Raw genomic sequence first — 57,671 nt, 5'->3', positions numbered from 1 at the left:
GTCGTCGAGTTCGGCCTGTTCCACCTCGACGAGGAAGTCGTCGCCCTCGTTGCGAGCGCGCGTGATGTCGGACTCGGTCGCCTTTATGCGCTGCAGAAGTCCTGCGGTGAATGCGTCCATGCTGCGCCCCCTCGTCCTGGGTCGTGGGTCGGTGGCACGGGGGTGTGCCGTGGAAAAAGGGCGATCACGTCTTGCGGGTGCCCAGCGCTGCCCGGCCGGGCGGCGACGGTGCCGGACGCCCACGCGTGCTCTGCCAAGAAGCGGAGTGCGGTATACCGCATGGTGCTGCGGCACATGCAGAGCGTGATCGCGGGGTGTAAAGCCGTCCTCCCCCCGCTTCCTTCCACGGAAACCTCAACCGCACGAGAAAATCTGGCATTCCCGGGGCCCCCGGCCCCCGATCTGTCGCCCCGTCATGCGTCTTACAGCCGACTTATGGCCGAAAAGGGCAGGATGGATGCCACACACTCACGAAGGCCCCTGCCCGCGTGCGCCCTCAGGGCGCTACGCGGGTGGACACAGGAAGGACAAGCGACGTGCGCGTACTCGTCGTCGAGGACGAGCAACTGCTCGCGGATGCGGTGGCCACCGGGCTGCGCCGCGAGGCCATGGCCGTCGACGTCGTGTACGACGGTGCGGCCGCCCTGGAGCGCATCGGCGTCAACGACTACGACGTGGTCGTCCTCGACCGCGACCTGCCGCTCGTGCACGGCGACGACGTCTGCCGCAAGATCGTCGAGCTCGGGATGCCCACGCGCGTCCTGATGCTCACCGCGTCCGGCGACGTCAGCGACCGTGTCGAGGGCCTGGAGATCGGTGCCGACGACTATCTCCCGAAGCCGTTCGCCTTCAGCGAGCTCATCGCGCGCGTGCGCGCGCTCGGCCGGCGCACCAGCGTCCCGCTGCCGCCCGTCCTGGAGCGCGCGGGCATCAAGCTCGACCCCAACCGCCGCGAGGTCTTCCGCGACGGCAAGGAGGTGCAGCTCGCTCCGAAGGAGTTCGCCGTCCTCGAGGTCCTGATGCGCAGCGAGGGCGCCGTCGTCTCCGCCGAGCAGCTGCTCGAGAAGGCGTGGGACGAGAACACCGACCCGTTCACGAACGTCGTGCGCGTCACCGTGATGACCTTGCGCCGCAAGCTGGGCGAGCCGCCCGTCATCGTCACCGTCCCCGGTTCCGGCTACCGGATCTGACGGCCGTGGCAGCGACCCCCGCGCCCGCCCAGGCGCCACCCAAGCCCACCTGGGACCCCAGGAAGCAGCAGGAGGCGCCCTTCCCCTGGCTGCGCCCCACCATCCGGATACGCCTCACGCTGCTGTACGGCGGCATGTTCCTGATCGCCGGCATCCTGCTGCTGTCGATCATCTATCTGCTCGCCGCGCAGGCCATCAACACCGGCAACCAGCCGCTGTTCAAGATCGTGAGCGGGACCTCCCAGATCAAGGTCGTCAGCGAGCACTGCCCGGCGATCAGCACCCCCAACACCCTGCAGCTGGGGGAGTTCAACGAGGCCGTCGCCCATTGCCTGGACCTGCAGCGGCAGTCGGCCCTGGACAACCTCCTCAGCCGCTCCCTGCTGGCGCTGCTCGGCCTCGCCGTGATCGCCTTCGCCTTCGGCTACGCGATGGCGGGCCGGGTCCTGTCTCCGCTCGGCCGGATCACCCGGACCGCCCGCGCGGTGGCCGGTTCCGACCTGTCCCGCCGGATCGAGCTGGACGGACCGGACGACGAGCTCAAGGAGCTCGCCGACACCTTCGACGACATGCTGGAGCGCCTCCAGCGCGCGTTCACGGCGCAGCAGCGCTTCGTGGGCAACGCCTCGCACGAGCTGCGCACCCCGCTCGCGATCAACCGCACGCTGCTCGAGGTGCACCTGTCCGACCCGCAGGCGCCCGTGGAGCTGCAACAGCTCGGCAAGACGCTGCTGGCCACCAACGAGCGCAGCGAGCAGCTCGTGGAGGGTCTGCTGCTGCTCGCCCGCAGCGACAACCAGATCGTCGAGCGCAAGCCCGTGGACCTCGCCGAGGTGGCCTCCCAGGCCGTCGACCAGGTGCACGCGGAGGCGGCGGCCAAGGGCGTCGTGCTGCGCGGCGAGCGGCGGCCCGCGGTGGTCCAGGGGAACGGCGTCCTGCTGGAGCGCATCGCGCTGAACCTGGTGCAGAACGCGGTGCGCTACAACGTGCCGGAGGACGGCTGGGTGGAGGTCACCACCGAGGCGCTGCCCGGACAGGCGGTCCTGACGGTGTCGAACACCGGGCCGGTCGTCCCGGCGTACGAGATCGACAACCTCTTCGAGCCCTTCAGGCGGCTGCGTACGGAGCGCACGGGCAGCGACAAGGGAGTGGGCCTCGGCCTGTCGATCGCGCGGTCCGTGGCCCGCGCGCACGGCGGCCACATCTCGGCCGAGCCACGTGAAGGGGGCGGACTCGTGATGCGCGTCACCCTGCCGATCTGAGAGCATGCGTCGACACACGCGGGGATGTTCGCTTTGCGCGGAATTTTCGGGCAAGGGAACGAGCTGACTCCTGTGTGATCGATCACACGGGCGATTTTCAGGCCATATACTCTCCGTGATCATGCCCCTAGGCAGAAAGCCGGGAAAATCCTGGTTTTCGGGGGTCTTGATCACGGGAAGTACACGGTGAGACGCCTTTGAGGTGCGGCATTACGACCGTGTACGGTCCCGATCGCCATCCAAGCCGATCACTCTCGAGGGATCCGGTTGGGTGTCGATTGAGTAACAGACCTTGATGTGAGGCAAAATCTCCGCCTCGGGTCGGGCACAAGTCCGGCCTCTCACGCGTTACGTGCGCTGGAGACACCGCAGACACCCAGAGGGGGAGAGCGACATGGCAACCGATTACGACACTCCACGCAAGACCGACGACGACGTCGATTCGGACAGCCTCGAAGAACTCAAGGCACGGCGCAACGACAAGTCCGCGTCGTCCGTCGATGTAGACGAGTTCGAGGCCGCAGAAGGACTGGAGCTGCCCGGAGCGGACCTCTCGAACGAGGAACTCGCCGTCCGGGTGCTCCCGAAGCAGCAGGACGAGTTCACCTGCATGAGCTGCTTCCTGGTGCATCACCGCAGCCAGCTGGCCAGGGAGAAGAACGGCCAGCCGATCTGCCGCGACTGCGACTGAGGACGGGTCGGCCGTGACTGGCTCGACCCCTCCCCGGAAGCGCCGCTTCCCCCTGCCGGGAGCGGACCGAGGGCCGTCCGACGGCCCGCAGCGCGCGCGTGACGACGAGCGGGGCTCACCGGACACCGGGACATCCGGTACGGGAGCCTCGCTCGAAGCGGCGGCCGCCGGGCGTGACGTCCCGGCGCGGCCCGGTCGTCTGTCGCCCGTCGCCCGTCGACGGGCCGCGGCGATCGGGAGCAGGGCCGCACAGGCGGCCCGGGAAGGTGTCCGTAAGGGCGGCAGCCGCGCCAGGGCGGGGCTGGCGTACGTCGCGGACCGCATCATCGAGATCGCCCCGCGCATCCCCGTACGCGACCTCGCCACGCTCCGCGCGCAGTTCCCCGGGCTCGGCCCCGAGGAGCTCGCCGACAAACTCGTGGCGGGCGCGGCGGCCGCGACGTCGACCGTCGGGGCCGGCGTCGGCGCGGCGGCCATGCTGCCCGTGCCGCCCGCGATGCCCACCGAGCTCGCGGTCGAGATCACCGGGGTCGCCGCGATCGAGCTGAAGCTCATCGCCGAGCTCCACGAGGTCTACGGCGTACGTCCGCCGGGGAACCTCAAGGAGCGCAGCACCGCCTACCTCGGCTCGTGGTCGGGCGAGCGCGGGGTCAGCGCCATGAAGCCGTGGACGATCAGCACGGCCGTCAACAGCCCCATGAAGCGCGAGCTGCGCCAGCAGATCATGAAGCGGACGGTGCGGGACCTGCCCAACCTGATGCCGTTCATGGTGGGCGCCGCCGTCGGAGCGGTCATGAACCGCCGCGACACCAGAAGGCTCGCCGAGCGCATCCGCAAGGACCTGAGAACCTTCCAGGTGCCCTGGGACGCCCTGCCCGAGCTGCCGCCGCTGGAGACCCCCGCGGATCCGCTGTCGCTGGACGACATCACGGGCGAACTGGGCCGCTGAGCCCGACGCGGCAGTCCCGCGAAGCGCCGAACCCGACAGGGCGGCTCCGAGAGGCGCCGAACCCGACAGATCGGCTCCGAGAGGCGCCGAACCCGACAGATCGGCCCCGAGAGGCGCCGAGCCCGATGCGGCCGTTCCTCGAAGCGCTGCCTCGCACGGTGCGCGCCGTCCCGCGCGGGAGCGGGACCCGTATTCGAAGATCCGTGCGTCAACCGCGCGGAGCGTGCTGCGCCTATGCCGCCGAAGCCGTGCGGGCGGCCTCGATCGCCGCGGCCAGGCGCTCCGGCTCGCGCGTCGACAGGTACAGGTACGGCGTCGGGTCGGCGGGGTCGGTGACCTCCACCTTCAGCGCCTGCGGGATGTAGGCGCGCAGCAGCAGGAAGGCGCGTACGTCGGCCTTGTACGTGCGCCAGGCGCGCGCCTCCTCGGGGTCCAGCACCACCGCGTCGCCCAGCGCCGCCACCGGGATCTTCGCCTCGCCCGCGATCAGCGCGTCCCCCACGACACGGATGCGCGGGGACCCGTACGAACTGGCGACGATCGCCGATGCCGCCGTACCGCCGACCAGACCCGCGAGCGTCGGGAGGGTGCCGAAAGGCATCATGATCAAGGCGCACGCGACGCCCATGAGGAAGCAGACGAACCACCACGAACGGGGGGCGGTGAGGCGTTCTTCGTACGGCGATGCGGAGAGCTGCATGAAACCAAGCTTGGCACGGTGTCCTGAGGGCGCCGACGCGCGGGTAAGGTCTGCGGCTGTGAGTGGTAGTTCCCCAGCTCTTGAGCCTCCCGCCGACGCCGTGACACCGGTGCGTCATCCCGACGCCCCCGCCCCCGGCGAGCTTCTCGGCGCCCATTACGGCCAGTGTTTCGGCTGCGGCGGAGAGCAGCCGCACGGGCTGCATCTGGAGGCGCGGGCCGGCGAGGGCGTGTCCCTCACCGCCGAGTTCACCGTCCAGCCCGCCCACCAGGGCGCCCCCGGCCTCGCGCACGGCGGCGTGCTCGCCACGGCGCTCGACGAGACCCTCGGCTCGCTGAACTGGCTGCTGCGCACCATCGCGGTCACCGGACGCCTGGAGACCGACTTCGTACGGCCCGTGCCCGTCGGCACCACGCTCTTCCTGGAGGCGGAGGTGACGGCCGTGGCCGGACGCAAGATCTACTCGACGGCCACCGGACGCATCGGCGGCCCCGACGGGCCCGTCGCCGTCCGCGCCGACGCCCTGTTCGTCGAGGTCAAGGTCGACCACTTCATCGACAACGGCCGCCCCGACGAGATCCGGGCCGCCATGGACGATCCCGACCAGGTCCGCCGCGCCCGCGCCTTCGAGGTGAACCCGTGAGCCCCCTCGACCGTCCCGCGCTGAACGTGCTGCTGCGGCGCGTCGATCCGGACGTACCGCTCCCGTCGTACGAACACCCCGGTGACGCGGGCGCCGATCTGCGCACCACCGAGGCCGTCGAACTCGCTCCCGGGGAGCGGGCCGTCCTGCCCACCGGGGTGTCCGTCGCGCTGCCCGAAGGGTACGCGGCCTTCGTGCACCCGCGCTCCGGTCTCGCCGCCCGCTGCGGAGTCGCTCTGGTGAATGCCCCAGGGACGGTTGATGCCGGGTACCGTGGGGAGATCAAGGTGATCGTGGTGAATCTCGACCCGCGCGAGTCGGTGCGGTTCGAGCGCTTCGACCGGATCGCCCAGTTGGTCGTCCAGCAGGTCGAGAGGGTCCGCTTCCAGGAGGTGGCGGAGCTTCCCGGCTCGGTGCGGGCCGAAGGGGGCTTCGGGTCCACCGGCGGGCATGCGGCGGTGGGTGGCGCGAGCGGAACAAGCGATCGAGCCGCCGACGGCGGCGCTACGGGTGGGAATAGATACGCTTCGGTCGTATCCGACCGGGAAGGACAGTGACGTGTTCGGACGTCGCAACAAGAAGGGTGCCGCCGACGACGCGGCCGGCGAGGCCGAGCAGGTCGTCGACAGCGTCGACACCGAGGCGGACGAAGAGGGCGAGACCGAGCGCGAGCGCGTCCGGCTCGAACCCGAACCGCGGCCCGACGGGCCCTGGGACAGCACCGAGGTACGCGACCCGAGCGAGGGCCGCGTGGACCTCGGCGGTCTGTTCGTACCCGGCGTCGACGGCATGGAGCTGCGCGTGGAGGTCGCCGGCGACGCGATCGTCGCGGCCACCGTCGTGCTGCGGGACAGCGCCGTACAGCTCCAGGCGTTCGCCGCTCCCAAGCGCGAGGGCATCTGGGGCGAGGTGCGCGAGGAGATCGCCTCCGGCATCACCCAGCAGGGCGGCATCGTCGACGAGGTCGAGGGTCCGCTGGGCTGGGAGCTGCGCGCGCAGGTCCCGGTGCAGCTGCCGGACGGCACGGGCGGCTTCCAGGTCGTGCGGTTCGTCGGCGTCGACGGCCCGCGCTGGTTCCTGCGCGGTGTGATCTCCGGTCAGGGAGCCGTGCAGCCGCAGGCGGCCGGCCTCCTGGAGCAGATCTTCCGCGACACGGTCGTGGTCCGCGGCGAGGGCCCGATGGCGCCCCGCGACCCGATCGTCCTGAAGCTGCCCAACGACGCCCAGATGGTGCCCGAGGGCGTCCAGCAGGAGGAGGCCGGTTCGCGCTTCTCCGGCGGCATGGGCCAGCTCCAGCGGGGCCCGGAGATCACCGAGGTCCGCTAGGCGCGGCGCCGCGTCCATCCGTGGACGCGGGCGCCGACGCGTCCACGGACGCGAGCGGGTACGCACGTGTCCGCGAGCACACAGCTCACCGAAGGGCCGCACCCACCGGGGGTGCGGCCCTTTCGCTTGCCCGCGCTCGGATGCGGCCCTGACGTCCGCCTGTCCGCCCGCCAGCGCGCCCGCCCGCGCAGCCGTCTGACCGCCCGCGCGCCCGGGGCGCATCTGATCGCGCATCTGATCGTGCACCCGGTTGCGCTTCCGCTGGGGGCGCGCCCGCGCCCCGTCCTGGGGCGCGCACATCCACGCGCGCCGCGTCATCGCGGCGGAGCGCCCCGCCGCGGACCAGCCCGTCTTTCTTCATCACTTGACGGAAGCCTGGTCCAGACCTATGGTCCGCCCTGCCGGTGCACGTTCAGAAACCCAAGTGACGTTCACATACAGGAACGGACGGTCATGTCTGACACCCCCACGCGACACCGCCGCAGCGCACGTTCCACCCTCCTGCCCGCCGCCGCGGCCGTCACCGCCCTCGTGGCCGGACTGCTCGCCTGGCCGGGCGCCCGGCCCGCGCAGGCCGCCCCCACCACGTTCGCCCACCCCGGAGTCACGGTCTCCCGGGCCCAGCTCGACTTCGCCCGAGGCAAGGTGCTGGCCGGCGCCCAGCCCTGGAAGAGCGCCTACGACCAGATGATGGGCAGCAAGTACGCCGACCTGAACCGCACCCCCGCACCCCGCGCCACCGTCGAGTGCGGCTCGTACTCCAACCCGGACTACGGCTGCACCGACGAGCGCCAGGACGCGATCGCCGCCTACACCGACGCCCTCGCCTGGTACATCACCCGCGACGACCGCTACGCCCGGAAGTCCATCGAGCTGATGGACGCCTGGTCCGCCGTGATCAAGGAACACACCAACAGCAACGCGCCCCTGCAGACCGGCTGGGCCGGCTCCTCCTGGGCCAAGGCCGCCGAGCTGATCAAGTACACGTACACCGGGACCTGGACCGAGTCCGCGCGCTTCGCGACCATGCTGCGCACCGTCTACCTGCCCGAGGTCATCAACGGCTCCCACTCCAACGGCAACTGGGAGCTGACGATGACGGAGGCCGCCGTGGGCATCTCCGTCTTCCTCGAGGACAGGACGTCGTACGACAAGGCCATGGCGACCTTCCGCACCCGCACCGCCGCCTACGTCTACCTGGCCTCCGACGGCGCCCTGCCGAAGACGGTGCCGAGCCAGAACCTCGACACCACGGCCAAGATCGTCGCGTACTGGCAGGGCCAGTCGACCTTCGTCACCGGCCTCACCCAGGAGACCTGCCGCGACTTCACGCACACCGGCTACGGCATCTCGTCGATCTCCCACATCGCCGAGACCAGCCGGATCCAGGGCCAGGACCTGTACGGCACCGACGTCGGCGAGCGGCTGCGCCAGGCGCTCGGCTTCCAGGCCAAGTACGAGCGGGGGGCGGCCGTGCCGAGCTGGCTGTGCGGCGGCTCCCTGACCACCGGCCTCGGCCCGGTCACCGAGGTCGGCTACAACGCGCTGCACAACCGGCTGGGCATCGCGATGACGAACACCCAGGCCCTGACCGAGGCCGGCCGCCCGGCCGGCACCAACAACCTGTTCGTGGCGTGGGAGACGCTGACGCACGGCGACAACCCGGCGTGAGATCCGGCGGCCGTCGCGTGAACCGATCCGGGGGGCTCGTCCGATGAAGGGGTGAGCGGCCATCGAAGCCGACGGACGACCACCGGGACAGCGAGGACCGGGCGCCCAGCCACCGACACGGGCGCCCGGTCCCCGAGGACCACGCGACGCACCCCGCCGCCCGCATCAGGGTTGCGTCAAAGAGGTCCGCTGCCCACTCCCGCGCCCGTTTTGCCGAGATCCCTGGCCGTAAGGTCGACGCTGCGTATGCGTCAGTCACAGGAAGACAATGGGGCCATGGCACGCGGCAAGCTTCGGATCTACCTCGGTGCGGCACCGGGTGTGGGCAAGACCTACGCCATGTTGTCGGAGGCGCACCGCCGTGCCGAGCGGGGCACCGACGTGGTCGTCGGCTTCGTGGAGCACCACGGGCGCCCGCGCACGGAGGTGATGCTGCACGGGCTGGAGCAGGTCCCCCTGCGGCAGCTGGCGTACCGGGACACGTCCTTCACCGAGATGGACGTCGAGGCGGTGCTGGCGCGGCGCCCGCACGTCGCCCTGGTGGACGAGCTGGCGCACACCAACGTGCCGGGCTCGCGGCACGCCAAGCGCTGGCAGGACGTGGAGGAGCTGCTGGCCGCGGGCATCGACGTCGTGTCGACGGTGAACATCCAGCATCTGGAGTCGCTGGGTGACGTCGTGGAGTCGATCACGGGCATCCGGCAGCAGGAGACCGTGCCGGACGAGGTCGTACGGCGGGCCGACCAGATCGAGCTGGTGGACATGTCCCCGCAGGCGCTGCGGCGGCGGATGGCCCACGGCAACATCTACCGGTCGGACAAGGTCGACGCGGCCCTCTCCAACTACTTCCGGCCGGGCAACCTGACCGCACTGCGGGAGCTGGCGCTGCTGTGGGTGGCCGACCGGGTCGACGAGTACCTGACGCGGTACCGCAGCGAGCACCGGGTGTCCGCGATCTGGGGTTCGCGCGAGCGGATCGTGGTGGGGCTGACCGGCGGCCCCGAGGGCCGGACGTTGATCCGGCGGGCGGTGCGGCTGGCGGAGAAGGGCGCGGGCGGCGAGGTGCTCGCGGTGTACGTGGCCCGCAGCGACGGACTCACCTCCGCCTCCCCGAAGGAGCTCGCCCAGCAGCGGACCCTGGTGGAGGACCTCGGCGGCACGTTCCACCACGTGGTGGGCGACGACGTGGCGAGGGCCCTGCTGGACTTCGCGCGGGGCGCGAACGCGACCCAGATCGTGCTCGGCTCCTCGCGGCGCAAGGCCTGGCAGTACGTCTTCGGCCCCGGCGTCGGCGCCACGGTGGCCCGCGAGTCGGGGCCCGACCTGGACGTGCACATCGTCACCCACGGCGAGGTCGCCAAGGGCCGCGGGCTGCCCGTGGCGCGCGGCGCCCGGCTCGGGCGGACCCGGATCATCTGGGGCTGGCTGGCCGGAGTGGCCGGCCCGGTGATCCTGGCGGTGCTGCTCAATACGATGGACCTCGGGCTCGCCAACGACATGCTGCTGTTCCTGTCGCTGACGGTGGCGGCAGCGCTGCTCGGCGGGCTGCTCCCGGCCCTGGCGTCGGCCGCGTTCGGATCCCTGCTGCTGAACTACTTCTACACACCGCCCCTGCACCGGCTGACCGTCGCCGACCCCAAGAACATCGTCGCCATCGTGATCTTCGTGGGGGTGGCGGTGTCCGTGGCGTCGGTCGTCGACCTCGCGGCCCGGCGCACCCACCAGGCGGCCCGGCTGCGGGCCGAGGCGGAGATACTCGCCTACCTCGCGGGGAGCGTGCTGCGCGGCGAGACCAGCCTGGAGGCGCTCCTGGAGCGGGTCCGGGAGACGTTCGGCATGGAGTCGGTGGCGCTGCTGGAGCGGGCCGGCGACATGGCCCCGTGGACCTGCGCGGGCCGGGTCGGCCCCGCCCAGCCGGTGGCCCGGCCGGAGGACGCCGACGTGGACGTGCCGGTGGGCGACCACATGGCGCTGGCCCTGTCCGGCCGGGTGCTGCCCGCCGCCGACCGCCGCGTGCTGGCCGCGTTCGCGGCGCAGGCCGCCGTCGTCCTGGACCGCAGGCGGCTCCAGGCCGAGGCCGACCAGGCCCGGACGCTCGCCGAGGGCAACCGCATCCGCACGGCGCTGCTCGCGGCGGTCAGCCACGACCTGCGCACCCCGCTGGCCGGCATCAAGGCGGCCGTCACCTCGCTGCGCTCCGACGACGTGGAGTGGTCGGAGGAGGACCGGGCGGAGCTCCTGGAGGCGATTGAGGACGGCGCGGACCGCCTGGACCACCTGGTGGGCAATCTGCTCGACATGTCGCGCCTGAACACCGGGACCGTCTCGGCGATCATCCGGGAGGCCGATCTGGACGAGGTGGTGCCGATGGCGCTGGGCGGGGTGCCCGAGGACAGCGTGGAGCTGGACATCCCCGAGACGCTGCCCATGGTCGAGGTCGACGCGGGCCTGCTGGAGCGGTCGGTCGCCAACCTGGTGGAGAACGCGGTCAAGTACAGCCCGCCCGGCGAAAGGGTCCTCGTCGCGGCGAGCGCCCTCGGCGACCGGGTCGAGGTGCGGGTGGTCGACCGCGGCCGGGGCGTCCCGGACGAGGCCAAGGAACGCATCTTCGAGCCCTTCCAGCGCTACGGCGACTCGCCGCGCGGCGCGGGCGTGGGTCTCGGCCTCGCCGTGGCGCGCGGCTTCGCCGAGGCCATGGGCGGCACCCTGGACGCCGAGGACACCCCCGGCGGCGGCCTCACCATGGTGCTGACCCTCCGCGCGGCGGGCCGGCGCCCCGACCCCGCCCCCGCGCTCACGCAGAACACGGCACAACCGGAAAGGCAGGCTTCATGACCAGGGTGCTGGTGGTCGACGACGAGCCGCAGATCGTGCGGGCACTCGTGATCAACCTCAAGGCCCGGAAGTACGACGTCGACGCGGCCCACGACGGCACCACCGCCCTCCAGCTGGCGGCCGCCCGCCATCCCGACGTGGTCGTCCTGGACCTCGGGCTGCCCGACATGGACGGCGTCGAGGTGATCCGTGGTCTGCGCGGCTGGACCCGGGTCCCGATCCTGGTGCTGTCCGCCCGCCACTCCTCCGACGAGAAGGTCGAGGCGCTCGACGCCGGGGCCGACGACTACGTCACCAAGCCCTTCGGCATGGACGAGCTGCTGGCCCGGCTGCGCGCGGCGGTCCGGCGGGCCGAGCCGACCGGGGCGGGCGAGGACGACGTGCTCGTGGAGACCGGCGGGTTCACCGTTGACCTGGCCGCCAAGAAGGTCCACCGCGACGGACGGGACGTACGGCTGACCCCGACGGAGTGGCATCTGCTGGAGGTGCTGGTCCGCAACACCGGCCGGCTGGTCAGCCAGAAGCAGCTGCTCCAGGAGGTGTGGGGGCCCTCGTACGGCACGGAGAGCAACTATCTGCGGGTCTACATGGCCCAGCTGCGGCGCAAGCTGGAGGCCGATCCGTCGCATCCCGAGCACTTCATCACAGAACCCGGCATGGGCTACCGGTTCGAGAAGTGAGTGGGGCACCATGGCGGGGTCGCCGGTTCGGGACGAGGACCTGAGGGTACGTAGCGGGCAGTGCACCCCGGTACGCTTCAGATATGAGTGCTGTTCCTCGTTCCGACAAGCCGGGCGGCAAGCCGGCGGGCCGGTTCCGGCGGATGCTCGGTCGGCTCTCCTCGTCGCAGGAGGACCTGGAGTCCGAGGAGCTTCGCGAAGACGCCGAGAACACCGGCTGCACCCGGATCGGTGACTGCCAGGACCGCCAGATCGTCACGGTTACTGGTACCTTGCGCACGGTCACTCTGCGGCCGCGCGCCGGAGTCCCGGCCCTGGAGGCCGAACTGTTCGACGGCTCCGCCGCGCTGGACGTGGTGTGGCTGGGCAGGCGCTCCATCGTGGGCATCGAACCGGGGCGCAGACTGATCGCATCGGGCCGGGTCTCCATGAGCCGGGGACGCCGAGTGCTGTTCAACCCGAAATACGAACTGAGACCCCTCGGTAGGGAGTAGCCGGTGACGTCGCTCGACAAGCCGACCGAAGACACCACTCAGCAGGACGACGCCCGGGCGGTGACGGAGGCGGCGCTGTTCGAGGCGTTCGGCGGTGTCCGGGGCATGGTCGAGACCGTCCTGCCCGGCCTTCTCTTCGTCACCATCTTCACGATCAACAAGGACCTCCACTGGTCGGCGATCGCCGCCCTGGCGGTGGCGGTCGTCCTGGTCGTGGTGCGGCTGGCGATGAAGGACACCGTGAAGCACGCCTTCAGCGGTGTCTTCGGGGTCGTCTTCGGCGTGGTCTTCGCGATGTTCACGGGCAACGCGAAGGACTTCTACCTGCCCGGGATGCTCTACACGCTCGGCCTGGCGCTGGCGTACATCATCACGACGCTGGCCGGGGTGCCGCTGATCGGTCTGATCCTCGGCCCGGTGTTCAAGGAGAACCTCTCCTGGCGCACCCGCAACCCCGGCCGCAAGAAGGCGTACGCCAAGGCGAGCTGGGCCTGGGGCCTGATCCTGCTGGCCAAGTGCGCGATCCTCTTCCCGCTGTACTGGTGGGCCGACACCACCTCGCTGGGCTGGATCCTGGTCGCCCTGAAGATCCCGCCGTTCCTGCTCGCCATTTGGCTCACCTGGGTCTTCCTCGCGAAGGCGCCGGCTCCGATCGACGTGTTCGCGGAGATGGAGGCGGAGGAGCAGGCCGAGCGTGAGCGCGCGGCGGCCGCGGGCCCGGCCCCCGAGGGCGGCGGACGCCACCGTCGGTAGGCGGCAGCGGCGTCCCGGCGGCCGTAAAGGACCGCGGGCCGTCCCCTCGCCGGTCGACGTTCCCTGCACGTACGCGGAGGGGCCCCGGAATCGAAAGATCCGGGGCCCCTCCGCGTACGACCGGGACATCGGGGAGGGTCAGTCCTTCCCGTCCTCCCGGCGGACCGACAGCAGGTTCTCCAGCTGCTCCTCGCGGGCCTGGGCGGCGACGAAGAGCAGTTCGTCGCCCGCCTCCAGCGAGTCCTCCCGGGACGGGGTGAGCACGCGGGTGCCGCGGATGATGGTGACCAGCGAGGTGTCCTCGGGCCACTCCACGTCGCCGACCTGGGTGCCGGCCAGGGCCGACTCCTCGGGCAGGGTCAGCTCGACGAGGTTGGCGTCGCCGTGGCTGAAGCGCAGCAGCCGGACCAGGTCGCCGACGCTCACCGCCTCCTCGACCAGGGCGGACATCAGACGCGGGGTGGAGACGGCGACGTCGACGCCCCAGGACTCGTTGAACAGCCACTCGTTCTTGGGGTTGTTCACCCGGGCCACGACCCGCGGAACGCCGTACTCCGTCTTGGCGAGCAGGGAGACGACCAGGTTGACCTTGTCGTCGCCGGTCGCGGCGATGACGACGTTGCAGCGCTGCAACGCCGCCTCGTCGAGCGAGGTGATCTCGCAGGCGTCGGCCAGCAGCCACTCCGCCTGCGGCACCCGCTCGACCGAGATCGCGGTCGGCGCCTTGTCCACGAGCAGGACCTCGTGGCCGTTCTCCAGCAGCTCACCGGCGATCGAACGGCCGACCGCGCCGGCTCCGGCAATGGCGACCCTCATCAGTGACCGCCCTCCTCGGGGCCCTTCGCGAAGGCCGCCTCGACCTTCTCGATCTCGTCCGTGCGCATCATCACGTGCACCAGATCGCCCTCCTGGAGCACCGTCTGCGAGCTCGGCAGGATCGCCTCGCCGAGCCGGGTCAGGAACGCGACCCGCACGCCGGTCTCCTCCTGGAGCCGGCTGATCTTGTGTCCGACCCAGCCGGACGAGGTCGCGACCTCGGCGAGTTGCACACCGCCGGTGGGGTCGCGCCACAGCGGCTCGGCCCCCGAGGGCAGCAGGCGGCGCAGCATCTGGTCGGCCGTCCAGCGGACGGTGGCCACCGTCGGGATGCCGAGGCGCTGGTAGACCTCGGCGCGGCGGGGGTCGTAGATGCGGGCCGCGACGTTCTGCACGCCGAACATCTCGCGCGCCACGCGGGCGGAGATGATGTTGGAGTTGTCGCCACTGGAGACGGCGGCGAAGGCGCCGGCCTCCTCGATGCCCGCCTCGCGCAGGGTGTCCTGGTCGAACCCGATCCCGGTGACCCGGCGGCCGCCGAATCCCGGGCCGAGGCGGCGGAAGGCGGTGGGGTCCTGGTCGATGACGGCGACCGTGTGCCCGTGTTGCTCCAGGGTCTGGGCGAGAGCGGAACCCACTCTCCCGCAACCCATGATGACGATGTGCACGACCGTCCTTCCGATGTCAAGAAACGTTTGACTTGTCCTTAACAGGTTCTCAGACCGCCGCCCAAGCTACACACGCGCCGTCGGCGGAGGGCACCCCCGTGCACGGGTTGGGTGATCAGCGGCGAGTGATGCTGCGCACGCTGAACAGGGTGAGGAATCCGAGGCCGAGCAGGGCCACGGCGGCGCCGATCAGCTCTGCGGTCGCGGGCATGGGACCTCCGGGGACGGCGTCGTCGGTAAGAACGGAGAGGGAACGAAAGGGGATTCAGCCATCTAGACACGGGTCGGCCCGCCGTTGCGGAATCCGTGGTACCGGTCGTGGCGGTTTTCACTCGTGAGGCAGATCTGAGACGGTGGCTGGGCGACTGCCTGTTCGACGCCTTACGATCCTCTCTCGTGTCCAAACTGACCGACGTGCCCAAACGGATCCTGATCGGGCGTGCTCTGCGCAGCGACCGGCTGGGTGAAACGCTCCTGCCGAAGCGCATCGCACTCCCCGTCTTCGCTTCCGACCCGCTGTCCTCCGTGGCCTACGCCCCGGGGGAGGTGCTGCTCGTCCTGTCCATCGCGGGTGTGTCGGCCTACCACTTCAGCCCCTGGATCGCCCTCGCGGTCGTGGTGCTGATGTTCACCGTGGTCGCCTCCTACCGGCAGAACGTGCACGCCTACCCGAGCGGCGGCGGCGACTACGAGGTCGCCACCACCAACCTGGGCCCCCGGGCAGGCCTCACGGTCGCCAGCGCCCTGCTCGTCGACTACGTCATGACCGTGGCCGTCTCGATCGCCTCCGGCATCGAGAACCTCGGCTCCGCCGTCCCCTTCGTGGTCCAGCACAAGGTGCTGTGCGCGGTCGTCGTGATCGTGCTGCTCACGCTGATGAACCTGCGCGGCGTGAAGGAGTCGGGCAAGCTCTTCGCGATCCCGACCTACGTCTTCGTCGGCGGCGTCTTCGTCATGATCGCCTGGGGCGCCTTCCGCGGCCTGGTCCTCGGCGACACCATGCACGCGCCGACCGCCGACTACACGATCAAGGCCGAGCACCAGGGCCTCGCCGGGTTCGCACTGGTCTTCCTGCTGTTGCGCGCCTTCTCCTCCGGCTGTGCCGCGCTCACCGGCGTCGAGGCGATCTCCAACGGTGTCCCGGCCTTCCGCAAGCCCAAGTCGAAGAACGCGGCGACCACGCTCGCGGCGATGGGCCTGCTCGCCGTCACGATGTTCTGCGGCATCATCGTCCTCGCCATGACCACCAAGGTCCGCATGGCCGAGAACCCGGCCACCGACCTGCTGCACAACGGGCACCCGATCGGTTCCGGATACGTCCAGAACCCGGTGATCTCCCAGGTCGCCGAGGCCGTCTTCGGCAAGGGCAGCTTCCTGTTCGTGATCCTCGCGGCGGCCACCGCGCTGGTGCTGTTCCTGGCCGCGAACACCGCCTACAACGGCTTCCCGCTGCTCGGCGCGATCCTCGCGCAGGACCGCTACCTGCCCCGCCAGCTGCACACCCGCGGCGACCGCCTCGCGTTCTCCAACGGCATCGTGCTGCTCGCGGGCGCCGCCTCGCTGCTCACCGTGATCTACGGCGCCGACTCCACACGGCTGATCCAGCTGTACATCGTCGGCGTGTTCGTGTCCTTCACGCTCAGCCAGACCGGCATGGTCCGGCACTGGAACCGGCACCTGGCCACCGAGCAGGACCCGGCCAAGCGCAGCCACATGAAGCGTTCCCGCGCGATCAACACCTTCGGCGCGTTCCTCACCGGCCTGGTGCTGGTCGTCGTCCTCGTCACGAAGTTCACGCACGGCGCGTGGGTCGCCCTGCTCGGCATGTGCCTCTTCTACGCGACGATGACCGCGATCCGCCGGCACTACGACCGCGTCTCCGAGGAGCTGACCGCGCCCGAGGAGCCCACCGACGACCTGGTCCGCCCCTCCCGCGTCCACTCGGTCGTGCTGATCTCCAAGATCCACCGGCCGACGCTGCGCGCGCTCGCGTACGCCAAGCTGATGCGCACCAACACGCTGGAGGCGCTCACCGTCAACGTCGACGCGGCGGAGACGAAGGCGCTGCGCGAGGAGTGGGAGCGGCGCGGCATCGACGTACCGCTGAAGGTCCTCGACTCGCCGTACCGCGAGATCACCCGGCCGGTCATCGAGTACGTCAAGAGCCTGCGCCGGGAGTCGCCGCGGGACGCGGTGTCGGTGATCATCCCCGAGTACGTCGTCGGCCACTGGTACGAGCACCTGCTGCACAACCAGAGCGCGCTGCGCCTCAAGGGCCGCCTGCTGTTCACGCCCGGCGTGATGGTGACGTCGGTGCCGTACCAGCTGGAGTCCTCCGAGGTGGCCCGCAACCGGGCCCGCAGGCGCCAGGACTGGAGCGCGCCGGGCTCGGTGCGCCGCGGCCCCGCGGCGGACCACCGGGACGGCCGGCAGAAGGAGGCGGGGGCGCGGGACTGAGCGGACGGGCCTGTCGCCCCGGGCGTGGAGCCACGCGCGGGGCGGCCTGGAACGGGAGCGGCCGGACGGCACGTAGACTGGTGGGCTGTTGTCACGTCCGCCACGTCGTCCGTCCTACGACCGTGATCCACCCGTTCCGGGTCGGTGAAGCGCCCGTAGTGCCCTCCCCGTCTGGAGTCGTCCCGCCATGCAGGCAGAACCGAAGAATTCGCAGGCGGGGTCGCTGTCGCTGGTGGGGCAGGAGTACGAGGTCGAGGTCGGCCCCGTCGCCCACGGCGGGCACTGCGTCGCCCGTACGGAGTCGGGCCAGGTGCTGTTCGTACGGCACGCGCTGCCCGGCGAACGGGTCGTGGCCCGCGTCACCGACGGCGAGGAGGGCGCCCGCTTCCTGCGCGCGGACGCCGTAGAGGTGCTCGACGCCTCCAAGGACCGGGTCGAGGCGCCCTGCCCGTTCGCCGGCCCCGGCCGCTGCGGCGGCTGCGACTGGCAGCACGCCAAGCCGGGCGCCCAGCGCCGGCTCAAGGGCGAGGTGATCGCCGAGCAGCTGCAGCGGCTCGCGGGCCTCACCCCGGAGGACGTCGGCTGGGACGGCACGGTCATGCCGGCGGAGGGCGACAAGCTGCCCGCCGGCCAGGTCCCCCAGTGGCGCACCCGCGTGCAGTACGCCGTCGACGAGGAGGGCAACGCCGGTCTGCGCCGGCACCGCTCCCACGAGATCGAGCCGATCGACCACTGCATGATCGCGGCACCGGGCGTCAGCGAACTCGGCATCGAGGACCGCGACTGGTTCGGCATGGAGTCGGTCGACGCGATCGCCGCGACCGGCTCCCAGGACCGCATGGTGATCCTGGAACCGCGCCCCGGCGCCCGCCTCCCGATCGTCGAGCTGGACCGGCCCGTCTCCGTCATGCGCGTCGAGGAGAAGGACGGCGGCATCCACCGCGTCCACGGCCGCGCCTTCGTCCGCGAGCGCGCCGACGGCCGCACCTACCGCGTCGGCAGCGGCGGCTTCTGGCAGGTGCACCCGATGGCCGCCGACACGCTGGTCAAGGCCGTCATGCAGGGCCTGCTGCCGCGCAAGGGCGAGATGGCCCTCGACCTCTACTGCGGCGTCGGCCTCTTCGCCGGCGCCCTCGCCGACCGCCTGGGCGAGGCGGGCGCGGTCCTCGGCATCGAGTCCGGCAAGCGCGCGGTCGAGGACGCCCGGCACAACCTGGCCGCCTTCGACCGCGTCCGCATCGAACAGGGCAAGGTCGAGACGGTCCTCCCGCGCACCGGCATCACGGAGGTCGACCTCGTCGTCCTCGACCCGCCCCGCGCGGGTGCGGGCAAGAAGACGGTCGACCACCTGTCGTCCCTGGGCGCCCGCCGCATCGCCTACGTCGCCTGCGACCCGGCCGCCCTGGCCCGCGACCTGGCGTACTTCCGCGACGGCGGCTACCGGGTGCGCACGCTGCGGGCGTTCGACCTGTTCCCGATGACCCATCACGTGGAGTGCGTGGCGATCCTGGAGCCGGTGGGCAAGCGTTCCTGACCCGCTGTTCCGCGGGTCTCAGGCCCCGCCCGCCCGCACCAGTCCGGCCTCGTACGCCATGACCACGAGCTGGGCGCGGTCGCGGGCGCCCAGTTTGGTCATGGCTCGGTTGGCGTGGGTCTTCACCGTGAGGGTGGAGACGAAGAGGCGTTCGGCGATCTCGTCGTTCGACAGGCCCATCGCCACCAGTGTCGTCACCTCGCGTTCCCTCGGTGTCAGGGAGTCGAGGCGGTCGGAGGCGGGGGCCCGGCCGGCGCTCGGCTGGTTCAGGACGCGGGCGATGAGGGTCTGCGTGGCGGCCGGGGACAGCAGGGCCTCGCCGCCCGCCACCACCCGGATCGCGTCCAGCAGGTCGGGCGGGTCGATGCCCTTGCCGAGGAAACCGCTCGCGCCCGCGTGCAGCGCCTCGAAGACGTGCTCGTCGTCCTCGAAGGTCGTCAGGACGAGCACCCGTACCCCTGCCAGGTCCTCGTCCTCGCTGATCAGACGGGTCGCGGCGATGCCGTCGGTGTCCGGCATCCGGATGTCCATCAGGACCAGGTCCGCGCGATGGGTGCGGGCCAGTTCGACCGCCTCCCGGCCGTTGGCGGCCTCGGCCACAACCTCCATGTCCGGCTCGCTGTCGATGAGCAGCCGGAAGGTGCCGCGCAGCAGCGCCTGGTCGTCGGCGAGCAGGATACGGATGGTCACGCGGTGTCCTTCGGTGGCTGCGGCAGGGGCAGTTCGGCGTGCACGCGGTAACCACCGTGCGGCGCGGGTCCCGCGGTGAGGGTCCCGCCGAAGGCCGTGGCGCGCTCCCTCATGCCGATGAGCCCGTGGCCGGTCCCGGAACCCTGCTTCGCGGTGCCGCGGCCGTCGTCGGCCACCGTGATCTGCAGTGTCTGTTCACCGTAGGCGAGCGTGACGTGGGCGTGAGCGGCTCCCGCGTGCTTGTGGGTGTTGGTGAGCGCTTCCTGGATGATGCGATAGGCGGCCAGGTCCGTGGAGGGGGAGAGCTGTCGGAGCTCGCCGGTCCTGTCCAGACGGATGTTCTGGCCCGCCTTGCGGAATCCGTCCACCAGGGTGTCCAGGTCGCCCAGCCCCGGCGCGGGCACGAGGGAGAGCGGCGTGTCGTCGTCCGAGCGCCGCAGCAGTCCGACCGTGGCCCGCAGCTCCTCCAGGGCGGCCCGGCTGGTGTCCTTGATGGCCCCGAGCGCCCGGTACGCCTTCTCCGCGTCGGTGCGTACGAGATGCTGGGCGACGCCCGCCTGCGCGTTCACCAGGGTGATGTGATGGGCGACGACGTCGTGCAGTTCGCGGGCGATGCGCACGCGTTCCTCGGCGACCCGGCGGAGCGCCTCCGCCTCGCGGGTCTCCTCGGCGTGCACGGCCCGCGCCTCGATCGACGCCAGTCGCTCACGGCGGCTGCGCACGGCGACGCCGGCGCCGGTGGCCAGCATCAGCACGTCGAACCAGACCAGCATGTCGCCGCTGATCGCCGCCGGACGGGCGAGCACCGTGCCCGAGGCGGCGAGGGTCATCGCCGCGACGGTTCCCGAGATCCACGCGGTGCGCGGGCGGCGCAGCAGACCCACGGTGTAGAGGGCGACGATGGCCGGTACGGCGACCATGACGCTGTTCCCGCCGACCGTCACCTGCGTGATCTGTACGGCGACGACCGCGGCCACCACCTGCACCGGCCGGCGGTAGCGCCAGAGGAGGGGCAGGCAGGCGAGGGCCACCCAGGCCACGTTCGCGAGGCTCGGCTGGGTCCACCGGCCGTCGGCCATGGCGCTCGCCGGCACCGCGGCGACCGTGATCAGCAGGGGCGGTGCCGCGTCCCTGATGCGGGGGTGGGCGTCCACCCACCCCCGCCGGCGGTTCTCCATGTCCTGCACTCCCTCACGGTACGTACTGCGGGCCGGGCCGCGACCTCGTGTCGCCGCCCGGCCCTGGCGCGCCGTTCCCCGGCGCGGGGGGCCTTCGCGAGGCTTCCTCGCGAGGGGTCTTCGCGGAGGTCAGACCCGCGCGGACTCGGTGCCGGTGCGGTGACCGTCCGCGGCGTCGGCCGCGTGCGGCACGGCGGTGGTCCGCCGGGCCAGGCCCTCGCCCTCGATGTCGACCTTCGGCAGGACGCGGGCCAGCCACTTCGGCAGCCACCACGCGTGCCGGCCCAGCAGCGCGAGGACGGCCGGTACGAAGGCCATGCGCACGACGAACGCGTCGAACGCGACGGCGATGGCGAGCCCGAAACCGATCGTCTTGATCATGGACTCGCCGGAGCCGACGAATCCGGAGAACACGGCCACCATGATGAGCGCGGCGGCCACCACCACGCGGGCGCTGTGGCGGAACCCGGACTCGACCGCCTGGCGCGGCTGCTCGCCGTGGACGTACGCCTCCCGCATCCGCGAGACCAGGAACACCTCGTAGTCCATGGCGAGGCCGAAGACGATGCCCACCAGGAAGATCGGCATCAGGCTCATGATCGGCCCGGTCTGCTGCACGCCCAGGAGGTCGGCGAACCAGCCCCACTGGAAGACCGCCACGACCGCGCCGAGGGAGGCCAGCACCGACAGGAGGAACCCGGCCGCCGCCTTGAGCGGGACGAGGATCGAGCGGAAGACGATCATCAGGAGCAGGACGGCGAGTCCGATCACCACGCCGAGGTACGGGAGCAGCGCGTCCTGGACCTTCTGGGCGACGTCGATGTTCATCGCCGTCGTGCCGGTGACCTTGAAGGTCGCGCCGGTCGACTCCTCGGCGCCGGCCCGCTCCGCCCTGATCGTCCTGACGAGGTTCTTGGTCTGCTCGTCGGTCGGGCTGGTGGCGGGGGTGGCGGAGAACATGGCCGTGTCACCGGCCTCGTTGAACCGGGCCGGCGTGACGGAGACGATCCCGTCGGTGCCCTTGATCTCCTGGGCGATGGTCGAGACGGCCGCCTTCGGATCCTGGGCACCCTGGGCGTCCACGACGATGGTCAGCGGCCCGTTGAAGCCGGGCCCGAAGCCCGCGGCGAGATCGTCGTAGGCGCGGCGCTCGGTGGTGGAGGTCGGCTGGGACTCCGCGCCCGGCATACCCAGGTGCAGGTCCTTGGCCGGGACCGCGATCGCCCCGAGGGCCGCGACGGAGGCGAGCAGGACGAGCAGGGGGCGGCGCAGCACGAAGCGGGCCCAGCGGCTGCCGCCGTTGTTGCGGTTGCCGCTCCTGCTCCTGCCGCTCCTGCCGGTGTCAAGGACCTCGCCGCCTTCCTCGCCCCCGCGGCCCTCGCCCGCCCGGGCGGCCCGGCGGCCCTTACGGACCCGGCGGGAGAGGACCGCGTCCGGCCAGAAGCCGAGCAGGGCCGGGACGAGCGTCAGCGCGATGAGCACGCCGATGACGATGGCGCCCGCGGCGGCGAGGCCCATCTTGGTCAGCATCGGGATGCCGACCACCGAGAGGCCGGCCAGGGCGATGACGACCGTCAGTCCGGCGAAGACCACCGCGGATCCGGCGGTGCCGACGGCGCGGGCCGCCGCCTCCTGCGGGGTGTGCCCCTTGCCGCGTTCCTCGCGGTAGCGGGAGACGATGAACATCGCGTAGTCAATGCCGCAGGCGAGCCCCAGCATGCTGGCCAGGGTGCCCGTGGTGGACGACAGACCCAGGGCGCTGCCCAGCGCCGTGATCGCCGCCATGCTGACGCCGACCCCGAGAATCGCCGTCAGCAGCGGCAGTCCGGCCGCGGCCAGCGACCCGAAGGTGATCAGCAGGACGACCGCGGCGAGGGCGATGCCGATCACCTCGGAGGATCCGCCGGCCTCGGTCTGCGCCGCCAGGACGTCTCCGCCCGCCTCGACGGTCAGGCCCGTGTCCCGCGCCTCGTCGATCGCGTGCTCCAGCGAGGTCTTGCTGGCGTCGGTGAGGTCGGCGGAGGCCACCTTGTAGCTCACGGTCGCGTACGCGGTCGACCCGTCGTCGCTCACGGTGCCCGCGGTGAACGGACTCACCGCGCCGGAGACCTGGGGCGAACCGTCCGCCGCCTCGTCGACGAAGTCCGTGATCGCCGCCTTGTTCGCGGCCGCGGTGACCTTCTGCCCGTCGGGCGCCACGAACACGATCCGGGCGCTCGCCCCGTCGGCCGCCGAGCCCGGGAAACGCTGCTGGATCAGGTCGTACGCCTGCTGGGCCTCGATGCCCGACATGGCGCTGGTGTCGTCGGGCGCGGCGGGCGCCATGGCGGCACCCACGCCGACGGCCGCCAGTACGGCCGCCCACAGCAGGGCGAAGCGCCACCGCCGCCTGAAGGCCAGCCGGCCCAGGCGATAGAGGAAAGTAGCCACGGGGAGAGCTCTCCAGTCGGCATCGAGGACATCCGTTCCCCTCGACCCTCCCGGCTCGCCCGCCTCACGTCGTCAGCCGACCGCAGACATCGGCGTCTACTGCGGACGCAGCAGACGCAGCAGACGCAGCAGACGCGGCAGACGGAGGAGCGCACCCGTCGTGCCGCGTGAAAATCTGGTCCAACCAGTTGACCAGCCCCCGCCCCCGGTCCACCCTGATCGCCATGACGCGAGGGCAGATCCGGCGTGAAGCCGTGTCCGATCAGGTGTTCGCCGTGGTGCGGGACCGGATTCTCGGGGGTGTGCTGCCGCCGGGGTCCGCGTTGACCGCCGAGCGGGAGCTCGCCGCCGAGTTCGGGGTGAACCGGCACGCGGTGCGGGAGGCCGTCAAGCGGCTTCAGCAGGCGCGGCTCGTCGAGGTCAGCCACGGCGGGCGCACTCTCGTGCTGGACTGGCGGCACACCGCAGGGCTCGAACTCGCCGTGGGCATCGTCGCGGCCGGGGACCCCTCCGCGAGCGCCGACCTCACCCGCGACGCCCTGGAGATGCGGGCCTGCATCGGCGCCGACGCGGCCCGGCTGTGCGCGCTGCGCTGCTCCGACGTCGCCGCCGCCGCGATCCTGGAGGCCGCCGGGCGGTACCTGACGGCCGGACCCGACCTGGCCGATCTCGCCGCCGCCGACATCGCCTGGTGGCGGCTGATCGTCGAGGGCTCCGGCAACCTCGCCTACCTGCTTTCCTTCAACAGTCTCGTCGGCGGCGCGCTGCCCGTCGCCGCCGTGCCGGACGACCTGCGCGCCGCCGAACTCCTCGACGTCGAGGCCCATGTACGGCTCGCCGCGCACATCGCCGCCCGCGAGGCCGCCGTGGCCGAGCGGCTCGCCCGCGAACTCCTCGCGCGCAGCATCCCCTTGGCCTCCCGGAAGGCGAACCGCTGACATGATCCCCGCCATCGTCTACGCGATACCCGCCTTCGTGCTCCTGGTCCTCGTCGAGGCGCTCTCCTTCCGCTTCCTGCCCGACGACGACGAGCGCGGCTACGAACTGCGCGACACCGCGACCAGCATGTCCATGGGCGCGGGCAGCCAGGTCATCGGGCTGCCGTGGAAGTCCGTCACCCTCCTGGTGTACGCCGCGCTCTACACCCTCGCGCCCTGGCACCTCGCCGCGTCCTCCGCCTGGACCTGGGTGCTGCTGTTCTTCGCCGACGACCTCGCCTACTACGTCTTCCACCGCGCCCACCACCGCGTGCGCGTGCTCTGGGCGAGCCATGTGGTCCACCACTCCAGCGTCCGCTTCAACCTCTCCACCGCGCTGCGGCAGAGCTGGACGACGGCCTTCACCGGCCTGCCGTTCTGGATGCCGCTCGCGCTGGTCGGCATCCCGCCCTGGATGATCTTCCTCCAGCAGTCCTTCAGCCTCGTCTACCAGTTCTTCCTGCACACCGAACGGGTCGACAAGCTGTGGCGGCCGGTGGAGTTCGTCCTCAACACGCCCTCCCACCACCGTGTGCACCACGGGTCCAACGACCTCTACCTGGACCGCAATTACGGGGGGATCCTCATCGTCTGGGACCGCCTGTTCCGGTCCTTCGAGCCCGAGGGCGAGCGCGTGGTCTACGGGCTGACCAAGAACATCGACACCTACAACCCCGTGCGCGTCGCCTTCCACGAGTTCGGCGCCGCATGGAACGACGTCCGCTCCGCCCGCCGTTGGCGTGATCGGGCAGGCCATCTCTTCGGGCCGCCCGGATGGGCGCCGGGCAGCCCGAGCGCGGAGGGGTGAAGTGCCGCCTCTGATCGGGCTGTTCAGCCTCCTCGCGCTGGTCGACGTCGGCGGTGTCGCGGGCAACTGGCCGGTCCTCGAATGGATCGCCAAGCCGCTGCTCGCGCCCGTCCTCGCCGTCCATCTGTGGCGGCGCACCGGTGCCCGGCACCGGCCCGTCCCGGGGCCTGCCGTCGCATTCCGGTCTGCCACGCGACGCCTGGCCCTCGCCGGGCTCGCCTTCGCGACCGCCGGGGACGTGGCCCTGCTGCTCCCCGGTACGGCCGCCTTCGGTGTCGGGCTGGTGTGCTTCCTGGGCGCGCAGCTCTGCTGGACGGCGGCGTTCCTGCGGGCGGGGGCGCTGTCGTACCTGCGTCCCCGGCGGGTCCTCGGCGCCGCGTACCTCGGCGGATGGGCCGTCGCCGTCGGCGCCCTCGCGCCCCGGCTCGGACCGGTGCTCGGGGCCGCCGTCGCCGTGTACGCCTTCGCGCTCATCTCCATGGCGCTGACCGCGCGGGTGCTCGGACCCCGGGGGGCCTGCGGCGGGCTGGTGTTCGTCGCCTCCGACCTGTTCGTCGGACTCGGCGCCGCGGGCATCGGCTTCCCCGGGAGTTCCGTGCTGGTGATGGTGACGTACACCGTCGCGCTGGTCCTGCTCGTCGACGGCTTCGCCCGCGCCCTCGAAGGCGGTGGCTGCCCGGCCGGGCAAGGCGCCACCGAGGAACGGGCGGGCGGCGATCGGGTCGCCCCGGCGGCGGAGGCGTTCGGCACCGGCTGATGCGGCGGGCGCCCCGCGGCTCCGTCGTGCCACCCCCTGGCAGCCGTACCGGCTCCGTGCCACCCCGTGGCAGCCGTACGGCGCCGCCCATCCACCCCGCGGCAGCCGTACGGCTCTGCCCCGGTGCGACCCCGCGGCCCCTGTCCGCCCTCCGTCCCCCACCCCCGTGCCTGCTCCCGCCCGTAACGGGCATACGGCGGTGGGCGGGGTGGCGTAGGGCCACCCGGTGGACCTCGTTGCCGAGCGCCGAACCAGATGGGGTGGCCATGCCGACTGTCGTGCCGGAGAGACCCGCGGAACTGCCACGCGGCACGAACGGCGGAGTGGCCGCGGAGCCCGGCCGGACCCGGCCCGTCGTGCCGCGGGGCACGGCCTGGTCGGTCCGCTGGATCGGCGCGCTGACCGCCTGTCAGGCCGCGCTCATGGTGGGCCTCGGGCTGCTGATCACCGGTCCGGCCCGGAACCTGTGGCCGCTGACGGCCGAGGACAGGGTGAACGAGGCCTTCGTGCGGGTGCGCATGGGCATCCTGACCACTCTTTCGTCGATCGCGTCGCAGGCCGGCAACACGCTGACGGTGATCGCGGTGACGGCCCTGAGCTGTCTGTGCCTGCTCGTCGTGCCCCGGCTGCCCCTGTGGCGGCAGGCCGTCTTCCTCGCCCTGGCGGTGGCCCTGCAGTCGCTGGTCTTCCTCGTCATCACCTCGGCGGTCGACCGGCAGCGCCCGATGGTGCACCGGCTCGACGGCTCGCTGCCGACGTCCAGTTACACCTCGGGCCACACCGGTGCGGCCACCGCGCTCTACGGCGGCCTCGCGGTGCTGGCACTCACCCGGCTGCGGGGACCCCGGCGGACCCTCGCGGCCGCGGTGCTCTGCGCCCTGCCCCTGCTGGTGGGCGTCGCCCGCCTCTACCGGGGCATGCACCATCCCACCGACGTCCTGGGCGGCCTCGTCAACGGGGCGCTGTCGCTGCTGATCGTCGGGTGCGCCCTGCTGACCGAAGGGCGGGTCACCGCCCCGACCGACCCGACGGCCCCGCACGCCCCGGAAGACCCGTCCGCCCCGACCGACCCTGCAGACTCGCCCAATCCGGCGGCCCCGACCGACTCGCCCGCCCCCGTCCGCCCGGAGCGCCCCGCGCCGTCCGGCACCGCCCCCGGGCACACCGGTCACGTCACCGTCGTGGTCAACCCCACCGTCACCGACCGGAGCGGCCGTGACGCGCTGCGCCGGGTGCTGGAACGGCACGGCCACCACGAGCCCCGGTTCGTCGAGACGACCGCCGAGGACCCCGGCGGCGGCCAGACGGCCCGGGCGGTGCGCGACGGCGCCGCGCTGGTGGTGGTCTGCGGCGGCGACGGCACGGTACGCGCGGCCGCCGACGCCCTGGCCGGCACCGGCGTCCCGCTCGCCGTGGTGCCCTGCGGCACCGGCAATCTCCTCGCCCGCAATCTCCACCTTCCGCTGTCGCCGGCCGACGCCCTCGACGCCGCGCTGTGCGGCACGCCCCAGCGCGTGGACCTCGGCCGGATCGAGGGCGACGGTCTGGCCCCCACGCACTTCGCCGCCATGTCCGGAGCCGGTCTGGACGCCGCGATGCTGCAGCGGGCCAACGCGGCCGGCCGCGCCAAGGCCGTCCTCGGCTGGCCGGTCTACGCGATCGCCGCCCTGCGCGTGCTGCGCACCCGGCGCATGACGGTCAGCCTGAGCCTCGACGGTGCCCCCGCGCTGCGCCGTACCGCCCGCATGGTGCTGATCGGCAACATCGGCACGGTCCAGGGCGGGCTGACCCTGCTGCCGGACGCCCGGCCCGACGACGCGCGGCTGGACCTCCTGATCCTCGACCCGCGCGGTCCGGGCGGCTGGCCGGCGGCGCTGCGGACGCTGCTGCGGCCCGGCGCGGCCGTGCCCCGCGACGGCTCCGACGCCCGCGGGCGGACGCGAGGCGAGGGCGGCGCCCCGGTGGAGTTCCTCACCTTCCGGCGTGCCGAGTTCACCTTCGACGCCCCCCAGCCCCGCGAGCTGGACGGCGACCCGGTGGCCGCCGGCCGGCACCTGACCGCGGAGGTGGCACCCGGGGCCCTGACCATGCTGCTGCCGCCGCGGGAGCGGTGAATGGGCACCGCCACGAAGGTCCCCGAGACCCGGGACATGGGCGGCGAGGAGCTGTCCGGCGACGAGGCGTGGGCGACACTGCGCCGCTACGGCGGCTGGCCCCTGGTGCGGGACGCCTTCGTCCGCTTCCGCTACGCCGACGGATTCACCCACGCCCGGGCCCTCGCCCTGCAGACGGTGCTGGCGGTCATCCCCCTGGCCATCGCCTTCGTCGGCCTGTCGACCACCCTGCACACCGAGAACGTGGGCAGACTCGCCGAACTGACCATCCACCGGATGGTCTCCGGGCCCAGCGCCGGCGTCGTCGACGACGCCCTCGACGGCAGCAGGCGCACCGCGGGCGACGGCGCCGCCGTCGCGCTCTGGTTCGGCGCCGCCTTCTCCCTGGTCAACGTCACCACCGCGATGTGCCAGATCGAGCGGGGCGCCAACCGGATCTACGGCAACGAACGCGACCGGCCCTTCCACCTGAAATACCTGCGCGGGCTGCTGATGTCCCTCGGCGCGGGGCTGCCCCTCGGGCTCGGTTTCGTGGTCATGGTCGCGGGCGACGACCTCGCATCGGCGGCGGTGACCGTCTACCACCTCCCCGACGGAGCCCGCATGGCCTGGGACGTCCTGCGCCGGCCGTTCGGCCTGCTGCTGGCGCTGCTGTCCGCGAGCGTCGTCTTCCGCCGCGCCCCGCGCCGCAACCAGCCCGGCTACACCTGGCTGGCCTTCGGCGCCGCCGTCTACCTGGTGCTGTGGATGCTGCTGACCTGGCTGCTGGGTTTCTATCTGGACCTGAGCGGCTCCTTCGACACCGTCTACGGCCCCCTGAGCGCCTTCATGTCGCTGCTGCTGTGGGCCTATCTCACCTCCCTCGCGCTCTTCCTGGGACTGGCGTTCGCCGCCCAGCTGGAAGCCGCGCGGGGGCGCCGTCCCGACCCCGTCGAAGCCGACCCCGGAGTCTGAATGCCCGACCGGACCCTTCTGCGCACCCTGCGGGACCGCCGTCGACGGGCCGACCGCAGATACGGTGCCCGGCTGCTGGCCGCAGCGGTCGTCGCCGCCGTCGCGGCGGTCGGGTTCGGCCTGCTGCTGACCCTGGTCGTCGGCCGATGGCGGCCCCTGCGGCGGCTGGACGTCTCGGCCGCGGGGCGCCTGCACGAGTACGCCGTGAGCCACCGCACGTGGACGGCGCTGCTGCGTCTGCTCTCCGACCTGGTCTGGGACCCGCTGACGCTGCGGGCGGCCGTCGTGGTGCTCACGCTGTGGCTCCTGCACCGCCGGGCCTGGCGTCTGGCCGCCTGGTCGGCCGTGACCGAGGTGACCGGCGGGCTCGTCGGACTGCTGGTCAAGTCCGTGGTGGAGCGGGCCAGGCCCGCCCTTCAGGACCCGGTGGCGCACGCGCCCGGCTACTCCTTCCCCTCCGGCCACGCGATGACGGCGACCACGTCCTTCGCCGTGCTGATGCTGGCCCTCGCGCCCCTGCTGCCGCGGGCGTGGCGGACGGTGTGCTGGTGCGTCGCGGTCTCGTCCGTCCTCGGGGTCGGCTTCACCCGCGTCGCCCTCGGTGTGCACTGGTTCAGCGACGTGCTGGGCGGCTGGCTCCTCGGCCTCACCGTGGTCGCGCTCACCACCTGGACGTTCGAGGCGTGGCGCGCGGACGCCGGACGCGGCCGGGCGCCGGTGGCCGACGGACTGGAGCCGGAACTCACCGAGACGGTCCCGGAACCCTGACCTCCGCGTGCGCGCCGGGTCAAAGCCGCGGGCCCCGACCTCCGCCTGCGCCCCGGGTCAGGGCCGCGGGAGCCCCCGGCCGGGCTGCGGCCGTACCGTGAGGATCTGCTCCGCCCGGCCGACCGGGCCGTCCACGTCGTGCAGCACCGAGCTGGTCAGGCCCTGGCCGGACGGCCCGAAGGCGACCGTGGTGTCCAGGCCCGTCCAGGGGCCCCGCGGCCGCCGGTGCAGATGGACGGTCAGGTCGACGTTCGGGTACATCCACGTCTCGGGCGACTCCCGTACGGCGATGCCGTTGGCCGTGTCGACCAGCGCGAGGTACGCCGCGAGCGGGCTGACCTCGGCTCCGGCCACCAGTTCCAGCGGCGTGCCGACCCACGCGGCCGTACGGCCGGGGCGCGGGTCCGTCACCGGCCGTACGTCCAGGGAGGCGATGTAGCCGCCGGGCCACAGGTCGGCCATCGCCCACGGGGCCAGGGTGTCGGGCGCGGGCAGCCGGCCCTCGGGGGTGCCGGCGACCGGCGAGGTGTCGATCTCGGCGAGCAGCCAGGCGCGGGCGCGGACCACCGGACGCCCGGCGATCCGCACCACCGCCTCGACCAGCTCGATGGTCCGTCCCGGGCGCAGGGTCTCCACCTCGATCTCGCACTCGTCGAGGGCGAGCCGGCCGAGGATGTCGTAGCTGATCCGGGAGAGCACCGGGCCGCGGTCCGGTGTCAGGCCGCGCTGCTCTTCGACGGCGTGCACGACGAGCCCGCCGAGCGGGCTGAAGTGCTGCTCGTCGGGGTCCCAGGCGCCGCCCGCGTGCGGGGTCGGCTTGTAGCGCCGCTCGTCGATCCGCTCGAAGTAGGCGCCCTCGGGCGTGCTGGACGTCGGCACCGGTGTTCTCCTTGCTCTCAGGACCCTTCCAGGCCCCTCTCGGAACCCTTTTCAGGATCCCGCCGGGTCCGGCGCTCCGCCGAACGCCTCCAGGATGCGTTCCGCCGCCCGCGTCGCCGTCAGGCGGCCCTCCCGCACGTCCTGTTCGAGGCCGGGGGCGAGCCGCCGTACCGCCGGATTCGACCTCAGGCGGGTCAGCAGCTCGTCCTGGACCATCGACCAGGCCCAACCGACCTGCTGGTCACGGCGCTTGGCCGCGAGGCGGCCGGTGGAGTCCAGCAACGTCCGGTGCTGTTCGAGGCGTTCCCACACCGTCGTCAGGCCCGTCGACTCCCGCGCGCTGCAACTGAGCACCGGCGGCGCCCAGAACGCGTCCTTGCCGTGCATCAGGCGCAGCGCGCCCGCGAGTTCGCGGGCCGCGGTCTGCGCGTCCCGCTCGTGCGGTCCGTCCGCCTTGTTGACCGCGATCACGTCGGCCAGCTCCAGGACGCCCTTCTTGATGCCCTGGAGCTGGTCGCCGGTGCGGGCCAGCGTGAGCAGCAGGAACGAGTCGACCATGTCGGCGACCGCGGTCTCCGACTGGCCGACGCCGACGGTCTCCACCAGGATCACGTCGTAGCCCGCCGCCTCCATGACGACGATCGACTCGCGGGTCGCCTTCGCCACCCCGCCCAGCGTGCCCGCGCTGGGGGAGGGGCGTACGAACGCCGCCGGATCGACCGCGAGGCGTTCCATCCGCGTCTTGTCGCCGAGGATCGAGCCGCCCGTGCGGGTCGACGACGGGTCGACGGCGAGCACCGCGACCCGGTGGCCCAGCGACGTCAGCAGCGTGCCGAACGCGTCGATGAACGTCGACTTGCCGACCCCCGGCACCCCGCTCACGCCGATCCGCCGCGCCCGGCCGCTGTGCGGGAGCAGCTCCGTGAGCAGCTCCTGCGCCAGCGCCCGGTGCGCGGGCCGGGTGGACTCGACCAGCGTGATCGCGCGGGCCACGATCGCCCGGCGGCCGTCGAGCACACCCTTCACATACGCGTCGAGATCGATCGCTCCCATGAGCTACAGGGCGTGGCCGGAGCCGGCCGCCGACTCGTGTCCCGGGCCGGCGGGCAGGTCGTGGCCGAGGTCCGCCGCCAGCCGCTCCACCAGGTCGTACGCCGCGTCCGGGATCACCGTGCCGGGCGGGAACACGGCCGCCGCGCCCATCTCCAGGAGCGTCGGCACGTCCTGCGGCGGGATCACCCCGCCGACCACGATGACGATGTCCTCGCGGCCCTCCTCGGCGAGCTTCTCGCGCAGCGCCGGGACCAGCGTGAGGTGGCCCGCGGCCAGCGAGGACACACCCACCACGTGCACGTCCGCCTCGACCGCCTGGCGGGCGACCTCCTCCGGCGTCTGGAACAGCGGGCCGACGTCGACGTCGAAGCCGAGGTCGGCGAACGCGGTCGCGATCACCTTCTGGCCGCGGTCGTGGCCGTCCTGGCCCATCTTGGCGACCAGGATGCGCGGCCGGCGGCCCTCCGCCTCCTCGAACGCGTCCACCAGGGCCCGGGTGCGGTCCACGGACGGGGACTGGCCTGCTTCGTTGCGGTACACGCCGGAGATCGTACGGATCTGGCTCGCGTGCCGGCCGTAGACCTTCTCCAGGGCGTCGGAGATCTCGCCGACGGTGGCCTTGGCGCGGGCCGCGCGCACGGCGAGCTCCAGCAGGTTGCCCTCGCCGTCCGCGGCCCGGGTCAGCGCGTCCAGCGCGTCGCGGCACGCGGTCTCGTCGCGCTCCGCGCGCAGCCGCCGCAGCTTCTCGATCTGCTGCGCCCGCACGGAGGAGTTGTCGACCTTGAGGACGTCGATCGCCTCGTCGTTCTCCACCCGGTACTTGTTGACGCCGATCACCGGCTGGCGGCCGGAGTCGATGCGCGCCTGGGTGCGCGCCGCCGCCTCCTCCACGCGCAGCTTCGGGATGCCCGCGTCGATGGCCTGCGCCATGCCGCCGGCCCGCTCGACCTCCTCGATGTGCGCCCACGCCTTGCGGGCGAGGTCGTACGTCAGCTTCTCGACGTACGCGCTGCCGCCCCACGGGTCGATGACGCGGGTGGTGCCCGACTCCTGCTGGATGAGCAGCTGGGTGTTGCGGGCGATGCGCGCCGAGAAGTCGGTGGGCAGCGCGAGCGCCTCGTCGAGCGCGTTGGTGTGCAGGGACTGCGTGTGGCCCTGCGTCGCCGCCATCGCCTCGACGCAGGTGCGGGTGACGTTGTTGAACACGTCCTGCGCAGTCAGGGACCAGCCCGACGTCTGCGAATGGGTGCGCAGGGAAAGCGACTTGGCGTTCTTCGGGTCGAACTGCTTCACCAGCTTCGCCCACAGCAGGCGCGCCGCGCGGAGCTTGGCGACCTCCATGAAGAAGTTCATGCCGATCGCCCAGAAGAACGACAGCCGCGGCGCGAACGCGTCGACGTCCAGGCCGGCTTCACGGCCCGCGCGGATGTACTCCACGCCGTCCGCGAGGGTGTACGCCAGCTCCAGGTCGGCCGTGGCCCCGGCCTCCTGGATGTGGTACCCGGAGATCGAGATGGAGTTGTACCGCGGCATCCGCTGCGAGGTGTACGCGAAGATGTCGGAGATGATCCGCATCGACGGCTTCGGCGGATAGATGTAGGTGTTGCGGACCATGAACTCCTTCAGAATGTCGTTCTGAATGGTTCCGGCCAGCTTCTCGGGCGGTACGCCCTGCTCCTCCGCCGCCACGATGTACAGCGCGAGCACCGGCAGCACGGCGCCGTTCATCGTCATCGACACCGTCATCTTGTCCAGCGGAATGCCGTCGAACAACTGCCGCATGTCGTAGATCGAGTCGATCGCCACGCCCGCCATGCCGACGTCACCGGTCACCCGCGGGTGGTCGCTGTCGTAGCCGCGGTGGGTCGGCAGGTCGAAGGCGACCGACAGGCCCTTCTGTCCGGCCGCGAGGTTGCGCCGGTAGAACGCGTTGGACTCCTCGGCGGTCGAGAAGCCCGCGTACTGGCGGATCGTCCAGGGCTGGTTGACGTACATCGTCGGGTACGGGCCGCGCAGATACGGCGCCATGCCCGGGTAGGTGCCCAGGAAGTCCAGGCCCTCCAGGTCCGAGCCGGTGTACAGCGGCTTGACGCCGATGCCCTCCGGGGTCTCCCAGAGCGGCTCCTTCGCGCCGGTGGCCGCCTCGACGGCCGCGGCCCAGGCGCCCGGCCCGCCGTCGGCGGACGGGGTTCCCAGGTCGATCCCGGAGAAGTCGGGGATTCCCATCAGGACACTCCCATGCGGTGAAGGGTCGCGGACAGTACGGCGACGGCGTCGCAGCCCGCGAAGACGTAGGCGTCCACGCCCGGGTGCTCGGCGGGGCGGCCCGCGAGGGACACGTGCGTGGCACCGGCCGCCCGCAGGGCCGCGGCGCTCTGCTCGGCCTGCTCCTCGTAGAGGGCGTCGCTGGAGCACAGCACGGCCTCGCTCGCGCCGCTGTCCTCGAAGGCGCCCGCGGTGACCGGTTCGATGCCGCCGGCCTGGAAGAGGTTGGCGGCGAACGTGGCGCGCGCGGTGTACGCGGCGGCCGGGCCGATCGTGGCGAGGAAGACGCGGGGCCGGGAGCCGGTCGCCGCGAGATGCGCGTCGGAGCGGGCCCGCAGCTCCTCGAACGCCTCGTCGCGGCGGACCCGCGGCAGGCCGCCGCCGGGCTGCTCGGGGGCGCTCTCGCGCTCCACGGGCTTCTCCGCGAGGTGCGGGAACTCGCTGACCCCGGTGACGGGTTCGCGGCGCTTGGCGATCCGCTTGGAGCGCTCCGCCCAGGTCGTCGCGAGGTCGGTGCGGATGCGGCCGGAGCGCAGCACGGCCGCCTGGCCGCCGTCGCGCTCGATCGTCCGGAAGAACTGCCAGGCCGCCTGCGCGAGTTCGTCGGTGAGCGTCTCCACGTACCAGGAGCCGCCCGCCGGGTCGATCACCCGCGCGAGGTGCGACTCCTCGACCAGGATGGTGGAGGTGTTGCGCGCGATACGGCGCGCGAACGCGTCGGGCAGCCCGAGCGCGTGGTCGAAGGGCAGCACGGTCACCGAGTCGGCGCCGCCCACCCCCGCGGCCAGCGTGGCGATCGTGGTGCGCAGCATGTTCACCCACGGGTCGCGGCGGGTCATCATCACCGGCGAGGTCACCACATGCTGGAGCTGGGCGCCCGCGTCCGGCGCCCCGACGACCTCGGCGACCCGCGCCCACAGCCGGCGCGCGGCGCGCAGCTTGGCGATGGTCAGGAACTGGTCGGCGGTGGCCGCGTACCGGAACTCGAGCTGTCCGAGGGCCTGCTCGACGGGCAGCCCGGCCTCGGTCAGCTCGCGCAGGTAGGCGACACCGGTGGCGAGGGAGGCGCCGAGCTCCTGGGCGGCCGAGCCGCCGGCCTCGTGGTACGGCAGCGCGTCCACGGTCAGCGCGCGCAGGCCCGGGTACTCCTCGGCGGTGCGCCGCGCGAGGGCGGCGAAGGGCGCGAAGTCCAGCGCCTCGCCCGTGCGGGCCTCGTGGCCCAGCGGGTCGGCGCCCAGGTTGCCGCGCGCCTGCCCGGCCACGCCGCGCTCCTCGACGATCCGCAGCAGCTCGAGGGCGGCGGCCTCGGTGTCGGCGCCCGCGTCGAGGACGACCGGCGCGAGATCGAGGTACACCCCCTCCAGCGCCTTGCCGAGCGCCTCGACGGGGATGCCCGCGGCGCCCACGGTCAGCCAGAGAGAGCTCGCGCCGTTCTCCAGGTCCGTGAGGATCGCGCCGTCCTGGAGCGCCGCGTACCGCTGGCGTACGTCCCAGCCGCCCGCGATGCCGCCCTCGGCCCTGCCGCCCCGGACGAACGGGGCGAAACCGGGGAACCCGGTGTCGGGCGCGGCGTCGCGCGCGGTGTACAGGGGCCGCGTGCGCAGCCCGTCCTCCAGTGTGGTGGACAGGGCGTCCTCAGCGGCCGTGCCGGAGACTTCCTTGCCCGACTTGCGCAGTACGCCCTCGACCAGGCTTTGCCACTGCTCATGTGTCGCGTCAGGGAACTCGGCGGCCAGGGAGAGCCCGTTCTCAGGCAAGACCGTCATGGTCGGATGCTAGGTCCGCAGGCTCGAGGAGGGGCGGAGTGGGAGCTGTGACCTTGCCCTCTTCGACATTGTGACGCGCGCCTCGCGGGGTGGATCGGGGCCGGTGGGGGGTGCCTCGGGGCAGCCGAGCGCCGCCTCCGTCCCGGGACGGAGGCGGCGCTCGGCTGCGGGCGCTACCAGAGCGGCGGAAGCGTCACATGGATCGTGGACAGCGTCTGCGGCTCGGCGGTGAAGGCCCGCAGCCGCACCTCGACGTCCTTGCCCGGCAGCGTCCAGTACCCGCTGGGCGGCCGGAGCACCAGCTTGGCGGTGGTGTGCGCGGCCACGGTCGCCGGGCCCTCGATCCGGGTCCAGTACCGGGCCATGCCCTGGCCCCTGGTCAGCATGAAGTGCGGGGTGAGCGCGGTGTCCCCGGTGTTGGTCACCCGCACGGTGAGCCGGCTCAGGGTGCGGCCCGAGACGCCCCGGGCCTCCACCACGGCCATCCGCAGCGGCGGCGTGCCCGTCGCCGCCAGCACCGCGCTCGCCGCGGCGGGGACGACCAGCAGCGCCGAGGCCGCGGCCAGCGCGGCCCGACGGCGCCGTCCGGTGAACGGCCGGGGCCGCGGCTGCCAGGCGCCGGCGAACTCCGCGGCGGGGGCGGTGATCGCCGCCGCAAGCCACAGCGGAGTCATCATCAGGTAGTAGCCGTCCTGCGACCGGGTGGCCAGGTAGAAGGCGCACCAGGGCAGCGCGGTGGCCGCCGGGCCGAGCCGCCGTACGAACAGCACGAACAGCGCCAGCAGGGCGGCCGCGAGCAGGAGGCTGGCGTGTCCGTACCAGTCGAGCCGGTCGCTGCCGCCGGTCAGGTACAGCGAGATGTCCACCAGGCCCTGGCCGTGCAGCACGGCCCCCTGGGTGAGGGGCAGGGCGATGCCCTCCAGCCAGGCGCCGGGGTCCTGCACGACGAAGTACGTGTTGATCAGCAGCCACACCAGGGCGGCGATCCCGGTGAAGCGGAGCAGGACGAGCGCCGCCCGCCGGGGGCCGAGTTCGCCGCGGCGTACCGCGTAGACCGCGGCGAGCAGGAACGGCGTGACGAACCACGGCAGCTGCTGCGCCGCGCAGGCCGCGCCCAGGCAGACCGCGCGGGCGATGCCGGCCCGGCCGAGCCGCCCGCCGCGCCCGATCCGCGGGAAGCGCACCACGACGGGCATCAGCAGCGCGAGGCCGGTGATCGCCGGATAGCCGAGCCGGGCGTAGTTCGGCAGGAACCCGAAGCCGAGGCAGCACAGCGTGGCCGCGGAGCGCCACGGCACCGGCAGCATCCGCCACAGCACGACCGTGCCGGTGAGCAGCGAGACCGTGCCGACGGCGCTCGCGGCGGCGCCCTGGTGCCCGATCCACAGCAGCGGCGCGCTCAGCAGCGTCGTCAGCGGCGGGTAGCCGTACGTGAAGTCGTAGCCGCCGTAGAACGTGGGTGTCAGGGCGACGTTGGGGCCGTGGAAGAGGAACGGCCAGGGTCTGCCGTAGACGGTGTGGCCCGCGACGAGCTCCCGGGCGGCCTGCGCGGTGAGCACCGCCTCGTCGCCGCCGTCGTGCATCATCACCCAGCCGCACAGGACCAGTACGACGGCCGTGAGCAGCACGGCCAGGTCCAGCCGGACCAGCGCGCGGGTGGTGCGCACGCTCAGCGTGAGCACGCCGCACACCAGGATCGAGACGTAGCAGACCGAGATCACCGCGGCGACCGCCGGCCGGTGGCTCGCGGCGGACGTCCAGATGCCCCGCGTCCCGATGAACAGGCTCATGTCGGCGAGCAGCGTGAGGACCCGGTGCCACTGCGCGGGAGGCTCCAGGGCGGGGGCCTGGGGCCGGGACCGGCGGCCGGGCACCGTCAGCTGCGTCTCGGGGCGCAGCGCCGCCTGCGTCTCGGTCTGCGTCTCGTCCGGCGTCGCCGCCTGCGACGTGGTCTGCGTTTCCGTTCGAGTCACGGTCTGCGTCTTAGCCTGCGTCTCAGCCACATGCACGCCGGAGGACGCTATCGGGGGCCGGTGAGGGGGGTGTCGAGGGACGTGAAGAGTCCGGTGTGAGCGCGGTAAGGACACCCGATCCCCTGTCATCGTCGGCGAAATTCCGTGAAACCCTGCAAATGAGTGGATCTTGTCTCATGGCGGACATCATGCGCGATGCGCGGGCCAAGTCGTCGGACGGTCCGGTCGCACACCGTGTCGCAGTTGGGCCGTACGGGTGACGTCACGTAAGAATGGCCGGTGCAGGCAAGCGGAACGAAAACGGACGACGAGTCAGGACGACGGCTCACGACGACGAGTCAGGACAGGGGGATCCGGTGAACGGTCACGACGTCACCGACGAACAGTGGGAGGGCCTCGCCCAGGTGGTCCCCCTGCGCGGCCGGGACGCCTGGCCGTCCGCCGTGGACCACCGGGCGCTGCCCGAGGCGGAGACGCAGGCGCGCCGCCGCTTCGTCGTCCTGCGGGTCAACGTCTTCGCCGACGCCCGGGACGTCGCCGAGACGCTCATGGCGGGCATCCCGGTGCTGCTCGACCTCACCGGCGCGGACACGGATGTCGCCAAGCGTGTCCTGGACTTCAGCACGGGCGTGGTCTTCGGCCTGGCCAGCGGGATGCACCGGGTCGACCGGGGCGTCTTCCTGCTGACCCCGCCGGGGACCGAGGTGAGCGGACTGATGGAGGGGGCGGGGGTGCCCAGGGGGTGAGGGTCGGGCTGTTCGCGCTCTGAGGCGCGGTCGGTTCGTGGTGTGCCGCCGCGCCCGGCGGTCCCCCGATCGTAGGAAGGTGCCCCGGGTGGAACGGTTCGGCGGGCGGCCGGGTCCTACGGTCCGGTCATGGCCGTGTCCTCGACGTCACCCAGGTCCTCCGCCGGCCCGCCGGCGCGCGGCCCCGCCCCGCCGACCCGCCCCGACCGCCCGCACGTCACCGAGCTGCGCCTGTCCGCGTTCGCCCGGCACCGCGGCGCCGGGTTCCCGCTCGCGCCGCTGACGCTGTTCGCCGGCCCCAGCGGCTGCGGCAAGTCCAGCGCGCTGCGGGCGTACGAGGCGCTCGCCCGGCTCGGGTCCGGCGCCGATCTCGCCGAGGCGTTCCCGGACCCCGGCGCCTGTGTCCCGGAGCGGGCCCGGCCCGACGCGCAGCGCCGCCGGGGCTTTCGCATCGGCTGCACCGCGGACGGCCCCGAGGGCCCGGTGCTGCTCGACGTCGCCGTGCAGGCGGAGCCCGACCTGCGCATCGTGGGGGAGCGGCTGACCTCCGGCGGGCTGGTCCTGCTGGAGACGGCGCTGCGCGACCCGGGCCGCCCCACCGTGCAGGCGGCCTGGCACACGGCCGGGGCCTCGCCGGTGACCCGCGCCCCGCTGCCCGACGACCGCCTCGGCACCGCGCTGCTGCCGCTGCGGGTGGCGGGCAAGACCGACGGGCAGCGCCGTGTGCTCGCCGCGGCCGAGCAGATGGTGGTCGCGCTGCGGTCGGTGTTCGCCTGCGACCCCGTACCCGAGCTGATGCGCGGGCCGGTCCGGGCCGGTTCCGGGCGGCTGCGGCCGGACTGCGCCAACCTGGCCGACGTCCTGTGGCGCACCCGCGCCGAGTGCGGCCGACGGCACGCGCAGCTCGTCGCCGCCCTGCACGCCGGATGCGCCGGACCGGTCGCGGACCTGCTCGCCGCACCGCTGCCCGACGGCTCGCTCCACGCCCTGCTCGACCGCGGGGACGGCGTCCGTACGGCGGTCGCGCGGCTCGGTGACGGCGAACTGCGCTATGCCGCGCTGGCGTTGGTGCTGCTCACCGGGCCCGGCGTGCTGGCCCTCGACCCGGTGGGCGAGGTGCCCGCCGCCCTCCAGACGCTGACCGTGCTGGTCGACGGCTTCGACCGGGGACTGGACCCGCGCCAGCGCGCCGAACTGCTGCGGCTCGCGGCCCGGATGTGCCGCCGCGGGCACATCCGCTGCGTCGGCGTGGTGAGCGACGCCTCCTGGGCGACGGGAGTGGCGGGCGCGGCGGTGGTAGACCTGGACCCGTGACCCGTGATCCCGAGCGCCCCGATCTGGCGCGACTCCAGCGCAGGCTGGCCGACTTCGCCGCCGCGCGGAACTGGCAGCCGTACCACACCCCGAAGAACCTGGTCGCCGCGCTCAGCGTGGAGGCGTCCGAACTGGTCGAGATCTTCCAGTGGTTGACGCCCGAGCAGTCGGCCGGGGTGATGGCCGATCCGGACACCGCGCACCGGGTCGAGGACGAGGTGGCCGACGTGCTGGCCTATCTGCTCCAGCTGTGCGAGGTGCTCGGCGTCGACCCGCTGGCGGCCCTCGCCGCGAAGATCGACCGGAACGAGAAGCGCTTCCCGGTGCCCGGCGAGGGGTGAGCGGGCGGCGGACAGGAGGGAGCGTCGACATCCACTTTCACGCTCCGTAGTCATAGTTGACGCCGAAACCGATTTGTTGTCCCCAGATTTCCCCCTTCCTCTGGCTTTTCGTCCCACACGCCTTCACTCTGGGTAGTGAACAATGGAGTTCGGGCGAGCGTGCGATCAGCACGACGGGGACGGACGGGGGCAGCGCATGGAAGCGGTGCGGCTCATCGTGACGAGCAGACGTGCCCTGGCCGGCAGCGGCGGGACACCGGAGGTCCTGACGGAGGTGTGGCAGGCGCAGGCCCTGGCTCAGGCCATCGGCAGCCGGTTCGCGGTCTACGGGCCACCCGAACTGCGGGGCGAGGCGCTGGGGTTGACCGAACTCGCGGGCCGCGGCTGCGGGGTGCTCGACACGCCGGAACTGGGCCCGGGGGAGCTGCGCGCGGCCCAGCTGACCGAACTGGGCGACGCCCGCCAGGCGCTGGTCTGCCTCGGCGGCCTGCTCGGCGAGGTCGGCATCGCCCTCGTCGGCATGGCCAGCGCCGCGGACGACGAGGGCACGTACTGGCAGTGCATGGAGGCGATCGACGCGGCGGACGAGTCGCGCGACCGGGTCCTGGAGATGCTCCGCCGGCTCGCCGACCGGGAGGACCAGGCGTTACCCGCGCGGGAGGCGGGCTGACCGCCGCCACCCGCTGAACGCAGCAGCCTGCCGTCGCGGAATTTCACCCGACCGGGGACGCGGGTGACCCCTGGTGCCGATGGGGCTCAGGGGGCACCGGGCGTGCAGGATGGATGTATGGACCTTCGAATCTTCACCGAGCCCCAGCAAGGGGCGACCTACGACACCTTGCTCGCCGTGGCGAAGGCCACCGAGGACCTCGGTTTCGACGCCTTCTTCCGCTCCGACCACTATCTGCGCATGGGCAGCGTGGACGGCCTGCCCGGCCCCACCGACGCCTGGATCACCCTCGCCGGCCTCGCCCGGGAGACGAAGCGCATCCGTCTCGGCACCCTGATGACCGCCGGCACCTTCCGGCTGCCCGGCGTGCTCGCCATCCAGGTCGCCCAGGTCGACCAGATGTCCGGCGGCCGGGTCGAACTCGGCCTCGGCGCGGGCTGGTTCGAGGAGGAGCACACGGCGTACGGCATCCCCTTCCCGAAGGAGAAGTTCGCCCGTCTGGAGGAGCAGCTGGAGATCGTCACCGGCCTGTGGGCCACCAAGCCCGGCGCCACCTACGACTTCCACGGCACGCACTACGACCTCACCGACTCGCCCGCGCTGCCCAAGCCCGCCCAGGCGAAGATCCCGGTCCTCGTCGGCGGCCACGGCGCCAGGCGCACGCCGCGCCTCGCGGCCCGGTTCGCGGACGAGTTCAACATCCCCTTCGCGTCCGTCGAGGACTCGGAGCGGCAGTTCGGCCGGGTGCGGGCCGCGGTGGAGGAGGCCGGGCGGGCGCCCGGCGACCTCGTCTACTCCAACGCGCTCGTGGTCTGCGTCGGCAAGGACGAGAAGGAGGTGGCCCGGCGCGCCGAGGCGATCGGCCGCGAGCCCGAGGAGCTGAAGGCCAACGGCCTGGCGGGCTCCCCGGCCGAGGTCGTCGACAAGATCGGCCGCTATGCCGCGGTGGGCTCCTCGCGCCTCTACCTCCAGATCCTCGACCTCGACGACCTGGACCACCTGGAGCTGATCTCCACGCAGGTCCAGTCGCAGCTGTCCTGACCCGACGGCCCCGGCGGCACGTCTGCCCCCGCCCCCACCAGGGAGCCGTGGCGTGGGAAAACCACTGGTCACCGGGGCCCCGGCCAGCGAGACTCGGACGCATGTTCCTGACGATCGGCACCACCGGCACGGCCGAGGACCCGGCCACCGACCTGGGTTTCCTGCTGCACAAGCACCCCGGGAAGGCGCAGGCGTTCTCCACCTCCCACGGCACCGCGCACGTCCTCTACCCCGAGGCCGACGCGGAGCGCTGCACCGCGGCGCTGCTGCTGGAGATCGATCCGGTGGCGCTGGTCAGGCGGGGCAAGGGCAAGGGCCGCGGCGGCGCCCCCGACGCCGCCCTCGCGCAGTACGTCAACGACCGCCCCTACGCGGCCTCCTCGCTGCTCGCCGTGGCGCTGAGCCATGTCTTCTCCAGCGCCATGAAGGGCGTGTGCACGGCACGCCCCGAACTCGCGGCCGCGCCCCGGCCGTTGCGCATCGAGGTGCCGGTGCTGCCCGCCCGGGGCGGCCCGGCGCTGGTGCGGGCCCTGTTCGAACCGCTCGGCTGGGAGGTCACCGCCGAACCCGTGGCCCTGGACGCCGAGTTCCCCGAGTGGGGCGACTCGCGGTACGTACGGCTGGTGCTGGAGACGGACACGCTGACCGTGGCCGCCGCGCTGCGCCACCTGTACGTGCTGCTCCCGGTCCTCGACGACGCCAAGCACTACTGGGTCTCCCCCGACGAGGTGGACAAGCTGCTGCGGGCCGGCGAGGGATGGCTCGGCGGCCACCCCGAGCAGAAGCTGATCACCAGCCGCTACCTGGCGCGCCGCTGGTCGTTGACGCGCGAGGCGATGGAGCGGCTTGAGCTGGTGCGGCTCGCGGAGTCCGACGACAGCGAGGTCGAGTCGATCGACAACGCGGTCGGCGCGGAGACCGAGACCGAGGAGCGGCCCACCCCGCTCGCCCAGCAGCGCCGGGACGCGATCCTCGCCGCGCTGCGCGAGAGCGGCGCCGCCCGCGTCCTCGACCTCGGCTGCGGACAGGGCCAGTTGGTGCAGGCGCTGCTGAAGGACCCGGCGTTCACCGAGATCGTCGGCATCGACGTGTCGATGCGCGCCCTCACCATCGCCTCCCGGCGGCTGAGGCTGGACCGCATGGGGGAGCGCGTCGCGTCCCGGGTGAAGCTCGTGCAGGGCTCGCTCGCCTACACCGACAAGCGTCTGAAGGGGTACGACGCCGCCGTGCTCAGCGAGGTGATCGAGCACCTCGACCTGCCCCGGCTGCCCGCCCTGGAGTACGCGGTGTTCGGCGCGGCCCGCCCCCGCACGGTCGTGGTGACCACCCCGAACGTCGAGTACAACGTCCGCTGGGAGTCCCTGCCGGCCGGGCACGTGCGCCACGGCGACCACCGCTTCGAGTGGACCCGCGAGGAGTTCCGCGCCTGGGCCCGGACCGTCGCCGAACGGCACGGCTACGGCGTGGAGTTCCGGCCGGTCGGCCCGGACGACCCCGAGGTCGGACCGCCCACCCAGATGGCCGTGTTCAGCACGCAGACCGTGAACGAGAAGGAGGCGAAGGCGGCATGACCGAGACACCGAGCAAGGGGCGCGTGCTGCCCGTCACCGACCTCTCCCTGGTCGTCCTCGTCGGCGCCTCCGGCTCCGGCAAGTCCACGTTCGCGCGGCGCCACTTCAAGCCCACGGAGGTCGTCTCCTCCGACTTCTGCCGCGGCCTGGTCAGCGACGACGAGAACGACCAGAGCGCGTCCAAGGACGCCTTCGACGTCCTGCACTACATCGCGGGCAAGCGCCTCGCGGCCGGCCGCCGCACGGTCGTCGACGCCACCAGCGTGCAGCAGGACTCCCGCCGCCAGTTGATCGAGCTGGCCAGGGAGCACGACGTGCTGCCCATCGCCATCGTCCTCGACGTGCCCGAGGACGTCTGCGTCGCACGCAACGCGGCCCGCGAGGACCGGGCCGACCTGCCGCGCCGGGTCGTCCAGCGTCACATCCGCGAACTGCGCCGCTCGCTGAGGCAGTTGGAACGCGAGGGCTTCCGCAAGGTGCATGTGCTGCGCGGCGCCGAGGAGGTCGAGCACGCCACCGTCGTCACCGAGCGGCGCTTCAACGACCTGACCCACCTCACCGGCCCGTTCGACATCATCGGCGACATCCACGGCTGCTCGGCCGAACTGGAGGCGCTGCTCGGCAAGCTGGGCTACGCCGACGGCACGCACCCGGACGGCCGGACCGCCGTGTTCGTCGGCGACCTCGTCGACCGCGGCCCGGACAGCCCCGGCGTGCTGCGCCGCGTCATGGCGATGGTCCAGTCGGGCGACGCGCTGTGCGTGCCCGGCAACCACGAGAACAAGTACGGCCGCCACCTGAGGGGCCGCCAGGTCCAGCACACCCACGGACTCGCCGAGACGATCGCGCAGATGGAGGGCGAGAGCGAGGAGTTCCGCGCCGAGGTAAGGGAGTTCATCGACAAACTGGTCAGCCACTACGTCCTCGACGGCGGCCGGCTCGTGGTCTGCCACGCCGGTCTGCCGGAGAAGTACCACGGCCGCACCTCCGGGCGGGTCCGCAGCCACGCCCTGTACGGCGAGACCACCGGCGAGACCGACGAGTTCGGGCTGCCGGTGCGCTACCCCTGGGCCGAGGACTACCGCGGCCGGGCCGCCGTGGTCTACGGCCACACCCCGGTGCCCGAGGCGAGCTGGCTCAACAACACCATCTGCCTCGACACCGGCGCCGTCTTCGGCGGCAAGCTCACCGCGCTGCGCTGGCCGGAGCGCGAGCTGGTCGACGTACCGGCCGAGCAGGTCTGGTACGAGCCGGCCCGGCCGCTCCGGTCGGAGGCGCCGGGCGGGCACGACGGACGCCCGCTCGACCTCGCGGACGTGCACGGACGGCGGGTGGTGGAGACGCGGCACGCCGGCCGGGTCGCGGTCCGCGAGGAGAACGCGGCCGCCGCCCTGGAGGTGATGAGCCGGTTCGCCGTGGACCCCCGGCTGCTGCCGTACCTGCCGCCGACCATGGCGCCCACCGCGACCAGCACGGTCGAGGGCTACCTGGAGCACCCGGCCGAGGCGTTCGCGCAGTACGCCCGGGACGGCGTCGCGCGGGTCGTGTGCGAGGAGAAGCACATGGGCTCGCGGGCCGTGGCCCTGGTCTGCCGGGACGCCGAGGCGGCGCGGGCCCGGTTCGGCACCGACGGGCCCACCGGGTCGCTCTACACCCGTACCGGCCGTCCGTTCTTCGACGACGCGGACACCACCGAGGCCGTCCTCGGACGGCTGCGGGACGCGATCGGCGCGGCCGGGCTGTGGGAGGAGCTGGACACCGACTGGCTGCTGCTCGACGCCGAGCTGCTGCCCTGGTCGCTGAAGGCGTCCGGCCTGTTGCGCAGCCAGTACGCGGCGGTCGGCGCCGCCTCCGGCGCGGTGTTCCCGGGCGCGCTCGCCGCCCTGGAGGGGGCCGCGGCGCGCGGGATCGACGTCGAGGCCCTGCTCGGCCGGCAGCGCGAACGGGCCGCCGACGCGGCCGCGTTCACCGACGCCTACCGCCGCTACTGCTGGACCACGGACGGCCTGGACGGCGTACGCCTCGCGCCGTTCCAGATCCTCGCCGTACGCGGCCGCAGCCTCGCCGCGCTCCCGCACGACGAGCAACTCGCGCTGCTCGACCGCATGGTGGAGCGCGACCCGACCGGACTGCTGCGCACCACACGGCGCCAGTACGTCGACACCGGCGACCCGGAGTCGGTGCGGGCGGGCGTCGAGTGGTGGCTGGAGCTGACCGGCGAGGGCGGCGAGGGCATGGTCGTCAAGCCGCTCGGCGCGCTGGTCCGCGACGCCGAGGGGCGCCTGGTCCAGCCGGGCGTCAAGTGCCGCGGCCGCGAGTACCTGCGCATCATCTACGGCCCCGAGTACACGCGCCCCGAGCAGCTGACCCGGCTGCGCGGCCGCTCCCTCGGCCACAAGCGGTCGCTGGCGCTGCGCGAGTACGCCCTCGGCCTGGAGGCCCTGGACCGGCTGGCGGAGGGCGAGCCGCTGTGGCGCGTGCACGAGGCGGTGTTCGCCGTACTGGCCCTGGAGTCGGAGCCGGTGGACCCCCGGCTGTAGCGGGGGTGGGCCGGCGCGGGCGGCGGCTGCGCCCTGGCCGGGGCACCGGCCAGGGCTGCCCCGGGCGTACGCTGCGGACGGCCGTCACATGATCGAGTCCGAGGAGTGCGTGCCGTGCGGATCTACATCAGCGCCGACATGGAGGGCGTCACCGGCCTCGTCGACCGCGACGACGTCCAGCCCGACGGGCGCGACTACGAGCGCGGGCGCCGGATGATGGCCGAGGACGTCAACGCGGCCGTGCGCGGAGCGGTCGCCGCCGGCGCGGTCGACGTCCTCGTCAACGACGCCCACGGCCCGATGCGCAACCTGCTCCCCGAGGCGCTGCACCCGGCGGCCCGGCTGGTGCGGGGCAAGCCCAAGCAGATGGGGATGCTCGAAGGGCTCGCGCCGGAGCACGACGCCGTGATCTGCGTCGGCTACCACTCCCGGGCCGGCGCCCTCGGCGTGCTCAGCCACAGCTTCATGGGCCACGAGATCGAGGACATCTGGCTGGACGGCCGCCCGGTCGGCGAGATCGGCCTCGCACAGGCCACCGCGGCCGCGCTCGGCGTGCCCGTGGTGGCGCTCACCGGCGACGACACGGCCTGCACCGAGGCCACCGAGTGGGACGCCTCGATCACGGCGGTCGCGGTCAAGTACGCGCACGGCCGGTTCGCGGCGGAGCTGCGCCCCGAGGACGACGCGCGGCGGGCGATCGAGGACGCGGTCACCGCCGCCCTCACGCCCGCCCCGGCCCGCCCGCCGGTCCGCGAGGAGCCGGCCGTCCTGGAGGTCCGCTGGCAGTCGGCGTCCGTCCCGGCGACCCTGCTCGGCATCCCCGGCGTCACCGCCCCGGACAGCCGCACGGTCCGCGCGGAGGGCGAACTCCCGCTGCTGTACCGGCAGTTCGGGGTGTGGATGCGGGTCGCGGCGTCCCTGACGAACCAGCCGCCGTACTGCTGAGATCCCGTCCAGGAGGGGCCCGCGCCCTCCCGCCGGGAGGGGGTCGCGCCCGTCACCCCACGGAGGGGCCCGTGCCCTCCCGCCGGGAAGGGGTCGCGCCCCTCACCCCACCAGCCGCAGCCGCTGCTCGCACACCCCCACGCGGACCGTCTGGCCCCAGGTCAGTTCCACCGCGTCGCCCTCCATCCCGTCCCCGAAGGCGATCAGCCGTTCCGACTCGACGGTGAGGGCGAGCCGGGTGGCGCGGGCGAGTTCGCCCGCGACCAGCGAGGTGCCGGTGGCGGGGGAGGGCCAGGCCTCCCGCACGAACCACAGCAGCCGTTCCTCCGTGGGGGACGGCAGCCGCAGCCCCGAGGCGCCCCGCTCCTGCCACACCGAGCGGATCCAGCCGGTCGCGCCGGTGCCGGTGCCCACCAGCACCCCGGAGGAGGCCTGGGCCTCGACGGCACCCCCGTCGCCGTCGAGGCCCAGGCGGTACCGGGCGGTCTGGTGGCCCGGCGCGCCGAGGTAGATCTCGTTCAGGGCCACCAGCCGCTGGGTGTCGTCGGCGACCGCCTCGACCATGGTCAGCTCCTGCGCGCCGGTGGACCGGGCGAGGGCCGACGGCAGCAGCGCCGCCGCGTCCCCGGCCCGGTGCCGTACCAGCACACCGGGGTTGCGCCCCGGGTCGGAGTCGATGCCCACGACGGGCTGCCCCGCCAGGTACTTGGCGACGTTGGCCACCAGCCCGTCCTGGCCGACGACGACCACCACGTCCTCCGGCGCGAACAGGAAGCGGTCCAGGTCGGCCCGTTCGACCCGGGCCTGGCGCCAGGTCAGCGGCACCGCCCCGGCCACGTCGGCGAGCGCCTGCCGGGTCCGCCGGTGCCGGGCGGCGACCTCCTCGATGTCCCGGCCGCGGGAGGCGAGGAAGAAGGCGGCCTGCCCGTGCGTGCCGTGGTGGGCCACCAGCTCCTCGTACTCCGTGGTGCGGTGGACGATCACCACGCGCGGGGCGAGGCTCACTCGCGCTCCCCGCCGCCGAGCCGCGCGAGCAGCCCGGTCAGCACGTCCGGCGAGATCGTCACACTCTCGATGTGCGGCAGGTTCTCCGCGAGCCGGGTCCCGGTGAGCGCGTGCAGCGTCGCCACGTCGACCTCGCCGTGCACCCGCAGCCAGGCGGCCTGCGCCGCGGCCCGCGCCTCGCCGACCTCGCGCGCCCCCTCGGCCTCGGCCCGCGCGAGCTTCACCGACCGGGCCGCCTCGGCCTCGGCCAGCTTGACCGACCGGGTGGCCTCCGCCTCGGCGAGCTTGACCGACCGCGTGGCCTCCGCCTCGGCCAGCTTGACCGTGCGGGCCGCCTCCGCTCCCGCGCGCACCGCGTCCGCCGCCGCGTGCTCCTCGGCCTCGCGACGCGCGTTGGTGCCGCGCTGCTCGACCAACTGCTCTTCGCGGCGGGCGAGTTCGATCTGGCTGGCCAGCTCGTTCTCGGCGATCGCGCGCTCCCGCTCGACGGCCACCGCGCGCCGCTCGTAGGTCGCCCGGTCGGCCTCCTGCTGGATCTGCTCGCGGGCCGGCGTGCGCAGCGCGCGCTCCACCTCGGGCTCGGGGCGCAGCGCCACCACGCGGACGGCGACCACCTCGATCCCGGTGGCGGGCAGCCGCGGCTCGGCGCCGAGGCCCGCCGCGACCCGCTCGCGGACCGCGGCCACCCCGTCGACCAGCGCGTCCGACAGCGGCGTACGGGCGAGCACGTCGAGCGCGTGCTGCTGGGCCGTCTCGGTGAGCAGGGTGCCCAGTTGCTCCAGCGGGGCGCCGCGCCAGACCCCGGTGTCCGGGGAGATGGAGAAGTCCAGGCGGGCGGCGGCGGTCGCCGGGTCGCTGATCCGGTAGGTGACGGTCGCCTGCACGGTCACGTCCTGGAAGTCCGCCGTACGGGCGTGGAAGGTCATGGCCAGTTCGCGGTCGTCGACCGGGACCTCCGACAGCGCGGCGGTCAGTGCGCGGAACCAGAAGCTCAGCCCCGGTCCGTCGTGCGCGAGCTCGCCCGCGCGGTGGTGTCTGATGTGCGCGGTCGGCGCCCCGCGCAGATGGCGCCAGCCGAAGCGCCGGGTGATGTCGGCCATGGTTCCCCTCCCGTATTTTCGTCATTACGACGATAACAACACGGACCGCTTGTCGTCAAGAGGACGAGAACCGGTCGTTCCGGTCGCTTCCGGCGGTGAGGCCCGGCACAAACGCTCGAAAACGCGCGGAACCGCTCAAGAGGAGGGTGAAGGCGGGCCCCGATGGTCAGGATGGAGGCATGGGATTCCATGTCGACTCCGAGGCCGGGCGGCTGCGCCGCGTCATCCTGCACCGGCCCGATCTCGAGCTCAAAAGGCTCACCCCCAGCAACAAGGACGCCCTGCTCTTCGACGACGTGCTCTGGGTGCGGCGGGCCCGCGCCGAGCACGACGGCTTCGCGGACGTGCTGCGCGACCGCGGGGTCACCGTCCACCTCTTCGGCGACCTGCTCACCGAGTCCCTCGCGATCCCCGAGGCGCGCGCCCTCGTCCTGGACCGGGTCTTCGACGAGAAGGAGTACGGCCCGCTCGCCACCGACCATCTGCGCGCCGCCTTCGAGAAGCTGCCCGCGCGCGATCTCGCCGAGGCGCTGGTCGGTGGGATGACCAAGCGGGAGTTCCTGGAGGCGCACGCGGAGCCGACCTCCGTGCGGTTCCACGTCATGGACCTCGACGACTTCCTGCTGCGGCCGCTGCCCAACCACCTCTTCACCCGGGACACCTCGGCGTGGATCTACGACGGCGTCTCCATCAACGCCATGCGCTGGCCCGCCCGGCAGCGCGAGACCGTGCACTTCGAGGCGATCTACCGGCACCATCCGCTGTTCCGGGACGAGACCTTCCAGGTGTGGTCCGAGGGGCAGGCCGACTACCCGTCCACCATCGAGGGCGGCGACGTGCTGGTCATCGGCAACGGCGCCGTCCTCATCGGCATGAGCGAGCGCACCACCCCGCAGGCGGTGGAGATGCTCGCCCACAAGCTGTTCGCGGCCGGCTCCGCGCGGACCATCGTCGCGCTCGACCTGCCGAAGAAGCGGGCGCTGATGCACCTCGACACGGTGATGACGATGGTCGACGCCGACGTCTTCACCCAGTACGCGGGCCTCGGGATGCTCCGCTCGTACACCATCGAGCCGGGCGCCCAGGACAAGGAGCTGAAGGTCACCGACCATCCGCCGGAGCACATGCACCGGGCGATCGCCGCCGCCCTCGGCCTCAGTGAGATCCGGGTGCTGACCGCGACCCAGGACGTGCACGCCGCCGAGCGCGAGCAGTGGGACGACGGCTGCAACGTGCTCGCCGTCGAGCCGGGCGTGGTCGTCGCCTACGAGCGCAACGTCACCACCAACACCCATCTGCGCAAGCAGGGCGTCGAGGTCATCGAGATCCCGGGCAGCGAACTGGGCCGGGGCCGCGGCGGCCCGCGCTGCATGAGCTGCCCGGTCGAACGGGCGGCCGTATAGGGAGCGCGGGACCCGCGATCGGGCAGGCCTCGCGAGCCGGGCGGTCGAACGCGCGGCCGTACGGCAAGCGTGTGGCCGTATAGAAATTCAGAATCTCGTATACACTTCCAGGGTCACCTGTTCCTGTACCCCCGTATCTCTGGAGCGCCCCTCATGGCGACAGCCCCGACCGCCCTCGCCGGCCGCCACTTCCTCAAGGAGCTGGACTTCACCGAGGCCGAGTTCCGCGGCCTGGTCGAGCTGGCCGCCGAGCTGAAGGCCGCCAAGAAGGCCGGGACCGAGACCCGCCGACTCCAGGGCCGGAACATCGCGCTGATCTTCGAGAAGACCTCGACGCGCACCCGCTGCGCGTTCGAGGTCGCCGCCGCCGACCAGGGCGCCTCGACCACCTACCTCGACCCTTCCGGCTCGCAGATCGGCCACAAGGAGTCGGTGAAGGACACCGCGCGCGTCCTCGGCCGGATGTACGACGCGATCCAGTACCGCGGCGACAGCCAGCAGAAGGTCGAGGCGCTCGCCGAGTACGCCGGCGTCCCGGTCTACAACGGGCTCACCGACGACTGGCACCCCACCCAGATGCTCGCCGACGTGCTCACCATGACCGAGCACTCCACGAAGCCGCTCGGCGGGATCGCGTTCGCCTACCTCGGCGACGCCCGCTTCAACATGGGCAACTCCTACCTGATCACCGGCGCCCTGCTCGGCATGGACGTGCGGATCGTCGCGCCGAAGAGCTACTGGCCCGACCGGCAGGTCGTCGACCGCGCCCACGAGCTGGCCGCCGCGAGCGGTGCCCGGATCACGCTCACCGAGACCGTGGCGGAGGGCGTGCTCGGCGCCGACTTCGTCGCCACCGACGTCTGGGTCTCCATGGGTGAGCCCAAGGAGGTCTGGGACGAGCGGATCACGGCCCTCGCGCCGTACGCGGTGACGATGGACGTGCTGCGCGCCACCGGCAACCCCGACGTGAAGTTCCTGCACTGCCTGCCCGCCTTCCACGACCTCGGCACCGCGGTCGGCCAGGACATCTTCGAGCGCCACGGCCTGACCTCCCTGGAGGTGACCGACGAGGTGTTCGAGTCCGCCCACTCGGTCGTCTTCGACGAGGCGGAGAACCGGCTGCACACCATCAAGGCGATCCTGGTCGCCACCCTGGCCTGAGCGGCTGCTGTCCTCTTCTGTCTGATCTGCCCCTATCCTGTTCGGCGGCCGGGAACCACCCCTTCCGCGGCCGCCGCGCGACCCACCCCGTCGCATCCGCCCCACCGGAGAACGAGCGTCATCCGCATGTCCCGCATCAAGTCCCCCGCCCTCCTGGTCGCCCAGGCCGGCACCGGCCACGGCCTCAAGCGCACGATGGGCCGCTTCCAGCTGATCTGCTTCGGCGTCGGCGCGATCGTCGGCACCGGCATCTTCGTCGGCCTCTCCGACTCGGTCGCCCAGGCCGGACCCGCGGTCGTGGTGTCCTTCCTGCTCGCCGCGATCACCTGCGTGTTCACCGCCTTCTCCTTCGCGGAGCTGGGCGGCGCCATCCCGGTCTCCGGCTCGTCGTACTCCTTCGCCTACGCCGGTCTCGGCGAGACCACCGCGTTCCTGGTCGGCTGGTGCCTGCTGCTGGAGTACGGCATCTCGATCTCGGCGGTCGCGGTCGGCTGGAGCCAGTACGTCAACGAACTGCTGCACAGCCTGACCGGCCTCACGCTCCCGGCGGCCCTGTCGGCCGGACCCGGCGACGGCGGAATCGTGAATCTGCCCGCGGTGATCGTCATCGCGATGGCCGCCGTGCTCCTGGTGCGCGGCGTGCGCGAGAGCGCGCGGGCCACGGCCGCGATGGCGCTGCTGAAGCTCGCCATCCTCGCCGCGTTCTGCGCGGTCGGCTACAGCGCCTTCAAGGACGGCAACCTCACCCCGTTCTCCCCGGCCGGACTCGGCGGCGTCGGCGCGGGCACCACGGCCGCGTTCTTCTCCTACATCGGCTTCGACGCGATCACCACGGCCGGCGAGGAGGCGAAGAACCCCCGCAAGGACATCCCCGTCGCCATCCTGGTCTGCATGGGCGTGGTCACCCTGCTGTACTGCGCCGTCGCGCTCGCCGCGATCGGCGCCGTCGGCGGCCACCAGGTCGGCAGCCGTCCGGCCGCCCTGTCGTACGTCGTCAACGAGGTCACCGGCTCCACCGTCGGCGGCGGGATCATCGCCTTCGGCGCGGTCGTCGCGATCGCCTCGGTCGTGCTCGCCGTGATGTACGGCCAGACCCGCATCCTGCTGTCGATGTCCCGCGACGGCCTGGTCCCGCCGGTCTTCGCGAAGGTCGACCGGCGCACCTCCACCCCGGTGGCCGGCACCCTGATCGTCGCGGCGGTCTTCGCCGTCCCGGGCGCCTTCTCGTCCCTCGACGCGGTGGTCGGCCTGTGCACCATCGGCACGCTCGCGATCATGGCCGTGGTCAACATCGCGGTGATCGCGCTGCGCCGCAGCGAGCCGGGCCTCACCCGCAGCTTCCGGGTGCCGCTCTACCCGGTCATGCCGCTGCTCGGTATCGGTTTCTGCCTGTACCTGATGTACGAGACGGGCGTGACGACCTGGCTCCAGTTCGCCGTCTTCCTGGCCGTCGGACTGCTCGTCTACGCCGGCTACGGGCGCCGGCACTCCACGCTGGTCGCGGGCGCCGTGCAGGCCGTGCCGGTCGCGGAGGACGCCGAGGTCACGGCTCTTCCGGGCGCCGGGGCGACGGTCCTCGCGGGGGTCGAGGTCACGCCGGGCGCCACTGAGCCGGCACGACAGGGAGCCTGAACCACACCGCCTTGCCCGACGGGGTGGGGCGGTGCCCGCAGGACGAGCTGAGGGAGCGGATCAGCAGCAGCCCCCGCCCGTGCTCCAGCCACGGGTCGGGCTCGCGCACGGCCGGGCGGGTCAGGTCGCCCGGCGGCTGCGGGTCGGGGTCGTGCACCTCGACCGTGCAGCCGGACGGCACCAGCTCCACGACCAGCTCTATCGGGTCGTCCCCCGTCGTGTGCTCGACGGCGTTCGCGACCAGCTCCGCGGTCAGCAGCTCCGCGGTGTCGCAGTCGGCTCCGTGCTCCAGCTCCGTCATCGCGGTGCGCACCAGCGCACGCGCCACCGGCACGGCCGCGGCGGTGTGCGGCAGCGCGATACGCCAGGAGGCGGACGACGAGGGGCGATCGTGCACGGTGAGTCCGTTCATGACGCAGGTTCCTGGTGTGGACATCAGGCGGTCCTGCTTTCAACTTCAGGAATGGTACGACGCACGCGACGGGCGTGCCCGGCGGGCGTCGCGCGGGGCCCACGGCCCCGCTACAGGCGGCCTACCCACTGCGGCGCCCGTCCCTGCACGCCTCCGCGCTTTGTTACCGCCCTATTGACGAGCGGTGACAAAGGGACGGTCGAGGCGTGTCTATGTCGCCATCATGACGACGGTCACAGATAGGTGATAACTTCGTCATGTGTCCGCGCCACCGCCCGAGGAGGCCGCACGTCATGACCGAGTTCACCGGATCCACCGGTCCCGCCGGCTCCACCGATCCCACTGGTTCCACTGATCCCACGGGCTCGGCCGGTTTCACCGGCTCCGCGGCCCGCACACCCGAGTGGCGGCATCTGCGCGTCACCGTCGCGGACGGGGTCGCGACCGTCACCCTCGCCCGCCCCGACAAGCTCAACGCGCTCACCTTCGGCGCCTACGCCGACCTGCGCGACCTGCTCGCCGAGCTGTCCCGCGAGCGGTCCGTGCGCGCGCTGGTGCTGGCCGGCGAGGGCCGCGGCTTCTGCTCCGGCGGTGACGTGGACGAGATCATCGGCGCCACCCTCGGCATGGACACCGCCCGGCTGCTCGACTTCAACCGGATGACCGGCCAGGTCGTGCGCGCCGTACGCGAGTGCCCGTTCCCGGTGATCGCCGCCGTGCACGGGGTGGCGGCGGGCGCCGGGGCGGTCCTCGCGCTCGCCGCGGACTTCCGCGTCGCCGACCCGTCCGCCCGGTTCGCCTTCCTCTTCACCCGCGTCGGGCTCTCCGGCGGCGACATGGGCGCCGCCTACCTGCTGCCCCGGGTCGTCGGTCTCGGCCACGCCACCCGGCTGCTGATGCTGGGGGAGCCGGTCCGCGCGGCGGAGGCCGAACGCATCGGCCTGATCAGCGAGCTCACCGAGGAGGGCCACGTGGACGAGGCCGCCCGCGCGCTGGCCCGCCGGCTGGCCGACGGACCGGCCCTCGCGCACGCGCAGACCAAGGCGCTGCTCACCGCCGAGCTGGACATGCCGCTCGCGGCGGCAGTCGAGATGGACGCCGCCACCCAGGCGCTGCTCATGCACGGCGAGGACTACGCCGAGTTCCACGCGGCGTTCACCGAGAAGCGCCCCCCGAAGTGGCGGGGGCGATGACGATGACCGGTCCGGCCGACGCGCCCCGTCACTCCGGGGACGAGATCCGTCACTCCGGGGACGAGACCCGCCACTCCGGGGACGAGACCCGCCGGGTCGCGGTGGTCGGCGGCGGCCCCGGCGGCCTCTACGCGGCGGCCCTGCTCAAGCGCGTCGACCCGGCCCGCGAGATCACCGTCTGGGAGCGCAACGCCCCCGACGACACCTTCGGGTTCGGCGTCGTCCTGTCCGACGAGACCCTCGGCGGCATCGAGCACGCCGACCCCGTCGTCCACGCGGCCCTCCAGCGGCACTTCGTGCGCTGGGACGACATCGACATCGGGCACCGCGGCTCCCGCCACACCTCCGGCGGCCACGGTTTCGCCGCGCTCGGCCGCAAGCGCCTGCTCCAGATCCTCCACGACCGCTGCCGTTCTCTCGGCGTGGACCTGCGCTTCCGCACCCCGGCGCCCCCGCCCGACGTCCTCGCCGAGGCCTACGACCTCGTCGTGGCCGCCGACGGCGTGAACAGCGCGGTCCGCGAGGCGTACGCCGACGTCTTCCGGCCGCGGGTGACCTCCCACCGCTGCCGCTACATCTGGCTCGCCGCCGACTTCGCCTTCGACGCCTTCCGCTTCGAGATCGCGGAGGCCGAGCACGGCGTGATGCAGCTGCACGGCTACCCCTTCTCGGCCGACGCCTCCACCGTGATCGTGGAGATGCGCGAAGAGGTCTGGCACGCCGCAGGGTTCGACGAACTGGGCGAGGAGGAGTCCGTCGCGCGCTGCGCGAAGATCTTCGCCGACGTGCTCGGCGGTCGCCCGCTGAAGTCCAACCACTCCGCGTGGACGACCTTCCGCACCGTCGTCAACGAGCGCTGGTCGCACGGCAATGTCGTCCTGCTGGGCGACGCGGCGCACACGGCCCACTTCTCCATCGGCTCCGGCACCAAGCTCGCCGTCGAGGACGCCCTGGCGCTCACCGCCTGCCTGCGCGAACAGCCCGGCCTCGCGGCCGCGACGGCCGCCTACGAGCAGGAGCGCAGGCCGGTCGTCGCCTCCACCCAGCGCGCCGCGCGGGCCAGCCTGGAGTGGTTCGAGGACATCGCCCTCCATCTCGGGCAGTCGCCGCGCCAGTTCGCCTTCAACCTGCTCACCCGCAGCCGCCGGGTCACCCACGACAACCTCCGGCTGCGCGACCCCCGGTTCACCGCGGCCGTGGAGCGCGAGTTCGGCTGCCCGCCCGGCACGCCCCCGATGTTCACCCCGTTCCGGCTGCGCGGACTGACCCTGCGCAACCGGGTCGTCGTCTCGCCCATGGACCTGTACTCCGCCACCGAGGGCGTCCCCGGCGACTTCCACCTCGTGCACCTGGGCGCCCGCGCCCTCGGCGGGGCCGGCCTGGTCATGACCGAGATGGTGTGCGTCAGCGCCGAGGGGCGGATCACCCCCGGCTGCGCGGGCCTGTACACCGGCCGCCAGGGCGAGGCGTGGAAGCGGATCACCGACTTCGTGCACGCCCAGGCGCCCGGCAGCGCGATCGGCGTGCAGCTCGGGCACAGCGGCCGCAAGGGCTCGACCCGGCTGATGTGGGAGGGCATGGACGAGCCGCTGCCCGCCGGCAACTGGCCCCTGGTCGCCGCCTCCCCGCTGCCCTACCGGCCCGGCAGCCAGACCCCGCGCGAGCTGTCCCGGGCCCAACTCACCGACATCCGCGAACAGTTCACCGCCGCCGCCTGGCGCGCCGCGCGGGCCGGCTTCGACCTGCTCGAACTGCACTGCGCGCACGGCTATCTGCTCTCCGGCTTCCTCTCCCCGCTGACCAACCGGCGCACCGACGCCTACGGCGGCTCGCTGGAGAAGCGGCTGCGCTTCCCGCTCGAGGTCTTCGACGCCGTACGCGGGGTGTGGCCGGAGGAGCGGCCGATGACCGTGCGGATCTCGGCCACCGACTGGGCCGAGGGCGGGACGACCGCCGAGGACGCCGTGGCGATCGCCCGCGCCTTCGCCGCGCACGGCGCCGACGCGATCGACGTGTCGACCGGGCAGGTGGTGGCCGAGGAGCGGCCGGAGTTCGGGCGGTCGTACCAGACGCCGTTCGCCGACCGGATCCGGCACGAGGTGGGGATCCCGGTGGTCGCGGTCGGCGCGATCTCGTCCTGGGACGACGTCAACTCGCTGATCCTGGCGGGTCGTACGGACCTGTGCGCGCTGGCCCGCCCACATCTGTACGACCCCCAGTGGACCCTGCACGCGGCCGCCGAGCAGGGCTACGCGGGGGAGGGAGCGGTCTGGCCCGCCCCCTACCGCGCGGGCAGCAGGCGCCCGCAGACCGGCCGCACCGACGCCCCCCGTCCCCGGCTCACCCTGGGCGGCTGACCCCCCGGCGGCCTGACGGGGCCGGACGGCCCCCCGGGCGGCCGGAGCGGTCCGAGGGGCCGGAGTGCCCGGAGCACTCGAACCGGCCGCGGCGCCCGATCCGGCCGTAGTGCCTGATCCAGCCGTAGTGCCCGATCCGGCCGTAGTGCCCGGAGGGGCCGGGTCCGCGCCCGCCTCACCGGTCGCTGTCGACCATGCCCGCCGTCAGGGTCGCGCCGTCCGCCGGGTCGACGATGATGAACGCGCCGGTGCGCCGGGAGGTTCGGTAGTCGTCGAGCGCGAGCGGCTCGGCGGTGCGCAGGGTGACGCGGCCGAGGTCGTTCACGCTCAACTCGGGCCTGCCGTCGAGGTCCTTGACGATCGCCTTCACCGTCCGGGTGGTGTGCTTCAGCAGGACCCGGTCGCCGACCCTGAGCGGCCGGTCGGCGAGGTGGCAGACGGCGGCCCGCACGTCCTTGGTGAGGTCGGGCACGTCCACGCCCGCCGTGATCATGTCGCCGCGCGCGATGTCGCGCTGGTCCGCGAGGCGCAGCCCGATCGACTGCGGCGCGCCGGCCGCCGCGACCTCCCGGCCCAGCAGGTCGATCCCGGTGATCTCGGAGGTCTCGCCGGACGGATGCACCGTGACCCGGTCGCCCACCCGCAGCGATCCGGACACCAACTGGCCCGCGTAGGAGCGGATCTCACCGTGCCGGATGACGTACTGGACGGGGAAGCGGGCGGGCGCGTCGGACGGGTCGGCGCCGACCGGGACCTCCTCCAGGAACTCCAGCAGCGCGGGGCCCTTGTACCAGCCCATGCGCGCCGAGCGCGTGACGACGTTGTCACCGGCGAGCGCGCTGACCGGGATCGGCGTGAAGCCGTCGAGCCCGGTCTCGGCCGCGAACGCCGCGAAGTCGCGCACCACATGGTCGAATCGCGCCTCGTCGTAGTCGACGAGGTCCATCTTGTTGACGGCG

Annotated in this window: 49 protein-coding genes (1 of these 49 running past the window's edge); 33 read left to right on the top strand and 16 right to left on the bottom strand. The window is 72.8% G+C overall.

Annotated features, from left to right (window positions below; translation table 11 throughout):
* On the bottom strand, positions 1–120 hold the 5' portion of the coding sequence (locus WN71_RS41900) for a hypothetical protein (protein ID WP_167382926.1). The gene continues 54 nt to the left of window position 1, outside the view; only the first 120 of its 174 coding nucleotides appear in the window; the start codon lies at positions 118–120; its stop codon lies beyond the left edge, outside the window.
* Between the two features lie 416 nt (positions 121–536).
* On the opposite strand from WN71_RS41900, the gene WN71_RS13815 reads away from it, so the two are divergent.
* The 4 genes from WN71_RS13815 to WN71_RS13800 all read left to right on the top strand — a co-directional run bounded on the left by WN71_RS13815 (position 537) and on the right by WN71_RS13800 (position 4,092).
* The gene (locus WN71_RS13815) at positions 537–1,190 is read left to right on the top strand and encodes a response regulator transcription factor (RefSeq protein WP_003993508.1); all 654 of its coding nucleotides are present in this window, start codon (positions 537–539) and stop codon (positions 1,188–1,190) included.
* 5 nt (positions 1,191–1,195) lie between these two features.
* Positions 1,196–2,452: a sensor histidine kinase gene (locus WN71_RS13810; protein ID WP_046589309.1), complete on the top strand. Its 1,257-nt coding sequence runs from the start codon at positions 1,196–1,198 to the stop codon at positions 2,450–2,452.
* Positions 2,453–2,846: 394 nt separating this feature from the next.
* On the top strand, positions 2,847–3,143 hold the full coding sequence (locus WN71_RS13805) for a DUF4193 domain-containing protein (protein WP_043504706.1): 297 nt from the start codon (positions 2,847–2,849) through the stop codon (positions 3,141–3,143).
* Positions 3,144–3,156: 13 nt separating this feature from the next.
* A complete protein-coding gene (locus WN71_RS13800; RefSeq protein WP_046589305.1) occupies positions 3,157–4,092 on the top strand; it encodes a hypothetical protein in 936 nt (311 codons plus the stop codon).
* Positions 4,093–4,324: 232 nt separating this feature from the next.
* Here WN71_RS13800 and WN71_RS13795 read toward each other — a convergent pair whose 3' ends face one another.
* Entirely contained in the window at positions 4,325–4,792 is a 468-nt protein-coding gene (locus tag WN71_RS13795) for a DUF3093 domain-containing protein (RefSeq protein ID WP_046589303.1), read from the bottom strand.
* Between the two features lie 58 nt (positions 4,793–4,850).
* On the opposite strand from WN71_RS13795, the gene WN71_RS13790 reads away from it, so the two are divergent.
* The 8 genes from WN71_RS13790 (at position 4,851) to WN71_RS13755 (ending at position 13,194) form a co-directional block, all read left to right on the top strand.
* The gene (locus WN71_RS13790) at positions 4,851–5,435 is read left to right on the top strand and encodes a PaaI family thioesterase (RefSeq protein WP_046589301.1); all 585 of its coding nucleotides are present in this window, start codon (positions 4,851–4,853) and stop codon (positions 5,433–5,435) included.
* Positions 5,432–5,992 carry a dUTP diphosphatase gene (gene dut, locus WN71_RS13785; RefSeq protein ID WP_046589299.1) on the top strand — a complete coding sequence of 187 codons (561 nt, stop codon included), beginning with the start codon at positions 5,432–5,434 and terminating at the stop codon, positions 5,990–5,992. The genes WN71_RS13790 and dut overlap by 4 nt, the downstream gene beginning before the upstream one ends.
* Position 5,993: 1 nt before the next feature.
* A complete protein-coding gene (locus WN71_RS13780; RefSeq protein WP_046589297.1) occupies positions 5,994–6,761 on the top strand; it encodes a DUF3710 domain-containing protein in 768 nt (255 codons plus the stop codon).
* A gap of 453 nt (positions 6,762–7,214) precedes the next feature.
* Entirely contained in the window at positions 7,215–8,432 is a 1,218-nt protein-coding gene (locus WN71_RS13775; protein ID WP_046589296.1) for an alginate lyase family protein, read from the top strand.
* A 276-nt stretch (positions 8,433–8,708) separates the two neighbouring features.
* Entirely contained in the window at positions 8,709–11,267 is a 2,559-nt protein-coding gene (locus tag WN71_RS13770) for a sensor histidine kinase (protein WP_046589294.1), read from the top strand.
* Complete coding sequence (locus WN71_RS13765) at positions 11,264–11,947, top strand: response regulator (protein WP_046589292.1); 684 nt, start codon at positions 11,264–11,266, stop codon at positions 11,945–11,947. The genes WN71_RS13770 and WN71_RS13765 overlap by 4 nt, the downstream gene beginning before the upstream one ends.
* A gap of 83 nt (positions 11,948–12,030) precedes the next feature.
* The gene (locus WN71_RS13760) at positions 12,031–12,441 is read left to right on the top strand and encodes an OB-fold nucleic acid binding domain-containing protein (protein ID WP_079177848.1); all 411 of its coding nucleotides are present in this window, start codon (positions 12,031–12,033) and stop codon (positions 12,439–12,441) included.
* A gap of 3 nt (positions 12,442–12,444) precedes the next feature.
* Positions 12,445–13,194 carry a DUF3159 domain-containing protein gene (locus tag WN71_RS13755; RefSeq protein ID WP_046589288.1) on the top strand — a complete coding sequence of 250 codons (750 nt, stop codon included), beginning with the start codon at positions 12,445–12,447 and terminating at the stop codon, positions 13,192–13,194.
* A gap of 138 nt (positions 13,195–13,332) precedes the next feature.
* On the opposite strand, the gene WN71_RS13750 is transcribed toward WN71_RS13755, so the two are convergent.
* Both WN71_RS13750 and WN71_RS13745 read right to left on the bottom strand, forming a co-directional pair.
* Positions 13,333–14,010 carry a potassium channel family protein gene (locus WN71_RS13750; RefSeq protein WP_046589287.1) on the bottom strand — a complete coding sequence of 226 codons (678 nt, stop codon included), beginning with the start codon at positions 14,008–14,010 and terminating at the stop codon, positions 13,333–13,335.
* Entirely contained in the window at positions 14,010–14,678 is a 669-nt protein-coding gene (locus WN71_RS13745; RefSeq protein ID WP_046589286.1) for a potassium channel family protein, read from the bottom strand. Before WN71_RS13745 ends, WN71_RS13750 begins: the two co-directional genes overlap by 1 nt.
* A gap of 396 nt (positions 14,679–15,074) precedes the next feature.
* Here WN71_RS13745 and WN71_RS13740 point away from each other — a divergent pair, with 396 nt between their 5' ends.
* Positions 15,075–17,135 carry an APC family permease gene (locus WN71_RS13740; RefSeq protein WP_046589284.1) on the top strand — a complete coding sequence of 687 codons (2,061 nt, stop codon included), beginning with the start codon at positions 15,075–15,077 and terminating at the stop codon, positions 17,133–17,135.
* A 187-nt stretch (positions 17,136–17,322) separates the two neighbouring features.
* The gene (locus tag WN71_RS13735) at positions 17,323–18,669 is read left to right on the top strand and encodes a class I SAM-dependent RNA methyltransferase (protein ID WP_046589283.1); all 1,347 of its coding nucleotides are present in this window, start codon (positions 17,323–17,325) and stop codon (positions 18,667–18,669) included.
* A gap of 18 nt (positions 18,670–18,687) precedes the next feature.
* Here WN71_RS13735 and WN71_RS13730 read toward each other — a convergent pair whose 3' ends face one another.
* The 3 genes from WN71_RS13730 to WN71_RS13720 all read right to left on the bottom strand — a co-directional run bounded on the left by WN71_RS13730 (position 18,688) and on the right by WN71_RS13720 (position 22,967).
* The gene (locus WN71_RS13730; RefSeq protein ID WP_046589282.1) at positions 18,688–19,359 is read right to left on the bottom strand and encodes a response regulator; all 672 of its coding nucleotides are present in this window, start codon (positions 19,357–19,359) and stop codon (positions 18,688–18,690) included.
* The gene (locus tag WN71_RS13725; protein ID WP_046589280.1) at positions 19,356–20,537 is read right to left on the bottom strand and encodes a sensor histidine kinase; all 1,182 of its coding nucleotides are present in this window, start codon (positions 20,535–20,537) and stop codon (positions 19,356–19,358) included. Before WN71_RS13725 ends, WN71_RS13730 begins: the two co-directional genes overlap by 4 nt.
* Positions 20,538–20,666: 129 nt before the next feature.
* Complete coding sequence (locus WN71_RS13720) at positions 20,667–22,967, bottom strand: MMPL family transporter (protein ID WP_046589278.1); 2,301 nt, start codon at positions 22,965–22,967, stop codon at positions 20,667–20,669.
* 224 nt (positions 22,968–23,191) lie between these two features.
* Here WN71_RS13720 and WN71_RS13715 point away from each other — a divergent pair, with 224 nt between their 5' ends.
* The 6 genes from WN71_RS13715 (at position 23,192) to WN71_RS13690 (ending at position 29,345) form a co-directional block, all read left to right on the top strand.
* Positions 23,192–23,905, top strand: coding sequence for a FadR/GntR family transcriptional regulator (locus WN71_RS13715; protein ID WP_046589344.1), 714 nt, complete (start codon positions 23,192–23,194; stop codon positions 23,903–23,905).
* 1 nt (position 23,906) lies between these two features.
* Entirely contained in the window at positions 23,907–24,752 is an 846-nt protein-coding gene (locus WN71_RS13710) for a sterol desaturase family protein (RefSeq protein WP_046589277.1), read from the top strand.
* 1 nt (position 24,753) lies between these two features.
* Entirely contained in the window at positions 24,754–25,509 is a 756-nt protein-coding gene (locus WN71_RS13705) for a lysoplasmalogenase (RefSeq protein ID WP_052743128.1), read from the top strand.
* A 266-nt stretch (positions 25,510–25,775) separates the two neighbouring features.
* Positions 25,776–27,623, top strand: coding sequence for a bifunctional phosphatase PAP2/diacylglycerol kinase family protein (locus WN71_RS13700; protein ID WP_079177846.1), 1,848 nt, complete (start codon positions 25,776–25,778; stop codon positions 27,621–27,623).
* Complete coding sequence (locus WN71_RS13695; RefSeq protein ID WP_046589274.1) at positions 27,624–28,577, top strand: YihY/virulence factor BrkB family protein; 954 nt, start codon at positions 27,624–27,626, stop codon at positions 28,575–28,577. It abuts the gene before it with no gap.
* Positions 28,578–29,345, top strand: a complete 768-nt coding sequence (locus WN71_RS13690; protein WP_046589273.1) for a phosphatase PAP2 family protein — start codon at positions 28,578–28,580, stop codon at positions 29,343–29,345.
* Between the two features lie 57 nt (positions 29,346–29,402).
* On the opposite strand, the gene WN71_RS13685 is transcribed toward WN71_RS13690, so the two are convergent.
* The 5 genes from WN71_RS13685 to WN71_RS13665 all read right to left on the bottom strand — a co-directional run bounded on the left by WN71_RS13685 (position 29,403) and on the right by WN71_RS13665 (position 37,098).
* A complete protein-coding gene (locus WN71_RS13685; RefSeq protein ID WP_046589271.1) occupies positions 29,403–30,224 on the bottom strand; it encodes a thioesterase family protein in 822 nt (273 codons plus the stop codon).
* Between the two features lie 51 nt (positions 30,225–30,275).
* A complete protein-coding gene (gene meaB, locus WN71_RS13680; protein ID WP_046589269.1) occupies positions 30,276–31,277 on the bottom strand; it encodes a methylmalonyl Co-A mutase-associated GTPase MeaB in 1,002 nt (333 codons plus the stop codon).
* Positions 31,278–31,280: 3 nt separating this feature from the next.
* Positions 31,281–33,503 carry a methylmalonyl-CoA mutase gene (gene scpA, locus WN71_RS13675; protein WP_046589267.1) on the bottom strand — a complete coding sequence of 741 codons (2,223 nt, stop codon included), beginning with the start codon at positions 33,501–33,503 and terminating at the stop codon, positions 31,281–31,283.
* Complete coding sequence (locus WN71_RS13670; protein ID WP_046589264.1) at positions 33,503–35,308, bottom strand: methylmalonyl-CoA mutase family protein; 1,806 nt, start codon at positions 35,306–35,308, stop codon at positions 33,503–33,505. Before WN71_RS13670 ends, scpA begins: the two co-directional genes overlap by 1 nt.
* A gap of 173 nt (positions 35,309–35,481) precedes the next feature.
* Complete coding sequence (locus WN71_RS13665; protein WP_240529649.1) at positions 35,482–37,098, bottom strand: hypothetical protein; 1,617 nt, start codon at positions 37,096–37,098, stop codon at positions 35,482–35,484.
* A gap of 539 nt (positions 37,099–37,637) precedes the next feature.
* On the opposite strand from WN71_RS13665, the gene WN71_RS13660 reads away from it, so the two are divergent.
* From WN71_RS13660 to WN71_RS13625, 8 genes are all read left to right on the top strand, one after another.
* On the top strand, positions 37,638–38,027 hold the full coding sequence (locus tag WN71_RS13660) for a cell division protein SepF (RefSeq protein WP_046589262.1): 390 nt from the start codon (positions 37,638–37,640) through the stop codon (positions 38,025–38,027).
* A gap of 129 nt (positions 38,028–38,156) precedes the next feature.
* Complete coding sequence (locus WN71_RS13655) at positions 38,157–39,341, top strand: AAA family ATPase (RefSeq protein ID WP_046589260.1); 1,185 nt, start codon at positions 38,157–38,159, stop codon at positions 39,339–39,341.
* Positions 39,338–39,682, top strand: coding sequence for a nucleotide pyrophosphohydrolase (locus tag WN71_RS13650; protein WP_046589259.1), 345 nt, complete (start codon positions 39,338–39,340; stop codon positions 39,680–39,682). The genes WN71_RS13655 and WN71_RS13650 overlap by 4 nt, the downstream gene beginning before the upstream one ends.
* A 196-nt stretch (positions 39,683–39,878) precedes the next feature.
* Complete coding sequence (locus WN71_RS13645) at positions 39,879–40,352, top strand: DUF6099 family protein (protein WP_046589256.1); 474 nt, start codon at positions 39,879–39,881, stop codon at positions 40,350–40,352.
* Positions 40,353–40,469: 117 nt separating this feature from the next.
* Positions 40,470–41,393, top strand: coding sequence for an LLM class F420-dependent oxidoreductase (locus tag WN71_RS13640; RefSeq protein WP_046589255.1), 924 nt, complete (start codon positions 40,470–40,472; stop codon positions 41,391–41,393).
* Positions 41,394–41,494: 101 nt separating this feature from the next.
* Positions 41,495–42,964, top strand: coding sequence for a 3' terminal RNA ribose 2'-O-methyltransferase Hen1 (locus tag WN71_RS13635; protein WP_046589252.1), 1,470 nt, complete (start codon positions 41,495–41,497; stop codon positions 42,962–42,964).
* Positions 42,961–45,504: a polynucleotide kinase-phosphatase gene (locus WN71_RS13630; protein ID WP_046589250.1), complete on the top strand. Its 2,544-nt coding sequence runs from the start codon at positions 42,961–42,963 to the stop codon at positions 45,502–45,504. The genes WN71_RS13635 and WN71_RS13630 overlap by 4 nt, the downstream gene beginning before the upstream one ends.
* Positions 45,505–45,618: 114 nt before the next feature.
* Positions 45,619–46,449 carry a M55 family metallopeptidase gene (locus WN71_RS13625; protein WP_046589247.1) on the top strand — a complete coding sequence of 277 codons (831 nt, stop codon included), beginning with the start codon at positions 45,619–45,621 and terminating at the stop codon, positions 46,447–46,449.
* Positions 46,450–46,551: 102 nt separating this feature from the next.
* On the opposite strand, the gene WN71_RS13620 is transcribed toward WN71_RS13625, so the two are convergent.
* Positions 46,552–47,454, bottom strand: coding sequence for an NAD(+)/NADH kinase (locus tag WN71_RS13620; RefSeq protein ID WP_046589246.1), 903 nt, complete (start codon positions 47,452–47,454; stop codon positions 46,552–46,554).
* Complete coding sequence (locus WN71_RS13615) at positions 47,451–48,554, bottom strand: SPFH domain-containing protein (protein ID WP_046589243.1); 1,104 nt, start codon at positions 48,552–48,554, stop codon at positions 47,451–47,453. Before WN71_RS13615 ends, WN71_RS13620 begins: the two co-directional genes overlap by 4 nt.
* Positions 48,555–48,733: 179 nt before the next feature.
* Here WN71_RS13615 and WN71_RS13610 point away from each other — a divergent pair, with 179 nt between their 5' ends.
* The 3 genes from WN71_RS13610 to WN71_RS13600 all read left to right on the top strand — a co-directional run bounded on the left by WN71_RS13610 (position 48,734) and on the right by WN71_RS13600 (position 52,750).
* Positions 48,734–49,957, top strand: a complete 1,224-nt coding sequence (locus tag WN71_RS13610; RefSeq protein ID WP_046589241.1) for an arginine deiminase — start codon at positions 48,734–48,736, stop codon at positions 49,955–49,957.
* 153 nt (positions 49,958–50,110) lie between these two features.
* Positions 50,111–51,118, top strand: coding sequence for an ornithine carbamoyltransferase (argF, locus tag WN71_RS13605; protein WP_046589239.1), 1,008 nt, complete (start codon positions 50,111–50,113; stop codon positions 51,116–51,118).
* A 126-nt stretch (positions 51,119–51,244) separates the two neighbouring features.
* The gene (locus tag WN71_RS13600; RefSeq protein ID WP_079177845.1) at positions 51,245–52,750 is read left to right on the top strand and encodes an amino acid permease; all 1,506 of its coding nucleotides are present in this window, start codon (positions 51,245–51,247) and stop codon (positions 52,748–52,750) included.
* On the opposite strand, the gene WN71_RS13595 is transcribed toward WN71_RS13600, so the two are convergent.
* Entirely contained in the window at positions 52,710–53,162 is a 453-nt protein-coding gene (locus WN71_RS13595; protein WP_046589238.1) for an ATP-binding protein, read from the bottom strand. The two genes, WN71_RS13600 and WN71_RS13595, sit on opposite strands and share 41 nt — an antisense overlap.
* Before the next feature lie 293 nt (positions 53,163–53,455).
* Between WN71_RS13595 and WN71_RS13590 the strand changes: the two genes are divergently transcribed.
* Together WN71_RS13590 and WN71_RS13585 are read left to right on the top strand one after the other, a co-directional pair.
* Positions 53,456–54,355, top strand: coding sequence for an enoyl-CoA hydratase family protein (locus WN71_RS13590; RefSeq protein ID WP_079177844.1), 900 nt, complete (start codon positions 53,456–53,458; stop codon positions 54,353–54,355).
* A complete protein-coding gene (locus tag WN71_RS13585) occupies positions 54,352–56,712 on the top strand; it encodes a bifunctional salicylyl-CoA 5-hydroxylase/oxidoreductase (RefSeq protein ID WP_240529647.1) in 2,361 nt (786 codons plus the stop codon). Before WN71_RS13590 ends, WN71_RS13585 begins: the two co-directional genes overlap by 4 nt.
* 175 nt (positions 56,713–56,887) lie before the next feature.
* On the opposite strand, the gene WN71_RS13580 is transcribed toward WN71_RS13585, so the two are convergent.
* Positions 56,888–57,671: elongation factor 1-alpha C-terminal domain-related protein (locus WN71_RS13580; protein ID WP_420856497.1), on the bottom strand; the 784-nt coding region annotated here is incomplete at its 5' end.

It is taken from the genome of Streptomyces mangrovisoli, from assembly GCF_000974985.2.
GTDB classification, from domain to species: domain Bacteria; phylum Actinomycetota; class Actinomycetes; order Streptomycetales; family Streptomycetaceae; genus Streptomyces; species Streptomyces mangrovisoli.
This window is presented reverse-complemented; position numbering and strand designations above follow the sequence as displayed.

Bases quoted from the DNA above. Each gene is read 5' to 3' on its own strand.
- WN71_RS13805 (WP_043504706.1), top strand. From the start codon at position 2,847: ATGGCAACCGATTACGACACTCCACGCAAGACCGACGACGACGTCGAT.
- WN71_RS13795 (WP_046589303.1), bottom strand. From the start codon at position 4,792: ATGCAGCTCTCCGCATCGCCGTACGAAGAACGCCTCACCGCCCCCCGT.
- WN71_RS13775 (WP_046589296.1), top strand. From the start codon at position 7,215: ATGTCTGACACCCCCACGCGACACCGCCGCAGCGCACGTTCCACCCTC.
- WN71_RS13770 (WP_046589294.1), top strand. From the start codon at position 8,709: ATGGCACGCGGCAAGCTTCGGATCTACCTCGGTGCGGCACCGGGTGTG.
- WN71_RS13765 (WP_046589292.1), top strand. From the start codon at position 11,264: ATGACCAGGGTGCTGGTGGTCGACGACGAGCCGCAGATCGTGCGGGCA.
- WN71_RS13760 (WP_079177848.1), top strand. From the start codon at position 12,031: ATGAGTGCTGTTCCTCGTTCCGACAAGCCGGGCGGCAAGCCGGCGGGC.
- WN71_RS13750 (WP_046589287.1), bottom strand. From the start codon at position 14,010: ATGAGGGTCGCCATTGCCGGAGCCGGCGCGGTCGGCCGTTCGATCGCC.
- WN71_RS13735 (WP_046589283.1), top strand. From the start codon at position 17,323: ATGCAGGCAGAACCGAAGAATTCGCAGGCGGGGTCGCTGTCGCTGGTG.
- WN71_RS13725 (WP_046589280.1), bottom strand. From the start codon at position 20,537: ATGGAGAACCGCCGGCGGGGGTGGGTGGACGCCCACCCCCGCATCAGG.
- WN71_RS13715 (WP_046589344.1), top strand. From the start codon at position 23,192: ATGACGCGAGGGCAGATCCGGCGTGAAGCCGTGTCCGATCAGGTGTTC.
- WN71_RS13710 (WP_046589277.1), top strand. From the start codon at position 23,907: ATGATCCCCGCCATCGTCTACGCGATACCCGCCTTCGTGCTCCTGGTC.
- WN71_RS13700 (WP_079177846.1), top strand. From the start codon at position 25,776: ATGCCGACTGTCGTGCCGGAGAGACCCGCGGAACTGCCACGCGGCACG.
- WN71_RS13695 (WP_046589274.1), top strand. From the start codon at position 27,624: ATGGGCACCGCCACGAAGGTCCCCGAGACCCGGGACATGGGCGGCGAG.
- WN71_RS13690 (WP_046589273.1), top strand. From the start codon at position 28,578: ATGCCCGACCGGACCCTTCTGCGCACCCTGCGGGACCGCCGTCGACGG.
- meaB (WP_046589269.1), bottom strand. From the start codon at position 31,277: ATGGGAGCGATCGATCTCGACGCGTATGTGAAGGGTGTGCTCGACGGC.
- scpA (WP_046589267.1), bottom strand. From the start codon at position 33,503: ATGGGAATCCCCGACTTCTCCGGGATCGACCTGGGAACCCCGTCCGCC.
- WN71_RS13670 (WP_046589264.1), bottom strand. From the start codon at position 35,308: ATGACGGTCTTGCCTGAGAACGGGCTCTCCCTGGCCGCCGAGTTCCCT.
- WN71_RS13665 (WP_240529649.1), bottom strand. From the start codon at position 37,098: ATGAGCCTGTTCATCGGGACGCGGGGCATCTGGACGTCCGCCGCGAGC.
- WN71_RS13655 (WP_046589260.1), top strand. From the start codon at position 38,157: ATGGCCGTGTCCTCGACGTCACCCAGGTCCTCCGCCGGCCCGCCGGCG.
- WN71_RS13645 (WP_046589256.1), top strand. From the start codon at position 39,879: ATGGAAGCGGTGCGGCTCATCGTGACGAGCAGACGTGCCCTGGCCGGC.
- WN71_RS13640 (WP_046589255.1), top strand. From the start codon at position 40,470: ATGGACCTTCGAATCTTCACCGAGCCCCAGCAAGGGGCGACCTACGAC.
- WN71_RS13635 (WP_046589252.1), top strand. From the start codon at position 41,495: ATGTTCCTGACGATCGGCACCACCGGCACGGCCGAGGACCCGGCCACC.
- WN71_RS13630 (WP_046589250.1), top strand. From the start codon at position 42,961: ATGACCGAGACACCGAGCAAGGGGCGCGTGCTGCCCGTCACCGACCTC.
- WN71_RS13615 (WP_046589243.1), bottom strand. From the start codon at position 48,554: ATGGCCGACATCACCCGGCGCTTCGGCTGGCGCCATCTGCGCGGGGCG.
- WN71_RS13610 (WP_046589241.1), top strand. From the start codon at position 48,734: ATGGGATTCCATGTCGACTCCGAGGCCGGGCGGCTGCGCCGCGTCATC.
- argF (WP_046589239.1), top strand. From the start codon at position 50,111: ATGGCGACAGCCCCGACCGCCCTCGCCGGCCGCCACTTCCTCAAGGAG.
- WN71_RS13600 (WP_079177845.1), top strand. From the start codon at position 51,245: ATGTCCCGCATCAAGTCCCCCGCCCTCCTGGTCGCCCAGGCCGGCACC.
- WN71_RS13595 (WP_046589238.1), bottom strand. From the start codon at position 53,162: ATGAACGGACTCACCGTGCACGATCGCCCCTCGTCGTCCGCCTCCTGG.
- WN71_RS13590 (WP_079177844.1), top strand. From the start codon at position 53,456: ATGACCGAGTTCACCGGATCCACCGGTCCCGCCGGCTCCACCGATCCC.
- WN71_RS13585 (WP_240529647.1), top strand. From the start codon at position 54,352: ATGACGATGACCGGTCCGGCCGACGCGCCCCGTCACTCCGGGGACGAG.